The following is a 57,671-nucleotide window of genomic DNA, read 5'->3' on the forward strand; positions in this document are numbered from 1 at the left end:
TACAAATTGAGCCTCAAAAACAAATTAATATGGTAATTTCACTCGGGTTTCCGAAAGATAAGCCGAAGAAACTTTCTCGAAAAGAAGTTGATGAGATTACAACATTTATTTTCTAAATGTTATGTAGAAAAGACATTGAAATGACAATGTCTTTTTATTTTGAATGGATATTTTTTTAGTGAATTGGGCTAAAATGATGAATAGAGTGGAATTACTATTTATTTCTTTAAAAAAATTAATGTTCTTAAAATGAAAGTATGGTACAGTAATCGTGAGCAAGCTAATATTTGTTCATGAAAGTGTTAAAAACTAGTTTTAAAATCAAGAAGTTATTTTTGTATAATAAATTATAATGAAATAACAGGGGGAATGAATTTTGAAGAAATTCATAATCGCTGGATTGTCTGTATTGTTATTAGTAGGCTGTGGTACTCCAAAGGAAAAAGAGGATGCACAGTCAAACCAGGAAGAACAAGTTGTAAATGCAAGTGATGAGAATATGGTCGTATTTCCTGAAGGAGCAGTGCCAATCGGAGAAGGGAAAGTAAAAGTAACTACTCCAGATGGTACTTCTGAAAATGGCAATATACCAACTGTATTCATAAAAAAGGATACTTTAATTCAGCAAGTCGAATTAGAACTTTCCAATTTTCAAAACGATAAAGAAACATTTGTATTTGTAGATCAAATATTTGCAGATAAACATCAAGTAACTAGTACAACACAGACAACAGTACAATTAAAAGAAAAGACGCTTGAGACAGGTAGTCATACGATTACCGCAGCTCAGTTTGAAAACAATGACCCAAAAGGAAAAGTCATTAGCTTGAATCAAGCTCAGTTTGAAACGAAGCCTGCGTCTTAATATGGAAAAAAGTACATTACTCAAAAGTAGTGTACTTTTTAGTTTGGATTGAATTATGTCATTGAGAATAATTTGTTTCACTTTCTAGTACGAATGAATAGAAAGAACTTATTCTTTACTATCATGTAAGAGGAAGGAATTGAAAGTTTGAAACGAGTTATTCGTATTTTCTTATTTATTATAATGTTTTCGGTCATTTGGTTTACTTTACAAGAGGCGGTTGAAGTTACGCTCAATTATCACATTCATGACTTGTTAATTGGAGCTGTATGTTTTGTCATTGTGTATCGGTTTTATCCCGCCTTAACGGCCAATAAGAACCCCACTTGAAAATTCGGCACATGCGAGGAAGTTAGGTGGGAGATCAACTTGCCCGTAAAAGCCCGATTGGTGAAGGATAATACCGCCCTATGATTAAAGTTTCGCTTTATGATAAACTCGGATTAAGGTAAGTATTGAGTTGGAAATGTAGGGATTTCATTTGAAATGTCGAATAGTACATACGATGTCGTAATAACAAATTTTCTATTGTTTACTGTGAAACAGAAGAAGGAGAGATTGTAGTTATGAAAAGAGCTCTTATAAATATTGATTATACATATGATTTTGTAGCTGAAAAAGGTGCTTTAACATGCGGGAAACCAGGTCAAGAAATTGAGAAGGAACTTGTAAGTGTAACGAAACAATTTATTGAAAAAGGTGATTACGTAGTATTTGCGATCGATAAACATGAAGACAATGATGTATATCATCCAGAAGCGAAATTGTTTCCACCTCATAATATAGCAGGTACAAATGGAAGAGACTTATTTGGTGAATTACAAGATGTATGCGAGAAATATAAAAATGCAGAGAATGTATACTATATGGACAAAACACGTTACAGTGCTTTTGCAGGAACGGATCTAGAAATGAAGCTAAGAGAAAGAGGAATAGTGGAAGTGCATCTTGTAGGTGTATGTACAGATATTTGCGTCCTTCATACAGCAGTAGATGCTTATAACAAAGGGTTTCAAATTGTGGTTTATGAAAAAGCAGTAGCATCTTTTAATGCGCAAGGACATGAATATGCACTTGGACATTTTAAATCTTGTTTAAATGCAGAAGTGAAGTGAAAAAAGAGGCCTTCAAAAGGTCTCTTTTTCACATTTAAATAGAGACGACTTGCTGTTGAATTAACTTTTTAATGAAAGGGCTAATGTTTTCTGGTAGCCCATTTAAATCAAAAAATTGTACATGTTATGATTCAACTCCGTCTGCTTTTAACGAGGTGAGTATTGCGGAATTAAAAGAAAGTCGTCTATAAAAAATTCTATTGTAATATCCCTTTAGGGGATTAAAAAGGGTAACTAACTGTTACGATTTATTTAACCAATTATAACTAAAGTTAATTAAATATATCAATCAGTAAGCCCTGCTAGTCAAGTGATTGGCTAGTAGTGAGGGTTAACTGCGGGCAATCCCTAAAGCTGTTTGAACTACAACGTGGCTAGAAATGGTGAGCGTGAATGTTGCGAAAGCAGAAAAAATCAATCAGAAGGTGCAAGGTTAAATTCTAAACACTAGAACAATGGGGCTTCCACATCGAATCATCTAAGTTAAAATTGATAAGATGAACGTTCAACGACTATCTCGTATAACTGACGAGAGTACATCACAAGCCTATGGTGATGGAAAAATCCTCTATCTCTAAAGAGATAAACATATAGTCTGCGCTCATGTGAAAACGCGAGAAGTTCATAAGAGAACTGGCCAAGGGATTGCGCCTTTAGTTGAACAAGATAAATTTAATCAAATCTATCAAATCTATCAAATCTCATTTAATCTATCGAACGTATGTGTTATGGTAAATCCAATGAGGTGAGAATAGTGATGAAATTTTTACGAGTTAGTCAAGTGTCGGAATTAACAGGGTTGCATCCTAGTAGTCTTAGGAGAATGCACAAAAGCGGTGAATTAGTACCTGAAAAGGTGACTGCTGGTGGAACACGCTACTATTCAGAAGAACAAATCTTTCAGTATCTAAAAGGGGAGCGCCCAAATAATCGCACAGTAATTGGCTATTGTAGAGTCAGTTCTTCGAGTCAAAAAAACGACCTAGAAAGACAAGTCGATAGAATGAAGCAATATCTTATCGCGCGAGGTTATCAATTTGAAATTATCGAAGATATTGGTTCTGGAATCAACTATAAGAAAAAAGGCTTTAACAAGTTAATTGAACGCATTGAGAACAATGAGGTTGAAAAAATTGTTGTCATGCACAAAGATAGACTTGTGAGGTTCGGTTATGAGTTGGTTGAAAAGATCTGTCAACTACACGGAACAGCGATTGAAGTAATTGACAATACTACTAAGACAGAAGAACAGGAGGTCGTAGAAGACCTTGTTCAGATCATTACAGTATTTAGTTGTAAACTTCAAGGCAAGCGCTCTAAAAAGACCAAACAGATAATTAAGGAGTTGACTTCTGATGATATTGGCGAAGAAAGTCAGACTGATTCCAACGCCTGAACAAGAAAAAGTGCTTCGAAATCATGCTGGAGCTTCAAGGTTTGCTTATAACTATTGTAAAAGAATGAGTGATAGATACTATAAGCTATTCGGAAAATCTGTTTCACAGTTAGATTTACAGAAACGATTTACAAAGATCAAGAAGCGAAAGCGATATGAGTGGTTAAATGACATCAACGCACAAGTTCCAAAACAGGCTTCAAAAGATTTTGACAAGGCGCGAAAAAATTCGTTCAAAAAGTACAAAAATGGCTATCACACTTCTTATAAAACCAAAAAAGATTTAATCCAAGGATTTTATGTCAATTATGAAAGACTGATTATAGGAAAGAAAGTAGTTGATATTCAGTCTATTGGAGAAGTGAAAACAAGCCAACAACTACCAAGAAACAAAAAACCATCAAATCCAAGAGTTACATTTGATGGTCGTCACTGGTGGATTAGTGTAGGGTTCAAAGAAGAATTCGAACCACAAGAACTAACCAATGAATCGATTGGTGTGGACGTTGGTTTAAAAGAGTTGTTTGTAGCTTCTAATGGTACGAAAGAACGAAATATAAACAAAGATGCTAAGGTTAAAAAACTTTTGAAAAGGAAAAAGTCAGCGCAAAGAGATATGTCTAGGAGATTTAAAAAAGGTGTGAAATTTCAATCTGCCGGATATGAAAAAGCTAAAACTGAGCACCTTCGGTTATCTAGGAAAATTACGAATATCCGAAATAACCATATCCATCAATCAACAGCTAAATTGGTGAAAACCAAACCAATGAGGATTGTTGTGGAAGACTTAAATATCTCAAACCTGTTAAAAAACAAAAAACTATCGAAAGCATTTTCATTTCAAAAATTAAACTTCTTCTTTCAATGTTTATCATACAAGTGTGAGAAGTACGGCATTGAATATGTAAAAGCTGATAAATGGTTCGCTTCAAGCAAAATTTGCTCAAGTTGTGGAGTTAAATACGACCATTCAGTTCAACCAGAAGGACAGTGGAGTTTAAAGGTTCGTGAATGGAACTGTGTTGGGTGCAATAGCCATCACGATAGAGATTTGAATGCTGCGATAAATTTATCAAGATGGGTAAAATAATTGCTTGATAATATGAGGTAACGATACTGCCTCGTGTGGAGTGTTATACCCCTCGTCCCTTCGGGGTTGCGAGAACACTTTGAAGCACTAACTTGTGTAAATTTGATTGAATTGTATAGATTTAGTTAAGTTTATCGTATCGGTTATATTGTTGAAGATGAACTAGGACTACAAATACATAGTTAAGAAAGTAAAATGAAAGGTCAGGGTAAAAGAGGTTCCGAAAGCAAATTTTGAGATAATCAATAAGTATTTACAATAGATTAGCTCTGCATGAAATTTTTATTAGTAAGGAAGTGGATGGATGAGTTTATTAACGTATACTGAAGAGTTTTTTAATTATGTAAGGGAATTTTTACTTTTAAGGTTTTTACTATTTGCTTTAGTTCTTATCATTATTTCTTTTGTTATAAATCGAATTATTGATTGGTTTTTTAGAAAATCAAGCTTTTTTGATGAAGAGGTAGAGCAGACAATTCAAAGTGTAATTCGATCTATTTTTAGGTATATCATTATCATCAGTCTTATCATATATTTAATTAGTCAATTTGTAGATATAAAAAGTATTATTGCAGGTGCAGGGATAGCGGGAGTTGTCATCGGTTTTGCTGCACAACAGATGCTAAAAGATGTAATATTAGGCTTCGCAAGATTAGCGGACAAAGAGTTCCGTGTTGGCGATTTTGTTACTTTTAACGGAACAAATTCAGGAACCATTGAGGAAATTAGTGTTCGTTTTATGCAAATTCGTGAATGGTCAGGAAAACTCCTTACCATACCACACGGAGAGATTAGAACGATACAAAATTTTAATAAAGGATGGATGCGAGTTATTGAACGCATCACAGTAAGTTATCAGGAAGATCCTACAAGAGTTAAGGAATTGTTAGAAGAAGTGTGTGTTATTTGTAATGAAAAATTGGATCAAGGTCTTTATAGAGTAGATGATGAAGCTGTTGAACCATTTAAATATGTTGGAGTTACAGACTTAAATCCTAACCTTAAATATGTTGGATATGAATTTTGTATTACAGGTTTGATTAAACCGGAAGATTATTTTGAAACTTCTAGACAAGTAAGATTTGAATTAATGTCTATTTTCCATAAAAATCAAGTGCAAATGCCAGCAGCGAATATGTTCGTTAACACTGAAAGTTTACAGAATATCCATGTGGGACAATCTTTATCAGACAGTTAATGAAAACTAGCTAATTTCTGTTTTGGTTTAGAATTTAGATTTGTAAATCAGTAGATTTGAATGAACTGTATGGGATATCTCCGAAAAAAGAGCTGAAGGAATTCGGTTCTTTTTTGTTTGTAGTATTTTGAAATTTCTTAATGTTATAATGGTAGTTGGTGATGAGAATGAACATAGATGAAAAAGAGATGCATCGTTTAGAGGCATTAAAAGAAATTGCTGAGTTACTAAATGAAGCAACAAACTTACAGGAAATGTTAGGGAAAGTGTTACATACATTATTACAAGTTATGAAATTACAAACAGGGTGGATATTCTTTATTGATGAAAGTGGAAAGCATCGTATGCTTGTAGACCAAAACTTACCCCCAGCTCTTACGTGGCAGGAAAAGAAGCCGATGTGTGAAGGAGATTGTTGGTGTGTAGAACGTTTTGTGAATGGAAGATTGGAAAAAGCGACAAATATTATTGAATGTAAACGAATAGAGGATGCGATTGAATGTAATTGGGGCGAGACAGAAGATGTTACACATCATGCGACAATCCCGCTAAGATCTGGATCAGAGAAATTTGGTCTATTAAATGTAGCCTCGCCTCATAAAACACATTTTTCTGAGGAGGAGTTAGCGTTATTAGAAGCGATTGCATTTCAAATTGGAACGACAATACAACGTATTCAATTAGTTGAGAAAGAACGAAAATATGTAGTTGTAGCTGAAAGAAATCGATTGGCTCGTGATTTACATGATTCTGTTAAACAATTGTTATTTTCAATTATGCTAACAGCGAAAGGGACTCTAAATATGACGAAGGATAGAGACTTGCAAGAGATGTTAAGTTATATTGGAGAATTATCACAGGAAGCATTACAAGAGATGACACTTTTGATTTGGCAATTAAGGCCTGAAGGATTAGAGAAAGGTTTAGCAGAAGCGATTCAAAATTACGGAAAACTGTTAGGGATTCAAGTGGAAGTTCGAATTGATGGAATGGTTTTAATTGAAGATGAAATAGAAGAAGTTTTATGGCGTATAAGCCAAGAGGCATTACATAATTGTAAAAAACATGCCTTATGTGAAAAAGTATGTGTTCATTTAAGGATAGAAAATAATAAGTTGCATTTTTACATAGAAGATAACGGAATAGGATTTATACAGGATCAAGTAAGAGAGTCAGCACTTGGTTTGAAAAGTATGAAAGAACGAATTGAATTAATGAGGGGAATTTTTCGAATAAAAGCAGAACCGGAAAAGGGGACAAAGATAGAAATTCAATTACCGGTTTGAGAGGGAGAACGTCAGTGAAAATTAAATTATTACTTGTAGAAGATCATCATATCGTTCGAAGGGGACTCGTATTCTTTTTGAAGACGAGAGAAGAATTTGAAATTATTGGGGAAGCAGCAAATGGTGAAGAAGCATTAACATTCGTCCAAGCAGAAAGGCCAGATGTAGTATTAATGGATTTATCAATGCCGAAAATGGATGGTATTGAAGCGACAAAACGTATAAAACAATACGATGAGACAATAAAAATTCTTATGCTCAGTAGTTTTTCAGAACAAGATTACGTTTTACCAGCATTAGAAGCTGGGGCAGATGGTTATCAATTAAAAGAAGTGCAGCCAGATCAACTCGTTGCGTCAATCGTTGCGGTATATCAAGGAAATGCAAATTTTCACCCGAAAGTAACACCAGCACTATTAGGACGATCAGCAGTCAAGAAAGAAAAAGAGAATCCTTTTTCTATGTTAACAAAAAGGGAGCAAGAAGTACTTCGTGAAATTGCGAAAGGAAGAAGCAATAAGGAAATTGCAGCAGAACTTCATATTACAGAACAAACTGTGAAAACACACGTTTCTAACGTATTGGCTAAATTGGAAGTAGATGATCGTACACAAGCTGCCTTATACGCAGTAAAGCATGGGGAAAACTAGAAATAAGTATGAATAATTGTGTCATATGCTACGGAAGAATACATATGAGAAATTAAAATGTATAGAGATGCCGAATAAAGGTTTTTCTTCTTTCAATAATTAGGTACAATAAAGTGAAACTTTAATCAGTGGGGGGGCCATCCCCACTGATTATTAGTTGAACCAATCGGGTTTTTACGGGCAGTTGATCTCCCACCTAACTCCCTTGCATTCATCGAATTTTGAGGTGGGAGTCTTACTGCCCGTTAATACGGGATAAAGCTACTATGGAAGGGGAAGATACGCTATGCCTGGTACAAAAAGTGGGATTGGAAAGATTCAGGCTTCGTTAAATGGTTTATCACCGAAATTACGAAGTATTGCCGAACATATTTTGAAACATCCACAAGATGTTGTACATAAATCGATTACGGAATTAGCGGAAGTTACGAATAGTTCCGAAGCAACGATATTCCGCTTATGCAAACACTTAGGTTTTCAAGGGTTCCAAGACTTGAAAATTACATTAGCTCGTGAGATTGTACATACCCCGATGCAAAATATTCATGAGGAAGTATCGGTAGAAGATAATATTGTCACTGTTGCTAAAAAAGTTTTTCATTCACATATTACAGGACTGCAAGATACATTACATTTGTTAAACGATAACGCGTTGGAACAGGCAGTAAGTGCGCTGAATGAAGCGAAACGAATTGAGTTTTATGGAAATGGTGGTTCAGGTATTATTGCGATGGATGCTTATCATAAGTTTATGAGAACGGGTATTTCTTGTATTGCTCATACGGATTCACATTTTCAAATTATGGGAGCTGGCTTGCTGACAAAAGAAGCAGTGGTCATTGCAATTTCTCATTCGGGAAGTAATAAAGGTTTACTTGAAGCGTTAGAAGTAGCGAAAGCAAGAGGGGCCAAAATTATTGCGATTACGAGCTATCAAAAATCGGCATTAAGCCAACTTGCTCATATAACATTATATACTTCGACGCGTGAGACGGAATTTCGTACAGAAGCAAGTTCGTCACGATTAGCGCAGCTTAGTTTATTAGATACTTTGTATGTGGGATTGTCATTGCAGCGACAAGAGGAAACACTACAAAATTTACAAAGTATACGTGAAACTATTTCGATGAAGCGAATATAAAAAGCTCTTCAAATGAAGAGCTTTTTATATTGGCGAGTAGTCTGTTGATATACCCTCTAGATCTACTTGTTCTAAGTGTCTATAGAAATATGCCAATTACCTATAATAATAATCTCTCATCTTTTAGACCATTCATTTTTTAAACCTCGATATTTTGCATATGAAATTTAACAAGTAGCTTGATACATCAAAATACGTATTGGGTAATAATTCAAATATTGTTCAATATTTTACAATAAGCTTATGAAATTCCATGTTATGATGAACCTGTAATGATGATTGAACACTTAAATTTGGTACAATAATTAGCCAAAATAGTGAGGACAGTAGTTGTGAGATAAACTCATTAAAACTCTAAAACACTAAAGGGGAGATCACATATGAAAGCAGTAGTAGTTAATAAAAACAGCAAAGCAAATATTGAAGTTATTGAAAAAGAATTACGTCCGTTACACTCGGGTGAAGCGCTAGTAGATGTAGAGTATTGTGGAGTTTGCCACACTGATTTACACGTTGCGAATCATGATTTTGGAAACACCGATGGCCGCATCCTTGGTCATGAGGGTGTAGGTATTGTTACTAAAATTGCTGATGATGTTACTTCACTAAAGATAGGTGACCGTGTAAGTATTGCATGGATGTTCCAATCTTGTGGACGTTGTGAATATTGCGTAACGGGGAGAGAAACATTCTGCCGTGAAGTGAAAAATGCTGGTTATTCAGTAGATGGTGGTATGGCTGAACAATGTATTGTTACAGCTGATTATGCGGTGAAGGTACCAGAAGGATTAGATCCTGCTCAAGCATCATCAATTACATGTGCGGGCGTAACTACATATAAAGCTATAAAAGTATCAGACATTAAACCTGGTCAACCTATCGTAATCTATGGTTGTGGTGGATTAGGTAACCTAGCTATTCAATATGCTAAAAACGTATTTGGTGCAAAGGTAATTGCAGTAGATATCAATGACGACAAATTAGCCTTAGCAAAAGAAGTTGGTGCTGATATGACTATCAATCCGATTTCTCAAGGTCCTGCTGATAAAATTGTTCAAGAGGAGTTTGGTGGTGCTTATGCTGCTGTAGTAACAGCAGTTTCTAAAGTAGCCTTCAACTCAGCAGTTGATGCAGTACGTGCTTGCGGTAAAGTAGTTGCGGTAGGTTTACCAGTAGAAACTATGGATTTAAACATTCCACGACTTGTATTAGACGGAATTGAAGTAGTTGGTTCTCTAGTTGGTACTCGTAAGGATCTGGAGGAGGCATTTATGTTCGGCGCAGAAGGAAAAGTAGTGCCGGTTGTTCAAACGTGTTCTCTAGATAAAGTACAAAATGTATTCGAAGAAATGGAACAAGGTAGAATTCAAGGGCGTATGGTAATCGATTTTAAACAGCATAATTGTGAGTGTAAATAATTCATTTTAAATATAAAAAGCATGAGTCTAGCAAAGGACATTTAAAAAGTTAGACGGCATAAAAAAGGTGATCCCTCGTATTCAATAGGGATCATCTTTTTTACATTCTACTAATATCAATGCAAATTAATACTTGATTGATGAGACATGATTAAAGGTTCACTTTATCTACAAACGAAAAAGAATCTTTACTTTTAACAAATTTTTTATGATTTGGAACGGTTTGAATTGCTACAACTTGCGAATCTCTTGCTTTCAGTGCATCTTGAATCCCGATTGTCATAAGCTTAATAAATAGAATCGTAATAAAGAATGAAACGAGAGTATACAAAATAATCCACCATGAAATATTCATTTCATAACGATTTAATCCAATAAGGCCTGCCCAATCATTCGATAGAGAAACAGGTTTGAGTACTCCGTCATAGAGTTCACGCATTTGTATCCCGCCAATTACAATATCAAGCAACGCTAAATGGATAACGAGTATGAGTGTTTGGACGATATGTTCCATAAATAACACAAATAAGCGATCAAGTAATAAGACTCGTAAGTGTTTTTTGATAATATGAAAACGGCTAGCACCCAGTAATTGTGAACTTAAAATGTAATCTCGTTTCATAAATTCATCAACCTCTGAGGAGATATATAAAGAAAGTGTAGGTAGAGCGACGAAAATAAGTACGAGAACTTGATAAAACGCAAATGAAATATTTGGATCTAATCTATCAGCATTTGATATGATTACAATATTAACGGGCGTGATGAGTATAAATGCGATAAATAAAGTAGGAATATAGTAAAAAACTTCTGAGCATGCCTGGAAAAATCTCTTGAATCTTGGAGCGTATAAACTTAAGAGGATTCCTATACATGTTCCGAATAAAATTCGAAAGAAGCTAATTGCCACGGCTAATAAAATGGTGAATTTTGCTCCTTCTACAATTTGTAAGAAAACAGACTCTCCAAAACGATCAGATCCAAAAGGCGGCATTAACGATGGCGAAAAGGGGGCCTTTCCAAGTAATTCGTTATTGTCATTGTAAAGTAACTGAGGAGGTTTTTGGATGTTATCTTTAAAGAACCAACTATAAATAAAACTAGCTGAAACAAGTATGAATAGATAAGTAAAGCCGATTAAAAATCGTTTTGATTTCCAAATAGATTTCATAATGCTGCTCCTTTCAATTGCTTTTTCCATCTATTCATCATGAATGAGATTATTTGAAAAATGGCATAAAACGGTAAAACAATCATAACAAGTATGATAAATGCAGCTGGAGGTGAAATAAACGCCTTCTTAAATAAAAATTGAATAATGCCTTCCATATTAAAAACAAATTCTAAAATGAATAAGTTAGAAAGTAAGAAAACAAAAATCGTTTTTAAATGATGAAAGAAGTGGATAGATATATTTTTGAATAAATGAATGCATAGTATATAACTTGATGAAAGTCCTTTTCCATATGCAACCTCTACGTAATGTTTTTCATGTTCTTCTTTTATGTATAACACCATCATCCGAAACATTTGTAATGTAGGTAAGACTGCTAAAGATAAAATAGGGAGTAAATAAGCTCGATTTTCATTAAAAGAAATAATGGTGACAGGAGATTCCCCGAATTTCTGAAGTACCCATATGAAAAATATTTGCAAACAAATCATCATCATCATATCTGGGACAGCTTCTAATATGAACACAATTCGGTTTATCCATTTTTTTATATAATCTTTTGCTAAAAAATAAAAAAATGCCATACTAGATGATAGAAAGAGTGCAAGCAAAAAGGCTATAAATAATACAGTAAATGAATATAGGTAGGGTTCTAAAACAGTTGGAAATAATGGTGTCTTTTTGAAATGACCAAATTTCGGGTCTGATCCTATAACTACTAATGATTCAGGGGAGAAAACCTGTTTTAACATAGTAACGATCTGATTAAAAAAATGAATTGGTTGAAAAGTGAATCCCTGTTGAGTGATAAATAAATAAGGTAAATTTAGTAATAGTAAGAGTGATAAAAGAATTGATGAAAGTTTTATTGTGAATTGAGATATTTTATATAACATTAAATCCCTCCGACATCTTTTTACAACATTATACAATAAAATTCATATTTTGTTTTGATTTTTCAGAAAAATATAAATACTATTAGATTTTATAGTATGGGACATATATTTACAAGGTAAAAAAGTGATAGTAGGGAGCCACGCCCTATGTCCATCAAGCTAAGAAAACGAGAACTTATATATTATTATCTTTAGGTGGAGGGGAAAGAATGTTTGATAAATTAAAAAGGTTATTTAAAAAAGATAAAGAGAATGATTAAGAAGATGAGAGGTACATTTTGGTTATGAAAAAAATTTTCTTTTCATAACTTGATTTATGAAAAAATATTTTATATACTAATTCATGTAAACGGTTTACTAGATCGTATTTTGCTAGAAACGAAGGGAAGGTTCGCATGGAAACAAGGGGGAGAGTAATCGGGGTTGACATCGGTACCACAAGTACGAAAACGGTTGTATTCACTGAAAAAGGAAAAGTCGTTGCTTCACATGCAATTGATTATCCAATTATTCAACCGAAGGTCGGATGGGCTGAGCAAGATCCTGATGTAATATGTGCTGCTGTATATAAAACTGTAAGCGTTGCCATTGAAAAGGGTAATGTGTCACCGGAAGATATTTCTTCTATCGGGATTAGTACAGCGATGCATGCCTTAATTGCTGTAGATGAAAACGGTGCGCCGTTAACGCGCTCTATTATTTGGGCAGATAATAGAAGCACAAAGCAATCAGAAAAACTATTACAACAAATGAATGGTCATGACATTTATAGAAGAACTGGTACACCGATTCATCCGATGTCACCACTTTCTAAATTATTGTGGATGAAAGAAGAAGAAACGGAGTTATTCAGAACTGCTCATAAATTTATTTCCATTAAAGAGTATGTCATTTATCAATTATTTTCACGCTATGTAGTTGATTATTCTATCGCATCTGCTACAGGGTTATTTAATTTAAAAACATTAAACTGGGATGAAGATGTTTTAACTATGTTAAATATGTCACCAGAACAATTATCAACACCTGTACCAACTACATATATTTTATCGGGAATGAAGCCGGAATTAGCACAAAAGATGGGTATTAGTGAGGATACTCCGGTTGTTATTGGTGCAAGTGATGGTGTTCTTGCAAATGTAGGTGTCGGTGCAATATCACCTGGCTCAGCTGCAATTACGATCGGGACAAGTGGTGCGGTTCGAACAATTTCATCGAGTGTTAATACAGATGAAAAAGGAAGAACTTTTTGTTACGCATTAACAGATGAGCACTGGGTGATCGGCGGACCAACGAATAACGGTGGAATATTACTTAGATGGTTACGTGATGAATTTGGTAGCCCAGAGCAAGAGGTAGCAAGAAAGCTTGGAATTGATCCTTATGATTTATTAATTAAGTATGCAGAAAGTGTACCAGCTGGAGCAGATGGATTACTATTTTTACCGTTTCTATCTGGAGAACGTGCACCCTACTGGAATGCAAATGCTCGAGGTACATTCTTCGGGATAAACCTTCAGCATAAACGTGAACATTTCATACGAGCAGTTATGGAAGGTGTTTGTATGAGTGTGTATTCAGTAGCACTTGCCATTCGAGATTGTACAGGGCCACTTACTGAAATACGTGTTTCAGGAGGCTTTGCGAAATCTGCATTTTGGAGACAAATGTTATCTGACATGATGGGGAAAGAATTGCTTGTTCCAGAAAGTCATGAAGCATCTGCGCTTGGGGCAGCAGCACTTGCTTTGTATGCAATTGGGAAAATTGATTCTCTTGAAGAGGTGAAGGATTGGATTGATATTGTCCATCACCATGTACCGAATAAAGAAAATACGGCTTTATATTTAGAGATGTTTTATATGTATGAACGACTTTACAATCGTTTGAAAGAAGAATTTGATTGTATAGCTGCTTTCCAACGTAAACAATAGGGGGATTGGGAGAAATGGTAGTTGGGATCGTACTAGCGGCTGTTGTTATATTACTTTTACTAATTACGGTAGTAAAATGGCATCCATTTGTCGCGTTAATTTTAACAGCAATCGGAGTTGGGCTAGCAATGGGGATGCCCTTAATTGGAACTTCACCACAACATCCGGGGATTATTGATTCTATTAAATTAGGTCTTGGTAATACGTTAGGGTTTTTAGCGATTGTTTTAGCTTTAGGAACAATGCTAGGAAAAATGATGGCTGAGTCTGGCGGTGCTGAACGAATTGCTAACACATTAATTGGACGTTTTGGGAAAAAGCGTGTTCACTGGGCAATGATGTTCGTTGCATTTATAGTAGGGATTCCGGTATTTTTCCAAGTTGGATTTGTACTATTAATTCCGTTAGTATTTACAATTGCGTTAGAAACAGGGGTATCACTTATTACAATCGGTATTCCGCTAGTAGCAGGTCTTTCGGTTGTACACGGACTTGTTCCACCGCATCCAGCAGCTATGGCAGCGGTAGGTATATTTAAAGCAGATGTAGGGAAGACAATTTTGTATGCATTAATTGTCGGACTTCCAACTGCAATAATTGCAGGTCCGCTTTACGGGAAATGGATTGGTGCTCGTATACATAAAGAAGTACCGTTAGATATAGCGGAGCAATTTATTGAAAGAGATAAGAAGAAGGAACTTCCTAGCTTCGGAAATACATTGTTTACTATTTTACTTCCAGTATTTCTTATGCTAGGTGCATCGATAGCAGAAGTAGCATTAAATAAAACAAGCCAACTTGCACAAGTATTGCATTTTATTGGAGATCCAATAGTCGCATTATTAATTGCAACGATATATTCTTTCTTTAGTCTTGGCTATGCAAAAGGGTTTTCTAAAGACAAAGTCTTACAAGTTACAAATGATTGTTTAGGCCCAATTGCAAACATACTGTTAGTTATCGGTGCAGGTGGCGCATTTAATAAAGTGTTATTAGATTCTGGGATCGGAACTACAATTGCGGAGATGGCGAAAGAATCGCATATTTCACCGATATTATTAGGTTGGGGAATTGCTGCACTTATCCGAGTTGCAACGGGATCGGCTACTGTTTCTATGATGACAGCAGCTGGAATTGTAGCACCGATTGCAGCAAGTACACCAGGAGTGAATGTAGAGTTACTGGCACTTGCAACAGGAGCAGGGTCATTAATTTTATCGCATGTAAATGATTCTGGATTTTGGATGATTAAAGAGTATTTCGGAATGACTGTGAAAGAAACATTATTAACATGGACTGCAATGGAGACAATATTATCTGTTGTAGCACTTGGGCTAATTTCGTTATTAAATATATTTGTATAGAATGGGAGATTGATTAATATGAAACTAGGTTTAATTGGATTAGGAAAAATGGGATTCCCATTAGCTGAACACTTACATGAAGACAAGCATGAAGTAGTTGTATACGATGTAAATAATGAGCTTGTTGAAAAGGCAGGGGAATTAGGGATTACTGCTCGTCATACGTTAAAAGAAATGATTGCTGAACTAGAAGCACCTCGTACAATTTGGGTAATGGTACCTGCAGGAGAAGTTGTCGAGTCAGTACTAAAAGATGTATATCCATTATTAGAGGAAGGCGATATCGTTATTGAGGGCGGAAATTCATTCTATAAAGATACGTTACGCCGTGCTGAAGAAGCGAAAAGCTTTGGTTTACATTATGTAGATATCGGTACATCAGGTGGTGTGGAAGGAGCTAGATACGGTGCTTGCTTAATGGTTGGTGGAGAAAAAGAAATTTATGATCAACTAGAACCTTTATTTAAAGATTTAGCAGTAGAAAATGGTTATTCATATGCAGGCCGCGTCGGTAGTGGGCATTTCTTAAAAATGGTTCACAACGGTATTGAATACGGAATGATGCAAGCAATCGCTGAAGGATTTGAAGTACTAGATAAAAGTGATTTTGATTTCAATTATGAAGATGTTGCAAAAGTATGGGCGAACGGATCGGTTATCCGTGGTTGGTTAATGGACTTAACTGAAAAAGCATTTGCAGAAGATCCGAAACTTGATGGCATTAAAGGTGTTATGAACTCTTCAGGAGAAGGGAAATGGACTGTTGAAACTGCGCTTGAATTACAAGCAGCGGCACCAGTTATCGCTATGTCATTATTTATGCGCTACCGTTCACAAGAAGATGATACATTCCATGGGAAAGTTGTCTCAGCTCTTCGTAATCAATTCGGTGGACATGAGGTTGTGAAAAATTAGTTTTGTGAAACTCATACGAAAGTATGAGTTTTTTTTATTTCTCATACTATTTAATGAAAGTTTTTCCCTCTTTTTACTGTGTTTTGTATAGAAATTTCTGATAATATATAAATATAACTTGAAAACAAAGGGGAGAAATAATTATGAAACTAGTCGTTATTAACGGTACACCAAGAAAATTCGGTAGAACTCGCGTTGTGGCAAAATATATTGCAGAGCAATTTGAAGGGGAGTTATACGATTTAGCAGTAGCGGAATTGCCTTTATATAATGGAGAAGAATCACAACGTGAATTAGAGGCAGTAAAAAAATTAAAAGCTTTAGTGAAAGCTGCGGATGGAGTAGTACTATGTACACCAGAATATCATAATGCGATGAGCGGAGCGCTGAAAAATTCGTTAGATTACTTAAGTAGCAGTGAATTCATCCATAAGCCTGTCGCATTACTAGCAGTTGCTGGAGGAGGTAAAGGGGGAATAAACGCATTAAATAGTATGCGCACTGTCGCTAGAGGCGTTTACGCAAACGCAATTCCAAAACAAGTCGTGCTTGATGGATTACATGTGCAAGATAGTGAACTTGGAGAAGATGCAAAACCATTAATTCATGATTTAGTTAAAGAATTAAAAGCATATATGAGCGTATATAAAGAGGTGAAAAAACAATTAGGAGTTGAGTGATATGTCCTCTCTTTATCATGATTCTCGCTTGTATTACATTCTAGGAGCCAATAGTTTATCCGCTATTGGTTCCGGGATTGTTATGATAACGATTCCATGGTTGTTAATTAAGGAAAGTGGAGGAGAGACAACATTTGGTTATGTTTCTATCGTTGCAACTCTCATCATGTTTTTACTAACACCATTCATTGGGCAAAGCATAGATCGTTTTTCAAGAAAATCTTTATTGTTATGTAACGAAGGTATCGGGATAGCCATTATAGGAATGATGGCCATTTGGGGATTTGCTGGGCAATCATACAATTCTATTCATTACATTATTATTTATATAGCAGGTTCTTTCTATTATCTATTATTCTATCCCACAATATTTGCATTTAACCAAGAAATATTTCAATCAGAGCATTATAAAAGTTTAAGTGGCACAATGGAAATACAAGGACAATTAACGCAAGTTATTTCAGGCGCAGCTGCTAGCTTTTTAATTGAGATTATTTCTTTGAAATGGATCTTGTTAGTGGATATGTTAACTTTTGCAGGAGCATTTTTTCTTTTCTTATGTATACCGTATGTAAAGAAAAAAGAAGTAAAACGGAAAGCAACATTTAAGAAGCAATTGTTCGAAGGAATTCACTTTATGAAAAAGCGCCCTAAGTTATTTTGGTTTTTACTAGCGACTTATATGCCGTTTATCGGTGTCATGATGGCAAATTATTTAATCCCAGTATATATTTCAGATATACTCAAAGCTAGTGCCTCTGTATACGCAATTGAAGGTATGATGTACGGTGTCGGAGCGGTTCTTGCAGGAATAAGTATTCCAATCATGATGAAATATGTCAAAATAGAAATTTCAATCGTTATGACGATGGTTATTTATGTAATTTCAATTACCGCAATGATTATTGAGCCTTCCATTATGTTATTATATGGACTAGCGATTTTCCATGCGATTGGAAATGCTGGAACACGAGTGGCGAGAAATGTATTGATGATGGAAGAAATCCCAAACGAAGTAATGGGACGTGTGGACAGCTTATTTCGATTAATTGGCACAGAAATTCGAATTGTATTATTAATGTTGTTTACGGCAGGCGTATCTAAAGCAGGGGTAATGATCCCGTTTTACGTACTGAGCTGTATATTGATCCTATCATTAGGGATTGCTTTTTATTATGTAATTTCAAAACGTAAAACGGAAGCGAATGTGTCTAATAAATCAATTGTTTAAAAAATACTTCTGCCTCCTTTTCTTTTTCTATATAATAAAAAGAAAGGGAGTGTTAACTTATTTATGAACAAATGGATATTGCTTATAATCTTATTACTACCTCCGCTATACATCATTTATATGACGTTTCGAATGAATAAAGTTGCTCGTGAAACATTGAGTAATCACTCTCCATACGTTCTTATATTAGGTGCAAAGTTATTTGGAGATAGACCGTCTTTATCTCTTCAAAATCGTTTAGATATAGCGTTGGAATATTTACAAGCTCACCCTGAGGTGAAAGTAATTGTTTCAGGTGGTCAAGGGGAAGATGAAGATATACCGGAAGCTCACAGTATGAGAAACTATTTAATGGTACATGGTATAGATGAGAATCGTATTTTAATTGAAGACTGCTCTACAAATACGTATGAAAATTTAAAGTTTAGTATGGATTTATATGATGTAAAGCATGCGGTAGTTGTAAGTAATACGTATCATTTATATCGAACGAAAATAATTGCAAAGCGTTTAGGGATAAAGATGGAAGCTTTGGCTGCTGAAACACCGAGACGCTCTAAGAAAAAAGCGTATGTGCGTGAATATGCTGCAATTATGAAAACAATATTGTTCGACCGTTAGAGCTCAAATGAGAGCTCTTTTTTTGTATAATAAAGCGTATCATTTGAAATGAATGCTATATTCCATCAAAATAAAGGAAACAACATGAAAGGAGTTGTGTCTGTGATTCAATTTAATCATGTATCAAAAGCGTATGAAGATGGCACAAAAGCAGTGGATTCATTACATTTAGAAATTAAAAAAGGAGAATTTTTTGTTCTCATTGGTCCGAGTGGTTGCGGGAAAACAACGACAATGAAGATGATTAACCGTTTAATTGAAACGACGGAAGGATCAATTTTAATCGATGGAAAAGATATTCAACAATATAACATAAACGAACTACGTTGGAATATAGGGTACGTGTTGCAGCAGATTGCGCTGTTTCCACATATGACAATTGCTGAAAATATTGCAGTTGTCCCTGAAATGAGAAAATGGACCAAAAAGGAAATAAAAGCACGTGTCGATGACTTGCTACAGATGGTTGGGCTCGATCCAGATGTATATCGTGATCGCATGCCAGATGAATTGTCGGGAGGGCAGAAACAACGTGTTGGTGTCGTACGGGCATTAGCCGCAAACCCGAAAATTGTACTTATGGACGAACCATTTAGTGCGTTAGATCCGTTAAGTAGGGAGCAGCTTCAGAAGGATATCGTACAATTGCAAAAAAAGATTCAAAAAACAATCGTGTTCGTAACGCACGATATGCAAGAGGCTTTATCACTTGGTGATCGTATTTGTGTAATGAAAGAAGGAAAAGTTGTTCAATTAGATACACCAGAAGGAATTATACATAACCCGAAAAATGAGTTTGTAGAGGAGTTCATTGGAAATCGTGGACGACCTTGGTATGAGGGGAAGAGTATAGAAGAGGTATTGCCGCTAGACGAGGGTATACGAGTTGAAGGGAATGCTTTATCTTTACATTCGTCATTACAAGAAGCACTAGTCCGCTTACAAACTGAAGAGTCAGTGCCGGTTGAAGAGCATGGTCAATATGTTGGAGCGTTAACAAGTCGTCATATTGTCAATTACATTGTTGAACAAATGAAGGAAAGAGGCTAAACAGTGACTGATTTTATTCAAACGTTCCAAGAACGAAAAGTAGAATTGCTAAGTGCATTAAGTGAGCATTTACAAATATCGCTTATTTCACTATTTTTTGCAGTAATTATTGCAGTGCCGCTCGGCATTATATTAACGAGAAAAGAACGAATGGCTGAATTTATTATAGGGACTTCTGCTGTTATGCAGACAGTGCCCTCACTTGCTTTACTTGGACTATTAATTCCGTTAGTAGGAATTGGAAAACTGCCAGCTATAATCGCATTAGTTGTGTATGCACTATTACCTATTTTACGAAATACATATACAGGAATACGGGAATTAGATGAATCACTTATAGAAGCGGCGAGAGCTATGGGGATGAATAGCTGGAAAAGATTATGGAAGGTAGAGCTTCCACTCGCATTGCCAATTATTATGGCTGGTATTCGTACAGCGATGGTATTAATTGTTGGAACGGCTACATTAGCTGCTTTAATAGGCGCTGGTGGGCTCGGTAAGCTCATATTATTAGGCATAGATCGAAATGACCATGCGCTTATCATTTTAGGGGCCGTACCAGCTGCGTTACTCGCTTTATTCTTTGATATAGTACTTCGCATACTTGAGAGCCCGAAACGCTCTTCTAAGCGCGTTATATTGACGATATGTATAGTTGTAGTAATGATAGCTGCTCCATTTCTTTGGAATACCGAAAAGAAAGACATAGTTATTGCTGGTAAACTTGGATCTGAACCAGAAATATTAATTCAAATGTACAAGCAACTTATTGAACAGGATACAGATTTACAAGTGGAATTAAAGCCAGGCCTTGGAAAAACAGCATTTGTATTCGAAGCGTTAAAATCAGGTGAAGTAGATATATACCCAGAATTTTCAGGTACAGCTTTATCTACTTTCGTGAAAGAAGAACCGAAAAGTACAAATCGTGATGAAGTATATGAACAAGCTCGTATTGGAATGGAAAAGAAATATAATATGGTTATGTTAAAGCCAATGGAGTATAACAATACATACGCACTAGCCATGCCGAAAAAAATAGCAGATCAAAATAACATAAATACAATTTCTGATTTAGGAAAAATTGCACAGGAAGCTAAAGTAGGATTTACATTAGAATTTGCTGATCGTGAAGATGGTTATAAAGGAATGCAAAAATTATATAACTATAAGTTTTCAAATGTTAAAACGATGGAACCGAAACTGCGCTATAGTGCAATACAATCGGGAGATGTTAACGTAATCGATGCATATTCAACAGATAGTGAATTGGAGCAATATGGGCTTAAAGTGCTAAAAGATGATAAAGGACTATTCCCGCCTTATCAAGGAGCACCATTATTAAGAAAAGAGACGTTACAGAAATATCCTGAACTCGAAAAAGTATTAAATAAATTATCTGGAAAGATTACAGATGAAGAAATGAGAAAAATGAATTATGAAGTAAATGTGAATGGGAAAAGTAGCGAAGAAGTCGCAAAACAATTTTTACAAAAAGAGAAGTTACTTCGTTAATTTTACAATAAATATACAATTTTATATGTATGAAATGACCGTTCATTACAAAATGAACGGTTTTTTTGTGCATACTTATACATTTTTTCAAAAAAGTATTCCATTTTTCTTCATTTTCTTTTAGAATAAGTAATGTTTTCCTGAAAAAATATAAGAGAAACGTCTATTAGAGAAAAAGGTGACTTTAATAGTTGAACGAACATAACACCTAGAATGACAGATGGGGTGGTACAAATAGAAAAGAAGTTAGGATTTTTTCCGTTAATCGCATTAGTAGTTGGAACGATGGTTGGTGGCGGTGTTTTTAGTTTACCGCATGATTTAGCAGTAGGAGCAAATAGTGGTGCAACGATAATTGGTTGGTGTATTACAGCAATGGGAATGATTCCACTTGCGCTCGTATATCAAACGTTAGCAAGACAAAAACCGGAGCTTGAGGGCGGAATTTATAGTTATGCACGAGCTGGATTCGGTGAATATATTGGTTTTAACAGTGCTTGGGGATACTGGCTAGCAGGGATTTTAGGGAATGTTGCAACAATTATGTTACTGTTTAGTACATTAGGTTACTTCTTCCCAATTTTTAAAGGCGGAAATAATGTTGCGTCAATCGTAGGTGCATCACTTTTATTATGGACATTGCATTTTCTAATTTTATTTGGAATTCGTGAAGCTTCCATTATGAATGTTATCGCAACGATTGGGAAATTAGTTCCGATTTTATTATTTATTGTCGTGATGGTAACAGCGTTTCGCTGGGATACATTTACACATGACTTTTGGGGCGAAGGAACTATCTCAGTTTCCTCTGTACTAGGTCAAGTGAAAAATACAATGCTTGTAACCCTTTGGGTGTTCATTGGGGTTGAAGGAGCAGTTGTATTATCAGGAAGAGCTAAAAATAGTAGAGACGTTGGAAAAGCGACAGTACTTGGACTTATTTTAGTAATGTCTATTTATATTTTAATTTCTGTTCTGTCAATGGGAGCCATGACAAGAAAAGAACTTTCAGTATTAGAGACTCCTTCAATGGGACATGTATTAGAACATGTTGTTGGGCCATGGGGTGCAATGGCAATTAATATTGGATTAGTTGCGTCACTTGTAGGTACATTAATTGGCTGGTTTTTACTTGTTTCTGAAATTTCTCACGTAGCAGGAAAAGACGGCGTGTTTCCGAAAGTCTTTACGAAAACAAATAAGAAACAAACGCCGCATATGGCATTGTGGATTTCAAATATCGTTGCCCAAACTATATTTATAATCGTTCTGTTTTCACAATCGACATATCAAATTATGTATTTTATTGCGTCAACATCTATATTACTGCCGTACTTATTATCAGCGCTATTTCAATTGAAATTAGTCATCACGAAAGAGCTGAAAGTTGCGAGAGTAAAAAATGGATTGTTAGCATTAATTGCTTCCCTATACTCTGTATGGTTAATTTATGCAGCTGGTTTAAAGAATTTATTGCTTGTTTCAATCGTATATGGTATTGGGATTCTCGTGTATATGTTTGCAAGAAAAGAAAAAGGGAATCGTTGTTTTGCAGGCAAAGAGCGATATGTGATGTGGGCAATTGTTATTGCAGCTATTACATCACTTTATATGTTACTGACAGGAACTATAAAAATGTAAAAGTCCTTTTAATTTAAAGGGCTTTTTTCCTTGTCTAGAGAATATTTAATACATAAGATATTCAGGAGGGATGAAAATGGAAGAAAAAGAACAGTTGTCTAGAATTATGGATTTAGCTAGTGATTTAAGGAAAGTATTAGTACAAGAATCTTTTTTTAATCATCATCCTGAACTTCGAGGCGTGATTGAAAATTTAGCGAGTTCTGTAGAGAATTTGGCGAGTTTGCAGCAAAATAAAGATGAAAATGCCGAAGATCGATTACGGTACGTACTTGCTAAAATGAAAATCGCTCATAATGCCATTTTACAAGAAAAAAAAGCATTTCCTTCTCATTAATATACGTTTTAATTTTGAACCTGACGGATGACGTCAGGTTTTTTATTTCTAGTTTTAGATTGTAGTTCATACAATAAGAATAGTATGAAAAAAAGAAGGTGACTACGTTGAAATTACATAAAGCTCTTCATCCAAGTTTTATAAAGCGAATGTATTATATGAGGTTTATTGGGAAGTTTGCAAAAGCTGAGGGAGAGAAGAATGGAGAAAATTTCTTTGTACAATGTCTTTCTTCAATACCTTTAACTTTACAAGAGTTATTTCCGACTGGAAAATATTTGTTTGAAGGATTATGCAGTAATAAAAAGAATGAAAAAATCTTTACTGATTTAAAGAAGCATAAATTAGAAAAGCAACTGGTTATGTTTCGTCTTTATTATGATCGTGGAAATTTATTTCTGGAATTAATATGCACAGAAGAGCCTCGGGAAATAGCATCTTCATATAAAGTGATTCCTTCACCAAAGGTCTCAAATTATAAAAAGAGAGCGTCTTTGGAACGGAAGTTAAGCAACGGTTATTTATCATTTCTTATGCCTAAATTACCAAAAGACTTTGAGCCTCCAGAATTATTGTGGCATGAAGGAAGGCTATATGGAAATTTATCGTTAAAATCATCAATAAGTTCAATTTCATATTTTGAGCAAAGAAAAGAATGCAAATATATTGAAATAAACGATTGGATGAAACATGTAGAAATAGCAGTAGATGATCATTTATATTTTGTAAGTGAAAATGTGTATGACCAACTAAATAAACGAATTGCTGAAGAAGGTAAGTTAGTTGAAGTAGAAGATATTAAAATGCAAAAGGATGACTGGGAATGGGATGAGCGTGAATCCTCTTTTTTGCAGTATGTACAAAGTATGGTTCGTAATAAAGGGTTATATTTGGATGATACAGATATATATAATTTTCACATTAGTATTAAAACCAATATGTTAACAATTGTTGGTGGTATACCAGGTGTTGGGAAATCACGCTTTGTGCAAGCTTATGCAGAATCACTTGGGTTACGTTATGGGGAAGAATTAATTTGGATTCCGATTTCACCATCGTATCAAGAACCACATGATATTCTCGGTTACCTTCATCCGAATGGTAATTTTATTGAAAGTGAAACGAAGTTAGTTCGGACATTGTTAAAAGCTAAAGAAAATCCAAATCAATTGTATATAATTGTGTTCGATGAAATGAACATGTCACATATTGAGCATTGGTTTACTCCGTTTCTATCCGTTCTTCAACTTGAAAAGAAAAATCGTATTTTGAGTTTGTATGAGAAAGTACAAGAAATAGAAAATCAAATTCCACCTTCAGTGGAAATTGGTGAGAATATTATTTTCGTAGGCACTGTAAATTTTGATGAAACGACGAAAGAGCTTTCCGATCGATTATTAGATCGAACAAATTTGATTACATTACAAAAAATTCCGTTTTGCGAGATGAGTATAGAACATGAGAAAGTTGTTCAGCAGCCCCCGCTGAAAGTAACAACGGGAGAATTTCGACTCAATTGGTTTAGGAATAAAGAGATGATCGAAGTGTATACTGAAGAGGAATTAGAGTTATTGGATAAGTTACATGATGTATTATCATCACACGATATATCAAAAGGAATTTCTTTCCGATGTGCAAGCGCAATCGCTACGTATTTGCAAAATATACCGTTCCAAAATAATCAGTCCTATATGATTAGCAGGGAAGAAGGTTTTGATTTGCAAATAAAGCAGCGTGTGTTAACGAAATTAAGGGGGACAGAAATGACAGTGGGCCCTCTACTTTCTGAAGAAGCAAAAAGGGGAGCGACATTGATACCACTTTTACAGTCTCCGCTTGCAAATCGTGTATCTACATTTGAACATTCTTTAGCTTATATAAGACAAAAGCGTAGAGAACTGGAGCTGTATGGCTATGCAAAATGAGGAGCGTTATGAAACAGCAATCGTCGATACGAAAGAAACGCTCCCGTTTGTATTGAAGCTAATTATTGGTACTGAGGGGAAAGGCGATTTTATCCTTTTAAACCGGCTTTGTACGTCTACTACAGCATTAGTTCAATGTATTTATAAAGTACAGGAATTAAAACCACTGAAATTACATTTCCATTATCAAAATCCAATGGATATTACATTCATATGGAATAAAGTATATGAGGGACAAAAGAATATAAAAGAGTCACAATATGAATTAAATGAAAAAAAACAAAGAGTATTAGTGTATGAACATGGAAAAACTGAATTTTTTTATCCGTGGCGCTGTGGCTTATACCATTTTGAAGTGCGTATAGAAGATAAAACTTATTATGGTGCGTTTCAAGTGGTTCCTAAAAACTTTTTTGATGACCAATTTGAAATGATTCAAGATTATGTGAAGTCAATTTTAAACGAGTTAATTTTAGATAGAGGTTATTACAAGAAAACTTTCTCAGCACTTAGCGATATTGAAGATTCTTCTTATTTGGTATTGTTAAGAAAGTTGCCACAAAAAATGAAAAGAATAAAACAAATTTTTAAAAAAGTAGAATCGAATGCGGAATTTGTACACGAATATGAATGGGAAACGAAAGCGCGGAAGACAACGAGAAAAACTGCCATTATGACAGAAAGAAAGCTTTATGCGAAATATTACAACCGTAAATTTAAGGAGCAAAAAAATAGTATTGAAAATGCATTTCTTAAATTTAAAACGATGCAATTCTATTATTATTTACTTGAAGCAGAAATTTTTGTACGTAAAACTATTGAAATACTAGAAGGAGAAAAGAAGAAAAAGTCAGATGAATTTCAAGCTGTTAAAACAATTATGAAAACGATTGAACGAAATGGATCCGTGACGGATAGGGAAAAACAAAAATATAGAAATCTACATTTACTGAAAGAAGCAGATTTACGGAAAAGTTCTGTGAAAATACAAGAATATAAAATATTAGCTCATATCGTATATGAAAGTGTGCAATACTTTCGAAATTTATTGTATTCTCCATTTTGGAGGGAAGTTTCTGAAACAGCTACCATTAATTCGAACACTTTATCTATACCGCATCAACAATTAATCCACCATTTAGAATTGTTACCGCAACATACGGAGCAACCCCCATCTTTATTATTCGTATATAAACCAACGTTTTTAGTGTATGAGTATTACGCTTTTTTTATCGTTATTTCTATATTAGAACAAATCGGATTTGAAGATAAGAATCCTATTCGTGAACAAATACAAGAACATTTTTATTTAGACGGATTACAAGATGGAACGACAGTGATTTTACATCGAGATGATATAAAAGTGCACGTCGCGTTTAATGATTTAATTGAAACACACCCTCTTATTGCACTAAGCAAAGGAAGTAATTTTTATAACGGAGAGGACACAAAGAAGCCGGATATTCGTTTAGATTGTTATGTAAAGGAAGAAGAGAAGTATGTATATAAATCTTCTATTATTATCGAAGTGAAATACAGCCCTATGTACAATATTTTTCAGCCTGTCGGTAATACGAAAGCAACGGAGCAAATGTATAAATACTGGTCTATTAAGTATGTAGAAGAACAGGATGGTAAACGAATTTTTAAGCGAAGAGCGATTTATGAAGTGATTTGTGTATATCCAGGTAGCCATATGCATAGTAAAAAAATTGAATCTGGATGTGGAGTGTTTTTACAACTATATCCATATAAAACGAAACAAGGAGAAGAGAAGTTGGCTGGGAAGCATGGGATGATTCAAATTTTTGAGAAATGGTTAAAAAGTAATAAAATGTAAAAGAAATCCTTTTTAATGAAGGATTTCTTTAGGTTAAGAAGAATTATATGCAGTACGGAAAGACACATTATACGGTTCGAACTTGATAGTGATTATTATTTTTTATTAGAGTAAGTGGATCTTTTTATGTTTGTAACAGTATGGGGAATTAAGGGGTTTTGCATGTGTATGAATGACTAATAAATAGGAATTTAATTCATTTTGCAGAATATAATAAGACATAAATATTTTTAGTTGCATACGAAGATTTGTTCTTATATGATAGTAAGTGAAAGCGTTATCAAAAACAGAGCGGCGATGGGAAAGGCGGTTAAATATGTTCCAGCGTGTTCAAACAAAGGAAGAGCATTTTTGGTTCGAGCAACTGTGGGGAGATTTTTGTGAAGAAAGAAACTTAATGTTTGTAGAACGTAATTTAAATCCATCACGATTTTTATTAATAGAAGATGAACATCATATTGGTACAGTAGAATGTATTAAGTTTACAGTACCTGAACAATCAAATTCTGAGTTTTTCTATCCGTTTTCTAAAAATGATTTAGTGAAAGATTTGAAAAATGTGTATGAAATAGGAAAGTTAAGTATTGCGAAAACGTCTCGGGGGAGAGGACATTTCAAAAGGCTGGCAGCTATTTTATTTATGCATGCGTTAGAGACGAAAGCGGAATGGTATATTGCAGCAGTTACAAAAAGAATGTATATGTATTTACTTACACTCGGTTTTCCAATCGAACCGATAGATAGTCCATTCCAGTTTCATGATACTTTACAAGGTGTACCAGTGCGAATTCATGCTCGAAAAGGGGCTACACATCTGTATTCTTTGAAAGAATTCCGTGATATTATTCAAGGGAATGCTCATGCGCAGGCACTTATTGCAGAATACAGTAAAAATATTATGTTAACAAAATGAAAATATATGAATATGTATAGTATGAAGAAGAGTTACATATTACGAGCATCTGTTTTCATACAAAAAGTAGACCCTTATTCTTAGAATAAGGGTCTAAAATATTATAGTCCAAATATACTAAAAATCATTTTACGACGCTTCGGTTTCTTTTCTCTTTCATATGTTGGTTTTGCATCAGGAGTAATGTATATTGGTTCTTCTTTTTTTAGGGCAGCTTCTAGTTTTTGAATTCGTTCTAACATTTCCTCTATTTCGCGGCGATGTTGTAAAAGTTGGTATGTAACGACATCATTTGCTTTATCTTGCATTTGTTCTTCCATTCGATCTAGTCTTCTCGTAATTGTGGTAAATTGTGCTGTTAATTGCTCAAAATCATTCGATGATGTGTTTTGAACAATTGTGTTTACTTGAGTTTTTAATTTTTCTACATCATTTGAAGATGGTTTTTGAGTAGTTTGAGAGCTTTGAGGCTGGTCCATTTGAGAGCGATGGTATTCTAACATTAGATCTAAATCACCTTGTGTGAAAATAAAATGACCATATTTATTTTTTTTAATCGTAAGATTTAATTGTTGTGCAATCCGGACAACAGCCTTTGGGCTAACACCTAATTTCTTTGCGATAAATGGTGTTTTATATTCCAAAATAATCCCTCCTATATATATCCTGTTGAATGATTTCTAGTTATGTAGCAAGTTCCCTTCAGGTGTGACAAAAGAAGTGTGGAATCGGCAAAGAAAGTGTTTTTTCACGAAGTTCAGCTGTTTAGCACATACTATTTATATAAATCATTTTTAGTTATCGGAAAATTGGGCTTATTATAGTTTGACGATAATAAGCTAATTAGATTATCATAATTATAAATATCTTTTTTATGTATGCATATAATATATAAAAAGGTGGTTACTAATGTAGAATTTTATTAGAGTATAAGAATGCTTACTTCACTTGAATAAATTTAAGTAGGAGGTGGCTTCCTTGCTTACACTGTAAGTAAGGAAAAGTATTTGGACATATATAGTATAAGTATAGTGATTGTTTTAATTGCCTTAACGGCATTTTTCGTTGCAGCAGAATTTGCAATTGTTAAAGTGAGGAGTTCACGAATTGACTATTTAATTGCAAAAGGAAATAATCGTGCAATATCTGTCAAAACAATCATTACAAACTTAGACGAATATTTATCAGCTTGTCAATTAGGAATAACTGTTACAGCTCTTGGGATTGGGTGGTCTGGTAAACCTGCGCTAAAGCACATGTTTGATGTGTTGTTTGCAAATTGGAACGTCCCTACTCAACTCGCAGACATTTTAGCTATAATTTTAGTATTTTTGTTTATCACATTTTTCCATGTGGTAGTAGGAGAGTTAGCTCCAAAAACATTTGCGATTCAAAAAGCAGAACAAGTGAGTTTCTTTGTTGCTAAGCCACTCATTTTGTTTTATCGTATTGCATTCCCATTCATTTGGATTTTAAATGGATCAGCTCGGTTAATTACAAAGTTTCTTGGGTTGAAACCACCAAAAGGGCATGATGAAGTGCATTCAGAAGAAGAATTGCGGTTGTTAGTTTCAGAAAGTTATAAAAATGGTGAGATTAATCAATCTGAATATAAGTATGTGAATAAAATATTTGAATTTGATGATCGTATTGCGAAAGAAATAATGGTACCACGAACAGAGATGAATATTTTAAATAAAGAAATGCCTGCTGAAGAGGCTTTACAAAAAATGTCTCATGAAAAATATACGAGGTATCCGGTTGTTGATGGTGATAAGGACCATGTAATAGGCTTTGTGAATTTTAAAGATATATTTACAGATTTTGTGAAGCACCGAGTTGTTAGTGAAAAGACAGTGGAGCAATATATTAGGCCAATTATTTTAGTTATTGAATCTATCCCGATTCATGATCTATTTTTAAAAATGCAAAGAGAAAGAACACATATCGCTATATTAATTGATGAATATGGTGGTACATCAGGTCTTGTAACCGTTGAAGATATTTTAGAAGAAATTGTAGGGGATATTCAAGATGAGTTCGATACTGATGAACAACCGGAAATCCAACAAGTTAGTGAGACGAAAACGATTTTAGAGGGAAAAGTACTTGTTAGTGAAGTGAACGCATTATTAGGTTTGACTATTGACGACGATGATGTCGATACGATTGGCGGTTGGATCCTAACAAAAAATATTGAGATTTCCGAGGGTGATACCATTGAGATTGAAAATTATAAATTTTGCGTAAAAAAATTAGATGGACACTATATTAAGAGATTAGAAGTAACGAAACCTTCAGAATCGATTGTTATTGTAGGAGATGAAAAAAAGATTTCGCTCCAAGAACAAATTAGTTCGTAAACTCTGCTTTGTAGCAGAGTTTTTTTGAGCAAAATGTTTTTTGATGTATTAGGGCTATGATACAATTACACAAGTCAGACCTTTCACTAGGTGAAATAAATGAAATGTATTATTGTATACATATATTCGGAAGGAGAACCACTATGAAAAAACATTTATATATAAATGGGGTATGGAAATCAGTAGAGACGTATAAACCATTGTATGCACCATATTCTGAAGAAACATTAGCGGAGATTGCGCAAGGTACAGAAGATGACGTTAAGGAAGCAATAGTTTCGGCCAAAAATGCAATGAAAGAAATGAAAAAATTATCCGCATACGACCGTGCAACTATTTTAGAAAAGGTTGCACAAAAAATGGATGAGAGAAGAGAAGAGTTTGCAGAGATTATCGCAAAAGAAGCTGCAAAACCAATTCGTGCTGCACGGGGAGAAGTAGATCGCACTGTTCAAACATATAAGTTTGCAGCTGAAGAAGCGAAGCGAATATATGGTGAGACGTTACCATTAGATGCTGCACCAGGAGCAGGTGGCCGTATAGCGTATACAATTCGACAACCAATCGGGGTTATTGGTGCTATTACACCGTTTAATTTTCCACTTAATTTAGTAGCACATAAGGTAGGCCCAGCAATTGCGGCTGGAAATACTATTGTGCTAAAGCCTGCCGACCAAACGCCACTTTCTTCGTATGCATTGGTAGAATTATTTGAAGAAGCTGGTTTACCAAAGGGAGCTTTCAATATAATTTCTGGACCTGGATCTGTTGTAGGTGAGGCATTAGTAAAAGATGAGAACGTTGCTAGTATTACTTTTACAGGAAGTCCGAAAGTAGGTATTGGAATTAAGGAAAAAGCCGGGTTGAAACGAGTGACGTTAGAATTAGGATCGAACGCTGCAGTAATTATTGATGAAGATGTTGAATTGACAGACGAAATAATTGAACGTGTAAAATGGGGCGCGTTTGTGAATAATGGACAAGTTTGTATTTCAGTACAACGTGTTTTTGTGCATGAACGCAAAATGGAAGAGTTTATTACAAAATTAACGAAAGCAATGGAAAACGTTGTAGTAGGAGACCCGCTTCATGAAGAAACAGATGTATCAGCACTTATTTCAAAAAAAGATGTAGAACGTATAAATTCATGGGTGGAAGAGGCAGTTAAGGAAGGAGCTAATGTTGTATACGGTGGTAACAAACGTGATGCAAGGATTTTTGAACCAACTGTATTAACAAATGTTCCAGATTATGTATCTGTTCAGTGCCAAGAAGTATTTGGTCCACTTATGACTGTAAATACATTTAAAGAATTTGATGAGGCTTTAGAACAAGTAAATAATTCACGTTATGGATTACAAGCAGGTGTATTTACAAACAATCTATGTAAGGCAATGCGTGCAATTGATGAATTAGAAGTCGGTGGTGTCATGATTAATGATATTCCAACGTTCAGAGTAGATCATATGCCTTATGGCGGTGTGAAAGAGAGTGGCACAGGCCGTGAAGGGATTAAATATGCAATAGAAGAAATGACAGAAATGAAATTAGTGTGTATTAAAAAATAAAGTAGATCGAGCTTAAACACCGCAATAAAAAACGAGCAGGAAATGTTTACGATTCCATACTCGTTTTTTATTGTTTGTTTTACGTTTCTCGGAACGATTTCATTTAATCAAGTGTACCTTTTACTTCATTTCTTGTTTGAAAATATCATCTTCGACATAAATATGTTCTTTATCTACAGCAGTGCTATGAGAGAGTACTAAACCGATTGGTGTTTCAGTACCTTTATTTTGAACAATTGTAAAAGGAATATTTTTTTCAGTTGCTAATTTAATGTATTTTGATAAATGTGGGTAAGCAATGCTTCCATTTAGGAATAGTTGTAATGATTGAGAAGAACGTATGTTACCCGTTACTTCTGTATACACATTACTTTGCATTACTTGACCGATTGTTAAAGCGATTTCTACACGCTCACGTAATGTAGTTAAGTACATATTACGTTCTTCTGGTTTGTTTTGCTTTTGGCCATATATGCCTTCTTGGAGATAGTCTTCCACATTTTTATTTACCATATTTTTCACACCTTTCACTTCTTATTGTACGCAAGAATTAAAAAGGATGCAAAAAAAAGTAGTTTTGAACAGGAAAATAATTTAAAAAATGAGAAGGGAAAGGGATATAGGAATACAACTTATTTAAATAAGAAAGGAAAAATAAATTTTATCAACAGAAATTAACAAAATGTGACAAAAATCTATTAACGAAATGTATTTTTTGTGTTAATATTCAAAATATAAAGGGTATTCGTCGTATGGAAATGGAGGAATGGAGGTTTTTCCAATCGATAAGGATATTAAAGAAGTATTTTGTTCGCACTTGAAAAACAACAGGCACCAATTCGTAGAGAACTGGAAAAACAAAATGATAATTTCCGAAAAAGATCCATTTAAACAAGAGGTAGTTCAAAATGGAGCGAATTTATTAGAGTTAATTATCGAACTTATTATGGAAGATAAAGACATTAATTATCTTCAGCCATTATGTGAGAAAATTGCCATTGAGCGTGCAGGGGCAGATGCGAATATTGGAGATTTTGTTTACAATGCAAATGTGGGAAGAAATGAACTTTTTGAAGCGATGTGCGAATTGGATGTAAGTGCTCGTGAACTGAAACCGATTATGGCCAAAATACATACTTGTTTTGACAAATTAATTTATTATACCGTTTTAAAATACTCAGAAATTATATCGAGAAATTTAGAAGAAAAACAGCAATATATAAATGAAACACATAAAGAAAGGCTTACGATTCTAGGGCAAATGTCGGCTAGTTTTGTGCATGAATTTCGTAATCCGCTAACTTCGATTATGGGATTTGTAAAGTTATTGAAGACAGATCACCCTAATCTATCGTATTTAGATATTATTTCACATGAATTAGATCAATTAAATTTTAGGATTTCGCAATTTTTACTTGTATCGAAAAAAGAAATGTGGAATGAATCTGAACGTTTTTTGGTAAATGACTTATTTCAAGATATTATACAATTCTTATATCCAAGTTTAGTTAATGCAAATGTTTTGATTGAAAAGAATTTGCCGTATCCTATTCCACTCGTTGGTTACCGGAGTGAAGTGAAGCAAGTAGTTTTAAATATTTTAATGAATTCGATTGATGCTCTTGAATCGGTGAAAGAAGAGCGGAAAATTATCATTGATGTATTTGAAGAGGATCAGGCTGTTCGCATTGTTATAAAAAATAATGGACCTATGATTCCAGCAGACAATGTAGAGACCATTTTTGAGCCATTTGTAACTACTAAAAAGCTAGGAACTGGTATTGGACTATTTGTATGTAAACAAATTGTAGAAAAACATAACGGATCCATATTGTGTCGTTCGGATAACGATTGGACAGAATTTCAAATTACGTTTCAAAAGTAAACAGTCTACACCATGCGAATGGTGTAGACTGTTTTAATTTGTAAGTATAACGGTCTCTAATTTTGGATCCGCAGTTGAATAACCAACTATTGAAATTGTGTAAATTGTATTTGGTTCAACGTTGAATTTTGGAATGGTTAATAGTACTTTTTTTGTATCAGCAAGTGAAACTTCAATATCTGCTGTACCAGGGCTAACTTGTAAAAAATCTGTTATTTGCTTAAAGAGTACATTTTCAAATAAATGATCCCCATCTTTTAAATTTACATTTACAACTGGAGTGTCTGGTGAAAAATGTGCAAACCGTATTTTTGCTTGACCAGATGGTAAATGAGTATTATCAAGAATGGGTTGTAATTGGAGATGATTATCGCTATTGACCGCTGCAAGGGTATAAGTGTGATTCCCCATTATTGGTACTAATGCTGAAAATATTGGAGTTTCGTTTCCGACAGGGACAATATCAATACGGTATTTACCTTGCACTAATGATAAATACGGACTGAATTGTTTAAAAGAAATATTTTTAATAACCTTTTGTCCGTTTATTATAATATCAACTGCTGGTGTATGGGGAGCTGTGTGGAAGATTCTCATATGTGACGGTAAAGTCGCTTCTTGTGAATCTCTCTTTTCATATGCTTGTACAAGTTTTGTAATTGCATCATAGTATTTCATATAGAGTTCTACATATCTTTTAGGATTGCTATATTGGTAGTAACGAGCGAGCTGTTCGTAACGTGCAGCTTCTTGGCCGTATTTTTCAATTTCGGATTGAGTCATGAACATTCCTCCTTTATCATCATTACAAATATATGCGAAGCTAGAAAGAGGTTATGCAAAAAACTTGCCTTTCTAGAAGGAAAAGTTAAAATGGGGATTTTTTTATTTATAGGCAAACACACATACAAATCGATAATTGTCCTACATAAATTATAAAGGAAAGGTAGTTTGACTTTGATGGAAGGAGTGGAACCATTGGGATGGGGATATCCCCATAGTTATTGGGAATGAAGTTATGGAGGATTTGGTGCTATAGGCTGTGGGACGAATTATGGATTTGTATTATGAGTATTTCTATTAATTTTAGTGATGCGTTGGATAAGGTAATACCGATAAAAGAGCGTCGTGCCGAACTGATTAATGTGGTTAATCGGTTCTTTTTTTATTGTTCTAAACAGGTGGTACTATTTGTTAAGAAATAGTTACGATAAATGAGGTGGAGTAAAATGTCGAATTTTGTTTGAAAATATGCAATATAAAGTAGGATAATAGGAAGGAGAATAACGGGAGTTCCGTCGAAGTTTACACAATGTCAGCAATTGAGGGAAGTTGATATTATATTAAAAAAATATTCAATTTGCTGTTATCTTAAATCAGGAAGGGGTATTTAAGCGTACAGGTAAGGTTGGTCTTCATTTTAAGTTCTGAATTTTCTGTTTTTAAAATAATATTTAGCAGTCATTTGTATATTTTATAATAGTTTTTTGATAAATTCACTGCTTTTGCAGAGGATTCTTTTTTATGAAAGAAACGTCAATTTTCTTCATATACATATACAAATTGAAGAAATGGGGGAGCGCTATGCGCGATTACTTAATTAAACCACTTGTTGGTCAGCCGTATCCGATGATTTCACATGGAAAAGGTGTGTATTTGTATGATCAAAACGGAAATAAATATTTTGATGGTTCGTCTGGAGCGATTACGGCAGGTATTGGACATGGCGTAGCAGAGATAGCAGAAGTTATTAAAAAACAGGCAGAGGAGATTGCTTTCGTTTATAGATCACAGTTTACGAGTGAACCAGCTGAAAAATTAGCGAAGAAGTTAAGTGATTTATGTGTAGGAGATTTGAACTGGAGCTTTTTTGTGAATAGTGGTACGGAAGCAAATGAAACAGCTATGAAAATCGCAATTCAGCATTTTCAGGAGCGTGGCATTCAAGGGAAACATAAAATTTTGTCACGATGGATGAGCTATCACGGGATTACAATGGGAGCTTTATCTATGTCTGGGCATCCACTGCGCAGACAACGTTTCGTTTCTATTTTGGAAGATTATCCGACTATTCCAGCTCCATACTGTTTTAGATGTCCTGTACAAAAGGTATATCCAACATGTCAACTTTCTTGTGCGACTGAACTAGAAAGAGCAATTGATCGAATTGGTGCAGAACATATTGCAGCTTTTATTGCTGAACCGATTATCGGAGCTGCTGGAGGCGCGGTTGTCCCGCCGAAAGAATACTATAAAGTAATTAAAGATATTTGTAGTCATTACGATATATTATTTATTGCGGATGAAGTAATGACTGGACTTGGTCGTACTGGTGCATGGTTTGCGATGGAGCACTGGGGTGTAGAACCGGATATTATGACCCTTGGTAAGGGGCTAGGAGCGGGTTATACACCAATGGCAGCAACAGTTGTAAGTGACCGTGTTATGGAGCCAATTTTACGTGGATCACGTTCTGTAATGAGCGGGCATACGCTTAGTGCAAATCCATTGTCTGCAGCAACGGCTTTAGCTGTTATTGAATATATGGAGAAACATAATTTACCTGAAAAAACAGCAGAAAAGGGAGAGTATTTATTAAAAGGTTTGCAGAAAGTTCAGCAACAATCGACAATTATTGCCGATGTGCGTGGAAAAGGATTGCTAATTGGAATAGAATTGCAACCGTTTACAAAAGCGTCGGAGCTTATTTCAGTTGCTGCTAAAAATGGACTGCTCTTATACCAAGCTGTTTCAGGGCAAGCAGGAAAAGAGGATAGTGCACTGCTTGTTGCACCACCAATGACAACTACATATTCCGAGTTAGATGAATTACTTTCAATTTTTGTAAAGAGCGTGGAAGAGATGATGCAAAAAGGAGGGCATAGTATCGCATGACAACTATTACAAATACATTCGGTAAATTAAAAGAAATAGAGGAAGTAATTTCTTTGTTCCATGATGATATGACATTAATGTTTGGGGGATTTGGAGGAATCGGATCCCCTCCATCTTTAATTCAAGCTGTTTTAGATAAAGGCATTACAAATTTAAATTTAATAGGAAATGATACTGGATTTCCTGATGTAGGAATCGGTCGTCTTGTTACGAATGAAAGGGTTAAATCTTTAGTTACTTCTCATATTGGGTCAAATCCAAATGCGGGAAGACAATTAAATGAAGGAAGATTGCAAATTGAATTCTCTCCGCAAGGAACACTCGCAGAGCGTATTCGCGCTGGTGGTGTAGGGCTTGGTGGTATTTTAGTTGACGTTGGTGTTGATACGATTGTAGAAGAAGGAAAGCGTACAGTTGAAATGAATGGAAAGACATATTTAGTTGAAACAGCTTTAACGGCTGAAGTCGCAATTGTATATGCGAAAAAAGCGGATCCGTTTGGCAATCTTGTATTTGATAAAAGCGCTCGTAATATGAATCCACACGTAGCTATGGCTGGTGACATAACGATTGTAGAAGCAGAAGAAATTGTTCCACTTGGAAGTTTAGATCCAGAAGAAATTGTCGTCCCAGGTGTATTTGTAAATTATATCGTGCCATCGGAAGGAGTGAATTGGAAATGGGTATGGGCGTAGAAGTAAGAGATAAGATTGCAAGACGTGCAGCGAAAGAAATTCAGAATGGTATGCTTGTAAATTTAGGTATTGGAATTCCATCGCTTGTACCGAATCATTTGCCAGAAGATATGAATGTTATGTTTCATGCGGAAAACGGTATTGTTGGTATGGGACCAACGCCAAGTAAAGGGAATGAAGATGAGAATTTATGTAACGCAGCTGGTTTACCAACATCTCTTATTACAGGAGCAAGTTATTTTGATAGTTGCATGGCGTTTGGCATGATTCGAAAAGGATTACTTGATGTTACGATACTTGGTTCGTTACAAGTAAGTGAAAATGGTGATTTAGCGAACTGGATTGTACCAGGAAAACGCGTTCCAGGTATTGGAGGAGCGATGGATTTAGCGCAAAAAGCGAAGCGGGTCGTTGTTGTGATGAATCATGTTGATAAATACGGAAATGCAAAGATTGTTTCGGAATGTACATTGCCATTAACTTCGAAAAAATGTGTAGATTTAATTATTACAGACATGGCTGTCATGGAAGTGACCCAAAGAGGACTTGTCTTACAAGAATTAATGAGTCCATATACTGTAGAAGATGTAAAACGACATACGACAGCTGATTTTCATATAAGCTCAAATTTACTAGTAATTGAATGAGGGGAGTTGTAATATATGGAGCAATTAAAAAAACAAGTTTGTGATTATATTGAGGGTCATGAAGAAGAGAGTGTAAAATTTTTAACACGATTAATTCAAGAAAAGAGCGTATCTGGTGATGAAAGTGGTGCGCAGGCAATTGTTATTGAAAAGTTGCGTGAGTTAGGTCTAGATCTTGATATTTGGGAGCCTGCTTTTAATGAAATGAAAGATCACCCTTATTTCGTATCACCTCGTACAAGTTTTACAGATAGCCCGAATATTGTAGCGACTTTAAAAGGAAGTGGCGAAGGGAAGTCTATGATTTTAAACGGGCATATTGATGTCGTGCCAGAAGGGGATGTAAATCAGTGGGACCATCATCCATATAGTGGAGAGAAAATAGGAAACCGCATATATGGACGTGGAACAACAGATATGAAAGGCGGCAATGTTTCACTTATGCTTGCGATGGAAGCGATTATTGAATCTGGTATTGAACTAAAAGGTGATATACATTTTCAAAGTGTAATAGAAGAAGAGAGCGGTGGGGCAGGAACATTAGCTGCTATTTTACGAGGATATAAGGCAGATGGCGTTATTATTCCTGAGCCGACGAATATGAAGTTTTTTCCGAAACAACAAGGATCAATGTGGTTTCGTCTACATATAAAAGGAAAAGCAGCACACGGTGGTACACGTTATGAAGGAGTAAGTGCAATTGAAAAAAGTATGTTTGTTGTAGAGCATTTGAGAAAATTAGAAGAGAAGAGAAATGGTCGAATTACAGATCCGTTATTTAAGGGGATTCCGATTCCAATTCCAATTAACGTTGGGAAAATTGAAGGGGGAAGCTGGCCAAGTTCTGTTCCCGATTCATTAATTTTAGAAGGAAGATGTGGTATTGCGCCGAATGAGACTATAGAGGCAGCAAAAGAAGAGTTTGAGGGCTGGATTGGTGAATTAAAAGATGTGGATAGTTGGTTTGTAAAAAATCCTGTAGAAGTAGAATGGTTTGGGGCTAGATGGGTTCCTGGTGAACTAGAAGAAAATCATCCACTTATTACAACGCTTCAACATAACTTTGTTGAAATCGAAGGGAACGAGCCGATTATAGAAGCTTCGCCATGGGGAACAGATGGAGGTTTGTTCACACAAATAGCTAACGTACCCACGATAGTATTTGGTCCAGGAGAGACGAAAGTAGCACACTATCCAAACGAATATATAGAAGTTGATAAAATGATTGCTGCCGCAAAAATAATTGCATGTACATTACTAGATTGGTGTGAGGTGAAAAAATGAAATACTATGCATCTTTTAGTGAACAGACAAAGCATTATACAGTAGAAGGGGTTTTAGATTATTTTAATAAACGTATTAGAGTTGATCACTATACAGGAAATGTTGAAAGCATCATACAAACAATCGATGAATTAGCAAAGAAACATTCTTTCACTAAATGTATTATTAAAGGAAAGGGAGAGCATGTTTCAACATGGCTCTCTTTCGGTTTCTTACTGGAAGCAACGATACCTCATTATTTTCAAGGGCACGATGCGCACTTCTTCGTGAAATATCATAATGATGAAAGACGAAATAGTATTCATTGGACTGAGGAAGATACTATTTTAAGTGGTGTAAAAGAAAAAGAAGTGAAAGAAAAAATAGTCCCAGAGGAATTTGTGTTAAGAAAAGCGACAGAAGAGGATGCGGAAGAATTAGCAATTGTCTTTGGAAAAGTATTTGAAGTTTATCCGACACCTTTAAATGATGGGAATTATGTAAAGCAGACGATGAAGGAAGACGATACAATTTACTATGTTTATGAATTCGAGGGGAAAATTATTAGTACAGCATCTGCTGAAATGAACGTGAAAGAAGGTAATGCAGAATTAACGAATTGTGCTACATTACCTGAATATCGAAAACATGGTTTCATGAAAAGTCTGTTAATTAAATTGGAGGAAGAGCTCCAAGAAAAATCTATTTTTTGTTCTTATACAATTGCTCGCTCGCTATCTTTCGGTATGAATGCAGCCTTTCATCAATTAGGCTATACATATACGGGAAGGCTTGCGAATAATTGCTACATTTTTGATAAGTTGGAAGATATGAATATATGGGTGAAAGATTTATCCAGCTATTCGAAAGCAGTAAGACTCCCGCCTCAAAATTCGGCTGTAAAGCAAAGAAGTTAAGTGGGAGTCGGGTTAATAATAAAGCCCCACTGATTAAAGTTTCACTTAACCATAAATAAGCAATAAAAATATATATACATTTCATCAAAATAATAGAACGGAATCGTCATGCTTATAATCGCACAGAGGGTGCCGGAAATTCGGCGTTGAATTTGCTGGATTTTCGGCAAAAGGGGGGATGACATTGCTAGCAGTTTCGACACAGGAAGTCATTGAAGCGATTTTGGGCAGTATAGATGAGGCCATACATGCAGTAGATGAAAATGGGATTACAATATTTTATAATACAGTTGCTGCAAAACATGATGGATCTAAAATTGAAAATGTGCTAGGAAAGCATTTATTAGAAGCATTCCCGTCATTATCCAGAGAAACAAGTACGTTGATGAAAGTATTAGATACAAAAAAACCAATCGTACACCAAGTTCAACATTACCAAAATTTAAATGGGGAAGACGTTTGTACGGTCAATACAACGTTACCTATTTTAATAGATGGAAATATTGCTGGTGCTGTAGAAATTGCGAAAGATTATTCTACTATTCAAAAGCTTACTGATACGATTGTAGATCTACAATCGAAAATAAAACGATCGACTAGCAAAAAAACGGTGAAAAAGCATGTTGCATTCGAGACAATTGTAACTGATGATTCCCGCTTTAAACAGACGAAAGAGTTAGCACAAAAAGTAGCGCCAACCGATGCGAATGTTTTAATATATGGTGAAACTGGAACGGGGAAAGAGCTATTTGTGCAAGCGATTCATGAAGCTTCTAAACGAAAAAACAAGCCGTTTATTGCACAAAACTGTGCAGCTTTGCCAGAGTCGCTATTAGAAAGTTTGCTGTTTGGCACGACAAAAGGTAGTTATACAGGGGCAATCGAACGAGCAGGATTATTTGAACTTGTAGATGGAGGGACATTATTTTTAGATGAACTGAATTCAATGCCGCTTGATTTACAAGCAAAAATGCTACGTGTATTAGAAGATGGAGTTATTCGTCGCATTGGTGATAATAAGACGAGAAAAGTAGATGTTCGCGTTATTACTGCAATGAATCAGCCTCCAGAAGTATGTTTAAGAGAAAATAAAATTCGCACTGATTTATACTATCGATTAAATGTGTTTTCATTATATATCCCGCCGCTTCGCGAAAGAACTGAGGATGTACTGTTATTAGCGTCTTACTTTTTGAAAGAATATAATAAAAGTTATAAAAAAGGTGTACTTCAAATTGATAAGGAAGCGAAAGAAAGATTACAAGCTTATCAATGGCCTGGAAATGTTCGTGAGTTAAAGCATACGATTGAACATGCTGTCATTATTACAGAAGGGAATTCGTTAACAGCAAATTGCTTGCCACGAACATTTCGGAAAGAGAAACTTCCGAAGAAGAAAAGTATATTACCGCTTAGGGAAGCTCTTCATCAAATGGAAAAGGAATTAATAGATCAAGCGTTAATTGAAACGGAAGGGAATATTTTGCAAGCAGCAAAAATGTTAGGTATTCCGCGTCAAACGCTTCAATATAAACTGAGCAAGTACGACAAAACCGCCGAATAATCGGCGGTTTTTGTGTGTTTGCACCAATAAAAGAGCGTTTACATATATAACAAGTAATGAATATGATAGTAAATATCGTTTTAGTACAGCACTTAAAAATATTTATTCTCTTATATAATAGGGTATTTCTCGCATTTACTTATCAAGAATATGAAGTTGGCATAATTATTGCTTATATAAAGGGTGAGCGTATAAAAAGGGGGAATAGCAATGTTACATGATGTATACAAACCAAATCGTCACTGGAAGGATATTGAATTATGGAAAGATGTTACAGAAGAACAATGGAATGATTGGGTTTGGCAATTAACGAATACGATCAAAACTTTAGATGATTTAAAGAAAGTAATTAACTTAACACCTGACGAAGAAGAAGGCGTTAAAATTTCAACGAAAACGATCCCGTTAAACATTACACCGTACTATGCTTGGCTAATGAATCCTGATGACCCACGCTGTCCGATTCGGATGCAATCAGTACCGATTTCGGAAGAGTTATATAAAACAAAATATGATTTAGAAGATCCTCTTCATGAAGATGAAGATTCACCAGTCCCAGGATTAACTCATCGTTATCCAGACCGTGTACTATTTTTAGTAACGAATCAATGTTCTATGTATTGTCGTTACTGTACTCGTCGTCGTTTTAGTGGACAAATTGGAATGGGCGTACCGAAAAAGCAATTAGATGATGCGATTGCTTATATTAGTGAAACACCACAAGTACGTGACGTTTTAATTTCTGGCGGTGATGGACTTCTAATTAATGATAAAATTTTAGAATATGTATTAAAGAATTTACGAGCAATCCCGCATGTTGAGATTATTCGTATCGGAACGAGAGCACCAGTTGTATTCCCACAGCGTATTACAGAAAACCTGTGTAACATAATTAAAAAATACCATCCAGTATGGTTAAATACGCATTTTAATACTTCTATTGAGATTACAGAAGAATCGAAACTAGCATGTGAAATGCTTGCAAATGCAGGTGTTCCAATTGGAAACCAAGCTGTAATTTTAGCTGGAATTAATGACAGCGTTCCAATTATGAAAAAACTTATGCATGATTTAGTGAAAATTCGTGTTCGTCCATATTACATTTATCAATGTGATTTATCAGAAGGTATCGGTCATTTCCGTGCACCAGTTTCGAAAGGTCTTGAAATTATTGAAGGCTTACGTGGACATACGTCTGGTTATGCAGTACCAACTTTCGTTGTCGATGCACCGGGTGGAGGCGGTAAAATTGCGCTTCAGCCAAACTATTTAATTTCACAAAGTGCGGATAAAGTTGTTCTTCGTAACTTTGAAGGGGTTATTACAACGTATCCAGAACCAGAAAACTATATCCCAGGAAGAGCAGAAGGCTACTTTAAAGAAATTTATCCGACTTATGAAGAGAAACGTTCTGATATCGGCGTTGCAGGATTGATGAGTGATAAGAAATTTAATCTTGTTCCAGATGATTTACAACGTATGAATCGCCGCAAAGATTATGAAGTCAATGAAACGCATGCGTCTTTAAAAGATAAACGTGATAAGCGTGATCAATTAAAAGATAAAAAATATCAAGCACAAATAGCAAAGCTAGATGATGACAAAAAAAATGAGGGTGACGTAGTATGAATTGTATGTGGTGTGACAGTACAGAAGCGAAAGAAAGCTTGAATACTGTATATTGGGAATTACCAGATGGTACAAAAGCCATTGAAATCCAAGAGACACCATGTATTACTTGTTCCTCATGTGGAATGGACTATCAAGCAGACCATACTGTAAAAGAAATTGAAGATCAGTTGTTTTTAATTTATACGAAAGATTTGCCAAAACAACTAACATACGAAGAGTTGATGGGAAGACCACGTTTATTAAAAAGGAATTATTTCGACTTTTAACCAGCTTTTATGCTGGTTTTTTTCTTTTTTGCCTTGTATAATGTACCCAAGTTAGAAAGGTAGGGAATATTTTTGAAAAAGACATTTTACCATTATATGATGAAGCACCGTGCAGCTTTATTTAAAAATGAAATATCAGATTTAGCAGAGGCGATGTATGATGATTTAAGTTTTCCGAAGCAATCTGAAGACTATGATGTAATTAGTTCATACTTAGAGTTAAGTGGAATGCTAGAAAGTATGTCTATATTTGATGATGCATGGGATTTATATATACAAGAGAGATAACGATATGAAGTTTTAGGAAAATGAAAGCATAATGAATACATTACTTTGAAAGAAGTGAAGTATTCATTATGCTTTTTTATTTACAATACGTCTTGCTGTTAGAACATAAATAAAAAGTGAAAGCTAGTTTAAATACTAGCTTTTTTAAGTTATATACAAATTCTACTTTTTTATTGAAAAAATTTATGAATATAAGCTTCTGTGATAAGCGTTTTTATGTAGGTTGCATATACTGTTATCAAAATCACGACGTTTAAAAAAGGAGAGATATTGATGGCAAGGAAAAAACAACCTAAATATAACGTAGGGGACATAGTCGTGATTACGCTATATGGAACCGTTGGGAAAGTTACAAATATGAAAGTTTTAGATGGAGTTTACGTATACGAAGTAAATAATCACGATGGATTTTATGTAGAACAAACTTTGCAGCATGTTACAGAGCAAGAAATGAAAAAGGGCGACACAGAGTGGATTGAATTAAATTATAACTTTACGTTTGGTGATCTCGTGCAAGTAACTGGATATGATAAAGATGTTTTTCGTATTGTTGGTTTTCGTACAGAAGTATGGAGATATAAAAATGATGCATGGGAAGATACTATATATGAATTGTCACGAATTACTGATGGTGAATGGTTAGAAGCTGATGAATCAGATTTAACATTACTTGCTAATGCACAAACGGCAAATGCAATTTTGAAGAAAATGAAACAAGATAAAGCTGGTATGAATAAATTAGATTTAGGAAAATTGCAGTCAATTAACAATTCAAAAAAAGTAAGTGTAAAGACGAATCGCCAAGAAATTATTGATGGGTTATTAGATATTTATAATGATTATCATTTATTATTCGATACATTTAAAGATGAAGAATATAAAATTGTTATGGATGTTGTTCAAAATTATTTAGTTAAATTGACAGAGAAAAAATAGTTAACTAGAAAGAGAGAATAAATTGAACAACAACATATGCAGTATAAGGTATGCCTACAATTATTAAAAAAATAAAAAGCCATTTAATAAGAGAGTCTGCCCATTGATCTTCATGCATGAACTCTTCTTTTGTTTGCTCTACTTCGTATTGGTATTCCATTATTATTTCCCCCTTTGGATAGCTTGTACTAACATCGTATGCCCTTTACCTACATGATATGACTTATAAAAAAAGAAAAACTATTTTTCTAATCTCATATACATAATTTTGAGATTTTTTCATAAAACAGAAATAAAGGAGTGATGCTCATGAAGGAAATTGAAGTCGTAATTGACACGGAAGAGATTGCGGAGTTTTTTTATGAGCGACTAATTGAAAGAGGGTACGTTCCAAAAAGAGAAGAAATTGAGGACCTGGCAGATATTACATTTGAGTATTTATTAGAGAAATGCATGATTGATGAAGTTTTTGATGAAGAGGAAGATTGAAAGTAACGGCGGGCTTAACTCGTCGTTTTTTACTCTTTACAAACTTGTCACAAATATAGACAAGAATTGTTGGTATAATTAAAAGAAAATTTTATACAAGAGGTGAAGGGATGTTCAAAAAAATTATTGATTCTTTATTAGGAAAGAAAAAACATCGTTCGTATTCAAGTAGTGATTATCGTCATAGAGGGCGCTCTTATTCAAGTAGCGAGTATAAACGACGTTCATCTGGTTATGGGCATCAGCATTATAAAAGAAAACGTAAAAGCCGTAGCTTCTTTTCAAGTAGCTGATGAAATGGCGTCGTATACTAGCTTTATTTGATAGACCACTGCGAAAAAATACAATCGTTGCAGAGCGTTATAAGATTGAATCAGTAATTGGAATGGGCAGTTATGGGGTTACATATATCGTTAATGATTTGCAAATAAATAAATATAAAGTCTTAAAACAATTAAGGCAAAGTAAACAAAGATATGAGTCTGGTAGAAAATCATTTGAGCAAGAGAAAGTGATTTTACAAACATTAAATCATGCGTCAATTCCTAACCTACATGATCATTTCATATGGGAGAAAAAGAACTTTTTGGTGATGGAGTATATGCCGGGAAAAAATTTCGAAGATTGTATTTTCTTAGATGGCCAAGTATATGATGAACGTGAAGTTTTTGGGATTTTATATGAAGTACTAGGAATTGTTTCGTATTTTCATAGTAAAGGTATCATTCACCGAGATTTACGTATTCCAAACATATTAATGAAAGAAAATCAGATTAGTATTATTGATTTTGGATTGGCTAAATTGAAAGGTGAGGGTGATGAGCGTGCTATAACTTATGAAGGTGAACAAGCTTTGATGCGAGAAGTTCACTTTCGTAGCGATTTTTATGCGCTCGGTCATTTCGTATTATTTTTATTGTATGCTAGTTATGAATCGACTGAAAAAAAGGAAAAACCTTGGTATGAAGAGTTAGCGCTGGAAGAATATAATCGCGACATGCTAATGCGAATGTTACAAATGAAAGCGCCATACTATGAAAATGTACAAGATTTGAAAAAAGATGTAGCTTACGCTTTAGAAAGGATGGAGACTTCATGTTTCAAAAGTTTTTAGCAAGCGTTGGTATTGGTAGTGCAAAAGTAGATACCGTTCTTGAAAAAGATGAGTATATAGTTGGAGAAGAGATAGTAGGGAAGGTTCATATAACTGGAGGTTCAGTTAACCAAGAAATTGAAAGCATTTACTTAACATTGTCGACGTCATATGTAAGAGAAGTGGATGATAAAAAAGTAACGGCAACGTATGATTTGGAGCGAGTTCGTTTAACAGATCCATTTTCTGTAGAGCCAAATGAAAAAGTGGAAATTCCATTTTCGTTTTTAATGCCAATTGAAGTACCACTAACACTTGGAATGAAAACGGTTTGGGTTCATACAGGCCTTGATATTAAACGTAGTATTGATCCAAGTGACCGTGATTATATTCAAGTGTTGCCGAATGCACTATTGAACAGTGTATTAAATAGTGTAAATCAATTAGGTTTTAAAGCGCGTCATGTAGAATGCGAAGAATTACCTTATCGATTACGTAAGCAAGTTCCATTCGCGCAAGAATTTGAGTTTATTCCAGTCTCCGGAGAGTATTATGGGAAATTAGATGAATTAGAATTATTAATTTTGCCAAGTGCCCACGACCGATTAGAAATTATTATGGAAGTAGATAGAAAATCACGTGGATTGGCTGGTTTATTCGCAGAAGCGCTTGATCTTGATGAGAAGGTTATTCGCTTTACAGTAACAAACGAAGATATTCCAACGATGCAGCAAAAAATTAACAATAATATTTTTTAATAAACTATGCATAAAAAAGAAATGGAGAGGAAAACTAAAACAACCGCTCCATTTTTTTGCATAGTGAGGTTATGTATGTGAAACGATACCGACATTTATACTTGTTAAGTTGTACACTACTCATTTGTTTTGTCGCACTATCACTTTCGTATCATACCGCTTGTATTGAAAAATTTGATAATGTAGTCGCACACTTTATTCAAAGTTTCCGAAACGAGTATTTGACAACCTATTTTACTTGGGTGTCCTTTATCGGTTCAAAAAGAATATATTTCCCGTTACTCATTATACTTGTAATGTATTTTCTTCTTAGAAAAAAAATATTAAGTGCATTACTTCTAACAATTAATTATTACGGATCACGTTATTTGAACAGTATGCTCAAACTATGGTATGAACGAGCACGACCTGATGTGACGCAGCTTGTTACAGCAACTGGATATAGCTTTCCGAGCGGTCATACGATGAATGTTACTGCTTTTTTAGGATTTATTGCATACGTCACAATTACAGAAGATCGTATTTCATTGCATAAAAAGTTGCTGATTATTTTTATAGCAAGCTTCGTTGTATTATCTATTTCAGTTAGCCGAATTTATCTTGGCGTGCACTATCCATCTGACATATTAGCCGGATGGGCAGCGGGCGGTAGCTGGCTCGTTTTATGTATTATATTTCATAAGGCGTTCATTAAAAAAGAACCTATGTCATAATAGGTTCTTTTTGCATGGGCTCCACATGAATATGAGCATGGTAAATTCCGAATTTTTTTCGAAGCATATCTTCAATATTGTCAGTAATACAATGGCTTTCGCTAACATCCATTCGAGCATCTACTTCAATTGTAATATCCACATACGTTTGGTTCCCATACATACGAGCACGAATATCTACAATATGTTCTACACCTGAAATATGCCCTATAGCATCAGCGTATTCATCCATTTTTTCAGGATCAATTCCATCCGTTAGCATATGAGAAGCTTCTACGAAAATTTCCCACGCGGTCTTACAAATAATAAGACCGACAAGTAAAGCAGCAATAGGATCCAAAATAGGCATTTGGAACTGTGCGCCGACTATACCTACTACTGTACCAATACTTACAAGAGCATCTGATAAATTATCTTTTGCAGCAGCCTCTAATGATTTACTTTTTGTTCGCATTGCAATCTTTTTCGTATACTTGTATACACCGTACATAACGACAGCAGAAAATAAAGCCACCCAGGCAGCAAGTACATTAGGTGCTGCTTGTTTCGGATTGAAAAACGATTGAATTGCACTAATAACAACTTCTAATCCGACCGTTGCCATAATAAAGGAAGCAACAAGTGATGCGATTTGTTCTGCACGCGAATGCCCATATGGATGATCTGGGTCACGAGGCTTACGAGAAATTTTCAGGCCAATTAATATTGCTAAAGAAGCACCAATATCCGTTAAGTTATTCAAACCGTCAGCACGTAATGCGCTAGAGAGGGTAATATAACTGATGATGATTTTCATAGAGGATAAAAATATGTAGGCTATAATGCTGACAATAGCACCTTTATCAGCTTCTTTATGAGAAAGAGAATCCATTTTAATCACTCGCCTTTCTACAAGGAATTTCTTTCTATACATAGAGTATCAAACGAAACTCGTGTGGGTCTATACAAACATTGTTGACGTTTTATAGCTTTTTAAGAAGGGGATAACAAAGTTTCGTTAAGGAAAAATATGTTGAAAAGTACAAAGTAGAAATTTATCCCGCATTAACGGGCAGTAAGACCCCCACCTCAAAATTCAGTTGGAGCAAAGAAGTTAGGTGGGAGATCAACTGCCCGTAAACGCCCGATTGGTTCAACTAATAATCAGTGGGGGATGAACAAAAACCCCACTGATTAAAGTTTCACTTTATTAAACAATTAATGATGATTATGGCAAATGGAAAGAGGGCGAGAATAATGATTCTCAAAATTTTTTTCATATATATTTTTCGCAAAATGACTCTTTGTAATTCCTCATGTGAGTAATATATAAGAAATGATAACAAAATTCTTCAATAAGAAGAGGAGAAAGCATTATAATATTCACTTTCCAGAAAGAGACAAAGGCAAAGAACAATTTGAAAACGAAAAAAACCTCTGATGATTTTTCAGAGGTTTTTCGTTTCTTAGTATGCTTCTAAAAACTCAGTAACTTGCTCTTCCGTTTTTGCATTTGCACTATGTAAGTGACCTAACTTTTCGCCATTTTGATATACAAGTAGGCTTGGAATACCCATTACTTGATACTCCTCAGCAATACTTGGGAACTCATCTTTATTAATAGAATACCATTCAAATTTATTGAACTCTTCCATTACATCTCCGATAAAGTTGTCCATACGCACGCAATCTGGGCACCATGTAGTAAAGAACTTAACAACTACTGGCTCCTCGCTTGCGATGATGTCTTTGAATTCCTTGTCAGACTTGATTTCTCTCATGTTTTGTTGCTCCTTTTTTACTTATAATATTTGGGGTTATTTAAGCGGTGTTTTTGCCTAGAAACGAAAACTTCTAACAAAAGTTTTTCTTTCCGAATAATTCGTTTGCAAATTGATCCACCGCAGTTTCCTGAAGTCCTGGTACAACATGTGAGTAGGTTTCCAATGTGATGCCTACTCTTTTATGTCCTAATCGTTCACTTACAATCTTCGGATGTATACTTTGTTTTAACATAATTGTTACACGAGTATGTCTCAGAACATGGAACCGAATATCAGGAACCTCACTTTTCTTTATAAGCTTTTTCCAGAGCTGTGTCAAACTTCTGAAACGGCAGACCAAATCGTAATCATTATAGCTTTCATCATATCGCTCTTTTTCCTCAGAGATTTTTTGCAGATGGTCATTTAGTGCCATTAAAGTAATGTCAGGTAAAATCAGCAATCTCTTTCCATTGTAGACCTAAGATTTCACCTTTACGCATTCCACATGTAATAGCAAGAAGATAAGCGATATAATAACGGTTTTCTTTTGCATGTTCTAAAAAACGAAGAACTTCTTCATCGGTTAAAAAGCTAGGGTGTTAACGCTGATTTAGTGGAGAGAGCTCATTATATCACTCTTTCGGAGGAGGTGAGTTAGGATGCGGAAATGGTTAAAGAAACTATTTTCGAAAAAACGCCCACCCTGCATTGTTCGTGAGGAACAATGCAGGGTGGGCTTCAATTAAACGAAACTGATAGGATCTGTGAAAATTGTGCCCAAATTATGCATGGAAAAGGTATTGAAAGAGATGAATAGTACTCTTTACATCTTATTCCATATATAACAAAGCTGGTTAGCTTCTGATTCAAGCGCTATTAAATGATCATTATTAATAGAGTTATTCGTATACATTCTGTTCTTTTGGATGTTAAGAACCGTATAATTCACATCGTTATGTTCATTTGAAAATGTCGATTCGTTTAATAATGTTAGCGTTGAGTTGATGTTGTATTTATCAATTCGCTCTTTTTTTCCTTTGAAAAACAGTTTGATAAGATGCGGCTCATCATTAATGAGCAAACCGAGTTCAGGTGATGAGCGGACGATTAAATCATCTGATATCCAATGTGATTTACCTGGATCGAACCAAGAGATGTCTTTGTTTTTAATAAATTTTTTGTACTGTTTTATGACATCAATATAGTTTTGCTTTTTCTTCTGATCAACCGTTTGCACTAATGTTTCGAAACATTCAAAAGGTAGTTCGTTTTGATGAAATTTAATAACAGTATCTCGTAATTGTTTCCAGTAATCAAAAGCTGGTTGGTATTCCGGTTGAGATTTTAGATTTTTTACAAAGTTTGTTTTAGCTGCACTACTTTTCAGTGTGAAGTCTAAAAATTGTGTAAGTCCTACTTTAATTTCTGCCATATTACACCCCCTTTTCAAACATTACTAATTCGATAATGGAAAGGAAAATCCTGCATTCTTTAAGGAGGTGAGCTAGATGCTAGAAAACACGATATCCATGCACAATGGCTACGGCAAAGCTGATCCGCAAGAACAAGAGGGAATTATTACAACTTCTATCGATATCGAAAAGTTACAAGATGTCATAAGTCGAGCGGTAGTGATTTTGCAGGAGTGTCCAGAAGATGCTGAACTTGATGATTTAAATGGGAGCATTAATGAAGCGTTGGAATTGTTACAAAAGTATTTGGGGCAATAAAAAAGGACGAGCAGTCGTACCTGCTGTCCTTTATAGGAGGAAAATTATTCTGGACTAGAACTACGAATAACCAGAAAACGCGCTTTTAACCAGTGTTGTCAAAGATGTAATAATCTATGCAACATAAAAGCTTAGTCGGAATTCAAAACACCAAAATGGCTTGCGTTGGTAAACAGGCTCAAAAGTAGTATATGCAAAATGAAAAATCCCATACAAAAAGCAGACAACAATTTTGGTTGTCTGCCTGTGAGTTGAATGAGTTAGCTAATTGTGATAAATTGCTTTCCCATTACAAGAAGAGTGAAGCTGCTAGTTCAAACAGCTTGTAGGTAGTATTTTCGATATCTAAAAAAATATACAGAGAAAGCAGATAGGTGAAGAACCTGCCTGCTTACTACTGTAACAAAAGAAAGAAGTACTAGCCGTGGATACGACGGCTTGAAAATAGTATGTATTTTTATTTAAAAAATATTCAAGGGGTGAAGAAACATGGAGTGTTTGATAAATGGTGTCTATGAAATAGATAATGATTTTTTTGGTCCAATAAACTTTGCTAATGTTGTAGCTGTTTCATCCATAATTCAATTGAGTGCAGGGGATTTAGTCGAGATTTTTGCACAAAGTAGCGTAGCTGGAGTTATTAGTAATGTAGAAGATAGTACGCATTTTGAAGCTGCAAGATTCCCGTCTCCAAAAGTATAAGTGGTATGAAACCTTGTAAGTAATTTAATATCAGGACATTCCAAAATTTATACTCATCCTGTACAAGAACGGATAATTTATTTGTAGTGCATGAAGTATTTTAACGGTGTACAAGCTGTTTTGAAAGTGCTGGATAAATGAACTATGTACTGTTAAATAGTGTCTGATGATTGTAAACGAAACAGTCGAAGAAGAGTAGCGGTGTATGCAAAAAGAAATGCATGATGTTTAGGTAAAGAAAGCTTACTAGTTAGGGGATCTTACCGATTTAGTTTATGAAAAAAGGCCCTGTTGTCTCCAACAGGGCCTTTCCTAAAATGGCAAAGAGTAACTCTTACCTTACTCCTTGTCCATAGAATACACAAAAATTATACGTTTGTACAGGTCAATAATTTACAATAATAATATTTGAATATAATGCTTACAGGTAATTCTAAAGGATGAAAAAGTATTTGTTATAGAGTAAGTGTTGATTTTAAAGTGTTTCAAAGAGAATGTTTACAACTCAATGATAATAAAGGGATATTGAAATAATAAAATATGAAATATTGCATATCTCACTTAACGATATAATCTATTCAATAATAATAAAATCGTACAGAGGAGTTTTTTCTGAAAATCCGAGTTGATGAAACTAGATAATTTGTATTACTGATTTAACCAGAATATTACATGAGTGCTTTGTTTTTAAAAGTTATACTTTCTCTTCGCTCTGCCTTATGGTGGAGCATTTTTATTTTTGTAATCGCAATAACTTGTCCAAACTTTCCAAGTCTAGCATACATATTATGCAGTAGTAGATTAGAAAGGAGCACTATATATGTCTTGTTATTACTACTGTAAGAATTGTGAGAGTTACCAAAAGAAAAATCATGATTGCTGTAAAAAAAGAAGTGATTATTATAATAAGTGCGGTAAAAGATGTGATGACTGTTCTTGCGATCATAAGGAGAATAACCTTGTAAGAGCATCTGCTTTTAGAGCTGTAAATACAGTTAATCAAAACCTTCCAGCTAATACTTTTGTTAAAGTATTATTTCAAAATGAACAATTTGATTTAGCGAACGAATATAACCCAGCAACATCAGATTTTACTCCGAAGACTAGAGGAGTTTATTCCGTAATTGGGACGATTGGTTTCTTTCCGAACGATACAAATTTAAATTATAGAGCGCGTGTAGAAGTTCGAGTGAATGGAAATGCGGCAATTGCTATAGATAACGACTTTTTTGGTCCAATAAATTTCGGTAATGTCGTAAGTGTTTCAACAATACTTCAATTACATGCAGGTGATATTGTCGAGATTTTTGCACAAAGTAGTATAGATGGGGTTATTAGTAGTACAGAAGACGGTTCTCATTTTGAGGCTGCAAGATTCCCATCTCCAATTGTATAAATATTAAAAAGGAAAAAATTTTATTAACTCTGCTTTTCGGTGGAGTTTTTTAATTTCATAATAGCAATAGCTCGTCCAAACTTTTTAAATTTATTTTGCATAGTATACAACAATAGATTTAGAAAGGGGATATAAATATGTCTTATTATTATTGTAAGCATTGCAATGGCTATAAAAAGACAAAGCATACTTGTTGTAAGAAGAGTACAGATTATTACGATAAGTGTTGTGATAATGAGAAAGATAAACTTGTAAGGGCATCTGCTTTTAGAGCGGTTAGTACAGTAAATCAAAATGTCACTGCAAATACTTTTGTTAAAGTATTATTCCAAAATGAACAGTTTGATTTAGCGAATGAATATAATCCAGTAACATCAGATTTTATTCCGAAGACTAGAGGGGTTTATTCTATTATTGGTACAATCAGCTTTGCACCTAATGATAGTAATACGAATTATAGAGCGCGTGTAGAAATTCGGGTAAATGATAATCCAGCTATAGCGATAGATAATGACTTTTTTGGTCCACCCAATTTTGCAAATGTCGTAGCTGTTTCAACAATACTTCAATTACATGCAGGAGATGTAGTTGAAATTTTTGCTGAGAGTGATGTAGATGGACTGATTATACAAAATGATCCAGGGTTTATTAGTACGCATTTTGAAGCTGCAAGATTCCCATCTCCAATAAAATAAAAGACATGTTTGTGATTTATGGACTATTTTTTTAAAAAAGGCTCTACCTTATGGTAGGGCCTTTTAGTTAAAGGTGTTAAATTGGTAATATATTAAAATAAGTTCATAACCACTTGATAAGCAACACCTAGAGTTAATACGATAGCTAACAGTTTTGCTACCCATCTCGGTGCAATTAAATTTAGTAAAAGGGAATGACATATACTAAATGTAATGCCGAGTGTTAAAAGAATTGCGATAAGATATAAAATTAATAGGAATAAAGGTTGCTCTATGGAGCCGAAGTCAATTTTGGATGGATTCATGTAATATGTACCTCGTTTTTTATTAATATATTAATGAAATAATGAAGAATACAAGGAATTGGAAGAGTAATGTAATAAATACTATAAAAGTAAATTTGAAGTTATGGATGGAGTAGATAAAGTAATCTTTGAAAGACTATTCAAAGCCAACATTTGTTTAAGTTTAATATACAAGAACGAATGTTCTTGGTATACTGGAAAATAAAAAAGGTGCGTTTACATGACAAATTTTAGTAATATAATTGAAAAACTAGATGAAATGATTTACAAACCTAATAATCTATTAATTACTAAACGAAAAGAAGAAAAGCAAAATTCAGAATATGCAGGAGGGGTATTCCAGCTAAATAATAGAAGCATCCGATTTAGGGTATCAAAAATTACGCCTAATAAGATTGGACAATTTGTTTCTTTTTGGGAGAAGAATGCCTCTATGAGCAATCAGGCATTTTCTTATGATTCAGCTCCTAACCTTTTAGTTATCACTTGTATAGCGGATAATAAACTAGGACAATTTATTTTTCCAAAAGAGATTCTTCTAAAAGAAAAAATATTAAAAACTCAAAATCAAAAAGGGAAAATGGCTATGAGGGTTTACCCTATTTGGGATAAACCTATTAGTAATCAAGCTAAGAAGAGTCAATTGTGGCAACTTCATTATTTTGTCGATTTAAGTGATACTGAAAATGTAGCTACAGATAAATTATTAAACTTATATTCATAGCACATAATAAGAAAAAATTGAAATATTCAATGTTCGTTCAGATGATATTTGGAAATATTAACAGGGTAAGCCGTTAAGTAAAGAATAAAAAAGGAGCATACAAATAAAGTATGCTCAAAAAAAGATAGGTTTTATGAGTGGAGAATCTCCATACGATAATATATGCGCATTTCATTAATATGTGTAAAATATCAACAAAATATCAACAGAATATCAATTAATGAGTTATTTTAGTTTTTTAATGAAGTCATGTTTTGTGAAATGAAAAAGAGCCGTTTCTTTTGAAAGATGCGGCTCTTTTTATTATTTTGTTATCGTACTGTTCGAAATGATAAATCATAAAATTATACGATTAACAATTTGATAATGATCGGACTTCAGTTATATATTTCTTGAAGTCTGGATATTGAGATACAGTTTGGCAGGTAGGGGTGAGTAGTTGATTAATTAAAGATACATTTGTAATTACTTCGTTACAAGGACCATAGAATGTAACTTTTAGCTTTGAATTCGGGGGAACTTTGAATACGATGGGGATTTTTTTCATTAAATAAACTCCTTACATAACAGAGGTTATATGTTTATTTCCTTTTAATTAGGAAGACATATTAATATAATATGTAATTTTTATTGTAGTTGATTATTACATATACTGTATGAGTTGATGTAATTTCTATTACGTATCAAAATAGTGTTGTGAAAAAATATATATCATGTTTATAAAAAGCTTAAAAACAGACTAATATGAGGGAATAAGCGTTAATTAACTTGTCTTTATATAATAAATTGTAAAAAGGCAGCTTTTTTTAGCTGCCTTTTTACAGGGAGATTGAAAAATCTTGGAGGTCATTCATGAGTATAAGCAAAAATTGCTTATATGTAGTATGTACATTATTTATAGTTTTATCCCAATATTTAGTATGAAATAAAAGCAAGTTTATCGTTTACAAATGAAAAAAAAGAAGGACTTATTTATTACGGATAAAAAGAAATTATTTAGTTTTAAAAAATGATGAAAATATATTTATTTGTCTTATAGAAGCTTGCTATTAGGCGTATGGGTCTAGCAATAAAACAAGCATTGAATAAGATAATAAAAAGGAGTTGATTAGTAATGGGTTATATTGTAGATATTTCGAAATGGAATGGAAATATTAATTGGGATATTGCAGCGTCTCAGCTAGATTTAGTTATTGCTAGAGTTCAAGATGGTTCGAATACGGTCGATTTTATGTATCAAGGTTATGTGAAAGAAATGAAGAAACGTAGTATCCCATTTGGGAATTATGCATTTTGCCGTTTTATATCTATTTCAGATGCAAAAAAAGAAGCGCAAGATTTTTGGAATCGTGGCGATAAAAACGCTAAATTTTGGGTGGCAGATGTAGAAGTTCAAACAATGGTAGATATGCAAGGCGGGACTCAAGCATTTATTGATGAATTACGCCGATTAGGTGCAAAAAAAATTGGTTTATATGTAGGACATCACACGTATGTATCATTTGGAGCTCGCAATATTGATGCTGATTTTATTTGGATTCCTCGTTATGGAGGGAATAAACCAGCATATCCTTGTGATATTTGGCAATATACTGATTCAGGAAATGTTCCTGGTATTGGAAAATGTGATTTGAATCAATTAATTGGGAATAAAAATCTTTCTTGGTTTATAGGTTCAAATCAAACAAATCAATCTAGTATTGGAGACAGTAAGCAACCAAGTGGAATTGGTATTGCAGTTTCAAAATATGATGATGGATACGGCATTAATTTATATGAAAATCCTGCGAATCCGCAATTTATAGGAAGACTTACGAAAAAAATCCCATATTTAATCTATAAAGGTTATTGGGGAGGTGGCGAAAAAGATATGATTTGTTTAGGTGGTGAACAACAGTGGGCTAAGTTAGAACATTTTAATGTACAATGGTTTTATGCATATTCAAAGTACACACCTGGATATGAAATTAGAACGTACGATGGGCCAAACGGGAATGATACAGGTGCGGTCGATGGGAAGGTCCCTTATCGTATTTGGAATCGTCAAGATGGATATATAGATATAGATGGGAACAAATGGATCAAAGAAGAACATGTGCAAATTAAATAAAGCTTGTCTCTGGCATGAAGAGAAATACTTGCAGAAAACACATTGATTTCACAATAGCGCTGTATAGTTCCTAATATACATTTATCAAAGTGAGGTA

59 protein-coding genes and 2 pseudogenes (1 of these 61 running past the window's edge) are annotated in these 57,671 nt (G+C 34.5%); 47 read left to right on the forward strand and 14 right to left on the reverse strand.

The features are described from left to right. From NSS97_RS11520 to NSS97_RS11535, 3 genes are all read left to right on the forward strand, one after another. Window positions 1-116, forward strand: partial view of a nitroreductase family protein gene (locus tag NSS97_RS11520; protein WP_002012699.1) — the 3' portion only. 532 nt of this gene lie to the left of the window's left edge; only the last 116 of its 648 coding nucleotides appear in the window; its start codon lies beyond the left edge, outside the window; its stop codon occupies window positions 114-116. Between the two features lie 260 nt (window positions 117-376). Further along, on the forward strand, window positions 377-865 hold the full coding sequence (locus NSS97_RS11525) for a hypothetical protein (protein ID WP_002031720.1): 489 nt from the start codon (window positions 377-379) through the stop codon (window positions 863-865). A gap of 566 nt (window positions 866-1,431) precedes the next feature. Further along, window positions 1,432-1,980: a cysteine hydrolase family protein gene (locus tag NSS97_RS11535; protein WP_341112585.1), complete on the forward strand. Its 549-nt coding sequence runs from the start codon at window positions 1,432-1,434 to the stop codon at window positions 1,978-1,980. Window positions 1,981-2,014: 34 nt separating this feature from the next. Here NSS97_RS11535 and NSS97_RS11540 read toward each other — a convergent pair. Continuing rightward, a pseudogene (locus NSS97_RS11540) lies at window positions 2,015-2,134 on the reverse strand (NUDIX hydrolase); the annotation flags it as partial. Between the two features lie 603 nt (window positions 2,135-2,737). On the opposite strand from NSS97_RS11540, the gene NSS97_RS11545 reads away from it, so the two are divergent. The 7 genes from NSS97_RS11545 to adhP all read left to right on the forward strand — a co-directional run bounded on the left by NSS97_RS11545 (window position 2,738) and on the right by adhP (window position 10,159). Further along, the gene (locus tag NSS97_RS11545) at window positions 2,738-3,376 is read left to right on the forward strand and encodes an IS607 family transposase (RefSeq protein WP_044441900.1); all 639 of its coding nucleotides are present in this window, start codon (window positions 2,738-2,740) and stop codon (window positions 3,374-3,376) included. Then, window positions 3,336-4,466, forward strand: a complete 1,131-nt coding sequence (locus NSS97_RS11550) for an RNA-guided endonuclease InsQ/TnpB family protein (protein ID WP_044441898.1) — start codon at window positions 3,336-3,338, stop codon at window positions 4,464-4,466. Before NSS97_RS11545 ends, NSS97_RS11550 begins: the two co-directional genes overlap by 41 nt. 304 nt (window positions 4,467-4,770) lie before the next feature. Beyond that, window positions 4,771-5,664: a mechanosensitive ion channel family protein gene (locus NSS97_RS11555; RefSeq protein ID WP_044441895.1), complete on the forward strand. Its 894-nt coding sequence runs from the start codon at window positions 4,771-4,773 to the stop codon at window positions 5,662-5,664. Between the two features lie 188 nt (window positions 5,665-5,852). Then, window positions 5,853-6,950: a GAF domain-containing sensor histidine kinase gene (locus NSS97_RS11560; RefSeq protein WP_341114622.1), complete on the forward strand. Its 1,098-nt coding sequence runs from the start codon at window positions 5,853-5,855 to the stop codon at window positions 6,948-6,950. A 14-nt stretch (window positions 6,951-6,964) separates the two neighbouring features. Further along, window positions 6,965-7,600 (forward strand): response regulator, encoded by a 636-nt coding sequence (locus NSS97_RS11565; protein WP_002127217.1) that lies wholly within the window; start codon window positions 6,965-6,967, stop codon window positions 7,598-7,600. A 286-nt stretch (window positions 7,601-7,886) separates the two neighbouring features. Further along, the gene (locus NSS97_RS11570; protein ID WP_002012688.1) at window positions 7,887-8,741 is read left to right on the forward strand and encodes a MurR/RpiR family transcriptional regulator; all 855 of its coding nucleotides are present in this window, start codon (window positions 7,887-7,889) and stop codon (window positions 8,739-8,741) included. Window positions 8,742-9,121: 380 nt separating this feature from the next. Continuing rightward, on the forward strand, window positions 9,122-10,159 hold the full coding sequence (gene adhP / locus NSS97_RS11575; protein ID WP_002085845.1) for an alcohol dehydrogenase AdhP: 1,038 nt from the start codon (window positions 9,122-9,124) through the stop codon (window positions 10,157-10,159). 151 nt (window positions 10,160-10,310) lie between these two features. On the opposite strand, the gene NSS97_RS11580 is transcribed toward adhP, so the two are convergent. Together NSS97_RS11580 and NSS97_RS11585 are read right to left on the reverse strand one after the other, a co-directional pair. Further along, on the reverse strand, window positions 10,311-11,330 hold the full coding sequence (locus NSS97_RS11580) for an ABC transporter permease (protein ID WP_341112589.1): 1,020 nt from the start codon (window positions 11,328-11,330) through the stop codon (window positions 10,311-10,313). After that, window positions 11,327-12,229, reverse strand: a complete 903-nt coding sequence (locus NSS97_RS11585; protein ID WP_107887472.1) for an ABC transporter permease subunit — start codon at window positions 12,227-12,229, stop codon at window positions 11,327-11,329. Before NSS97_RS11585 ends, NSS97_RS11580 begins: the two co-directional genes overlap by 4 nt. Before the next feature lie 395 nt (window positions 12,230-12,624). Here NSS97_RS11585 and gntK point away from each other — a divergent pair, with 395 nt between their 5' ends. The 13 genes from gntK to NSS97_RS11650 all read left to right on the forward strand — a co-directional run bounded on the left by gntK (window position 12,625) and on the right by NSS97_RS11650 (window position 28,195). After that, window positions 12,625-14,163: a gluconokinase gene (gntK, locus tag NSS97_RS11590; protein WP_044441885.1), complete on the forward strand. Its 1,539-nt coding sequence runs from the start codon at window positions 12,625-12,627 to the stop codon at window positions 14,161-14,163. Between the two features lie 14 nt (window positions 14,164-14,177). Continuing rightward, window positions 14,178-15,527, forward strand: coding sequence for a GntP family permease (locus NSS97_RS11595; protein WP_002141651.1), 1,350 nt, complete (start codon window positions 14,178-14,180; stop codon window positions 15,525-15,527). 18 nt (window positions 15,528-15,545) lie between these two features. Next, on the forward strand, window positions 15,546-16,442 hold the full coding sequence (gene gnd, locus NSS97_RS11600) for a phosphogluconate dehydrogenase (NAD(+)-dependent, decarboxylating) (protein WP_002012680.1): 897 nt from the start codon (window positions 15,546-15,548) through the stop codon (window positions 16,440-16,442). A 143-nt stretch (window positions 16,443-16,585) separates the two neighbouring features. Next, the gene (locus NSS97_RS11605; RefSeq protein WP_002031805.1) at window positions 16,586-17,122 is read left to right on the forward strand and encodes an NADPH-dependent FMN reductase; all 537 of its coding nucleotides are present in this window, start codon (window positions 16,586-16,588) and stop codon (window positions 17,120-17,122) included. Between the two features lies 1 nt (window position 17,123). After that, the gene (locus tag NSS97_RS11610) at window positions 17,124-18,353 is read left to right on the forward strand and encodes an MFS transporter (RefSeq protein ID WP_107887474.1); all 1,230 of its coding nucleotides are present in this window, start codon (window positions 17,124-17,126) and stop codon (window positions 18,351-18,353) included. A 63-nt stretch (window positions 18,354-18,416) separates the two neighbouring features. Then, entirely contained in the window at window positions 18,417-18,974 is a 558-nt protein-coding gene (locus NSS97_RS11615; protein ID WP_044441879.1) for a YdcF family protein, read from the forward strand. A 102-nt stretch (window positions 18,975-19,076) separates the two neighbouring features. Continuing rightward, window positions 19,077-20,024 (forward strand): ABC transporter ATP-binding protein, encoded by a 948-nt coding sequence (locus NSS97_RS11620; RefSeq protein WP_033709046.1) that lies wholly within the window; start codon window positions 19,077-19,079, stop codon window positions 20,022-20,024. Between the two features lie 3 nt (window positions 20,025-20,027). After that, a complete protein-coding gene (locus NSS97_RS11625; RefSeq protein WP_002085827.1) occupies window positions 20,028-21,539 on the forward strand; it encodes an ABC transporter permease/substrate-binding protein in 1,512 nt (503 codons plus the stop codon). Between the two features lie 213 nt (window positions 21,540-21,752). Further along, on the forward strand, window positions 21,753-23,180 hold the full coding sequence (locus NSS97_RS11630; RefSeq protein ID WP_002085826.1) for a basic amino acid/polyamine antiporter: 1,428 nt from the start codon (window positions 21,753-21,755) through the stop codon (window positions 23,178-23,180). 76 nt (window positions 23,181-23,256) lie between these two features. Next, window positions 23,257-23,517 carry a hypothetical protein gene (locus tag NSS97_RS11635; protein ID WP_002085825.1) on the forward strand — a complete coding sequence of 87 codons (261 nt, stop codon included), beginning with the start codon at window positions 23,257-23,259 and terminating at the stop codon, window positions 23,515-23,517. A gap of 107 nt (window positions 23,518-23,624) precedes the next feature. After that, window positions 23,625-25,442: an AAA family ATPase gene (locus NSS97_RS11640; protein WP_002012669.1), complete on the forward strand. Its 1,818-nt coding sequence runs from the start codon at window positions 23,625-23,627 to the stop codon at window positions 25,440-25,442. Next, window positions 25,432-27,282, forward strand: a complete 1,851-nt coding sequence (locus NSS97_RS11645; RefSeq protein ID WP_044441874.1) for a hypothetical protein — start codon at window positions 25,432-25,434, stop codon at window positions 27,280-27,282. Before NSS97_RS11640 ends, NSS97_RS11645 begins: the two co-directional genes overlap by 11 nt. 316 nt (window positions 27,283-27,598) lie before the next feature. Then, window positions 27,599-28,195: a hypothetical protein gene (locus NSS97_RS11650; RefSeq protein WP_002085820.1), complete on the forward strand. Its 597-nt coding sequence runs from the start codon at window positions 27,599-27,601 to the stop codon at window positions 28,193-28,195. 101 nt (window positions 28,196-28,296) lie between these two features. On the opposite strand, the gene racA is transcribed toward NSS97_RS11650, so the two are convergent. After that, window positions 28,297-28,839 carry a chromosome-anchoring protein RacA gene (racA, locus tag NSS97_RS11655; RefSeq protein ID WP_107887475.1) on the reverse strand — a complete coding sequence of 181 codons (543 nt, stop codon included), beginning with the start codon at window positions 28,837-28,839 and terminating at the stop codon, window positions 28,297-28,299. Between the two features lie 363 nt (window positions 28,840-29,202). Between racA and NSS97_RS11660 the strand changes: the two genes are divergently transcribed. Both NSS97_RS11660 and NSS97_RS11665 read left to right on the forward strand, forming a co-directional pair. Then, the gene (locus NSS97_RS11660; RefSeq protein WP_002127238.1) at window positions 29,203-30,558 is read left to right on the forward strand and encodes a hemolysin family protein; all 1,356 of its coding nucleotides are present in this window, start codon (window positions 29,203-29,205) and stop codon (window positions 30,556-30,558) included. Window positions 30,559-30,701: 143 nt separating this feature from the next. Continuing rightward, window positions 30,702-32,126, forward strand: coding sequence for an aldehyde dehydrogenase family protein (locus NSS97_RS11665; protein WP_002085816.1), 1,425 nt, complete (start codon window positions 30,702-30,704; stop codon window positions 32,124-32,126). Between the two features lie 120 nt (window positions 32,127-32,246). Here the strand turns inward: NSS97_RS11665 and NSS97_RS11670 are convergent, their stop codons facing one another. Then, on the reverse strand, window positions 32,247-32,639 hold the full coding sequence (locus tag NSS97_RS11670) for a YueI family protein (RefSeq protein ID WP_002085811.1): 393 nt from the start codon (window positions 32,637-32,639) through the stop codon (window positions 32,247-32,249). Between the two features lie 253 nt (window positions 32,640-32,892). Between NSS97_RS11670 and NSS97_RS11675 the strand changes: the two genes are divergently transcribed. Next, the gene (locus NSS97_RS11675; RefSeq protein WP_002085809.1) at window positions 32,893-34,011 is read left to right on the forward strand and encodes a BA2291 family sporulation histidine kinase; all 1,119 of its coding nucleotides are present in this window, start codon (window positions 32,893-32,895) and stop codon (window positions 34,009-34,011) included. A 33-nt stretch (window positions 34,012-34,044) separates the two neighbouring features. Here the strand turns inward: NSS97_RS11675 and NSS97_RS11680 are convergent, their stop codons facing one another. After that, window positions 34,045-34,794 carry a DUF4397 domain-containing protein gene (locus NSS97_RS11680; protein ID WP_044441870.1) on the reverse strand — a complete coding sequence of 250 codons (750 nt, stop codon included), beginning with the start codon at window positions 34,792-34,794 and terminating at the stop codon, window positions 34,045-34,047. A gap of 801 nt (window positions 34,795-35,595) precedes the next feature. Here NSS97_RS11680 and NSS97_RS11685 point away from each other — a divergent pair. The 10 genes from NSS97_RS11685 to NSS97_RS11730 all read left to right on the forward strand — a co-directional run bounded on the left by NSS97_RS11685 (window position 35,596) and on the right by NSS97_RS11730 (window position 45,114). After that, a complete protein-coding gene (locus tag NSS97_RS11685) occupies window positions 35,596-36,906 on the forward strand; it encodes an aspartate aminotransferase family protein (RefSeq protein ID WP_033708325.1) in 1,311 nt (436 codons plus the stop codon). Further along, on the forward strand, window positions 36,903-37,601 hold the full coding sequence (gene atoD / locus NSS97_RS11690) for an acetate CoA-transferase subunit alpha (protein ID WP_002085805.1): 699 nt from the start codon (window positions 36,903-36,905) through the stop codon (window positions 37,599-37,601). Before NSS97_RS11685 ends, atoD begins: the two co-directional genes overlap by 4 nt. Next, complete coding sequence (locus NSS97_RS11695; protein WP_002127246.1) at window positions 37,586-38,248, forward strand: CoA transferase subunit B; 663 nt, start codon at window positions 37,586-37,588, stop codon at window positions 38,246-38,248. Before atoD ends, NSS97_RS11695 begins: the two co-directional genes overlap by 16 nt. A 15-nt stretch (window positions 38,249-38,263) precedes the next feature. Further along, a complete protein-coding gene (locus tag NSS97_RS11700) occupies window positions 38,264-39,532 on the forward strand; it encodes a peptidase (protein WP_002012655.1) in 1,269 nt (422 codons plus the stop codon). Continuing rightward, window positions 39,529-40,428: a putative beta-lysine N-acetyltransferase gene (gene ablB / locus NSS97_RS11705; protein WP_107887476.1), complete on the forward strand. Its 900-nt coding sequence runs from the start codon at window positions 39,529-39,531 to the stop codon at window positions 40,426-40,428. The genes NSS97_RS11700 and ablB overlap by 4 nt, the downstream gene beginning before the upstream one ends. A 178-nt stretch (window positions 40,429-40,606) precedes the next feature. Next, the gene (gene rocR, locus NSS97_RS11710; RefSeq protein ID WP_002012652.1) at window positions 40,607-41,992 is read left to right on the forward strand and encodes an arginine utilization transcriptional regulator RocR; all 1,386 of its coding nucleotides are present in this window, start codon (window positions 40,607-40,609) and stop codon (window positions 41,990-41,992) included. Window positions 41,993-42,202: 210 nt separating this feature from the next. Beyond that, on the forward strand, window positions 42,203-43,621 hold the full coding sequence (gene ablA, locus NSS97_RS11715; protein ID WP_002012651.1) for a lysine 2,3-aminomutase: 1,419 nt from the start codon (window positions 42,203-42,205) through the stop codon (window positions 43,619-43,621). Beyond that, window positions 43,618-43,890: a YokU family protein gene (locus NSS97_RS11720; protein WP_002085797.1), complete on the forward strand. Its 273-nt coding sequence runs from the start codon at window positions 43,618-43,620 to the stop codon at window positions 43,888-43,890. The genes ablA and NSS97_RS11720 overlap by 4 nt, the downstream gene beginning before the upstream one ends. Before the next feature lie 72 nt (window positions 43,891-43,962). Next, complete coding sequence (locus NSS97_RS11725; RefSeq protein ID WP_002085796.1) at window positions 43,963-44,178, forward strand: YozE family protein; 216 nt, start codon at window positions 43,963-43,965, stop codon at window positions 44,176-44,178. A gap of 273 nt (window positions 44,179-44,451) precedes the next feature. Next, window positions 44,452-45,114: a hypothetical protein gene (locus NSS97_RS11730; RefSeq protein ID WP_044441863.1), complete on the forward strand. Its 663-nt coding sequence runs from the start codon at window positions 44,452-44,454 to the stop codon at window positions 45,112-45,114. Between the two features lie 4 nt (window positions 45,115-45,118). On the opposite strand, the gene NSS97_RS11735 is transcribed toward NSS97_RS11730, so the two are convergent. Beyond that, window positions 45,119-45,274 carry a DUF3930 family protein gene (locus tag NSS97_RS11735; RefSeq protein WP_002018281.1) on the reverse strand — a complete coding sequence of 52 codons (156 nt, stop codon included), beginning with the start codon at window positions 45,272-45,274 and terminating at the stop codon, window positions 45,119-45,121. Between the two features lie 149 nt (window positions 45,275-45,423). Here NSS97_RS11735 and NSS97_RS11740 point away from each other — a divergent pair, with 149 nt between their 5' ends. From NSS97_RS11740 to NSS97_RS11760, 5 genes are all read left to right on the forward strand, one after another. Beyond that, window positions 45,424-45,603: a YozD family protein gene (locus tag NSS97_RS11740; RefSeq protein ID WP_002012644.1), complete on the forward strand. Its 180-nt coding sequence runs from the start codon at window positions 45,424-45,426 to the stop codon at window positions 45,601-45,603. 110 nt (window positions 45,604-45,713) lie between these two features. Beyond that, the gene (locus NSS97_RS11745) at window positions 45,714-45,896 is read left to right on the forward strand and encodes a hypothetical protein (RefSeq protein ID WP_341112600.1); all 183 of its coding nucleotides are present in this window, start codon (window positions 45,714-45,716) and stop codon (window positions 45,894-45,896) included. Continuing rightward, window positions 45,896-46,717, forward strand: coding sequence for a serine/threonine protein kinase (locus NSS97_RS11750; RefSeq protein ID WP_088032870.1), 822 nt, complete (start codon window positions 45,896-45,898; stop codon window positions 46,715-46,717). Before NSS97_RS11745 ends, NSS97_RS11750 begins: the two co-directional genes overlap by 1 nt. Further along, a complete protein-coding gene (locus NSS97_RS11755) occupies window positions 46,699-47,454 on the forward strand; it encodes a sporulation protein (RefSeq protein WP_044441857.1) in 756 nt (251 codons plus the stop codon). Before NSS97_RS11750 ends, NSS97_RS11755 begins: the two co-directional genes overlap by 19 nt. A 77-nt stretch (window positions 47,455-47,531) precedes the next feature. Continuing rightward, on the forward strand, window positions 47,532-48,167 hold the full coding sequence (locus tag NSS97_RS11760) for a phosphatase PAP2 family protein (RefSeq protein ID WP_044441855.1): 636 nt from the start codon (window positions 47,532-47,534) through the stop codon (window positions 48,165-48,167). Here NSS97_RS11760 and NSS97_RS11765 read toward each other — a convergent pair. The 5 genes from NSS97_RS11765 to NSS97_RS11785 form a co-directional block, all read right to left on the reverse strand. Then, the gene (locus NSS97_RS11765; RefSeq protein WP_002085782.1) at window positions 48,157-49,038 is read right to left on the reverse strand and encodes a cation diffusion facilitator family transporter; all 882 of its coding nucleotides are present in this window, start codon (window positions 49,036-49,038) and stop codon (window positions 48,157-48,159) included. The genes NSS97_RS11760 and NSS97_RS11765 overlap by 11 nt on opposite strands. A 574-nt stretch (window positions 49,039-49,612) precedes the next feature. Further along, window positions 49,613-49,927 (reverse strand): thioredoxin family protein, encoded by a 315-nt coding sequence (locus tag NSS97_RS11770; RefSeq protein WP_001206934.1) that lies wholly within the window; start codon window positions 49,925-49,927, stop codon window positions 49,613-49,615. 73 nt (window positions 49,928-50,000) lie between these two features. Further along, the gene (locus tag NSS97_RS11775; RefSeq protein ID WP_002085781.1) at window positions 50,001-50,372 is read right to left on the reverse strand and encodes a tyrosine-type recombinase/integrase; all 372 of its coding nucleotides are present in this window, start codon (window positions 50,370-50,372) and stop codon (window positions 50,001-50,003) included. Continuing rightward, window positions 50,356-50,442 carry a hypothetical protein gene (locus tag NSS97_RS11780; protein ID WP_324287142.1) on the reverse strand — a complete coding sequence of 29 codons (87 nt, stop codon included), beginning with the start codon at window positions 50,440-50,442 and terminating at the stop codon, window positions 50,356-50,358. The genes NSS97_RS11775 and NSS97_RS11780 overlap by 17 nt, the downstream gene beginning before the upstream one ends. A gap of 293 nt (window positions 50,443-50,735) precedes the next feature. Continuing rightward, the gene (locus NSS97_RS11785; protein ID WP_044441853.1) at window positions 50,736-51,344 is read right to left on the reverse strand and encodes a hypothetical protein; all 609 of its coding nucleotides are present in this window, start codon (window positions 51,342-51,344) and stop codon (window positions 50,736-50,738) included. Between the two features lie 76 nt (window positions 51,345-51,420). Between NSS97_RS11785 and NSS97_RS11790 the strand changes: the two genes are divergently transcribed. The 4 genes and pseudogenes from NSS97_RS11790 (at window position 51,421) to NSS97_RS11805 (ending at window position 54,435) form a co-directional block, all read left to right on the forward strand. Further along, window positions 51,421-51,642, forward strand: a complete 222-nt coding sequence (locus NSS97_RS11790) for a hypothetical protein (protein ID WP_002141667.1) — start codon at window positions 51,421-51,423, stop codon at window positions 51,640-51,642. A 516-nt stretch (window positions 51,643-52,158) separates the two neighbouring features. Continuing rightward, window positions 52,159-52,344: pseudogene (locus NSS97_RS11795) on the forward strand (hypothetical protein); the annotation flags it as partial. An 820-nt stretch (window positions 52,345-53,164) separates the two neighbouring features. Then, on the forward strand, window positions 53,165-53,740 hold the full coding sequence (locus tag NSS97_RS11800) for a C1q-like domain-containing protein (RefSeq protein ID WP_002012631.1): 576 nt from the start codon (window positions 53,165-53,167) through the stop codon (window positions 53,738-53,740). Window positions 53,741-53,877: 137 nt separating this feature from the next. Then, window positions 53,878-54,435: a C1q-like domain-containing protein gene (locus tag NSS97_RS11805; protein ID WP_002031830.1), complete on the forward strand. Its 558-nt coding sequence runs from the start codon at window positions 53,878-53,880 to the stop codon at window positions 54,433-54,435. Between the two features lie 92 nt (window positions 54,436-54,527). Here NSS97_RS11805 and NSS97_RS11810 read toward each other — a convergent pair whose 3' ends face one another. Continuing rightward, window positions 54,528-54,740, reverse strand: coding sequence for a hypothetical protein (locus NSS97_RS11810; protein WP_044444164.1), 213 nt, complete (start codon window positions 54,738-54,740; stop codon window positions 54,528-54,530). Window positions 54,741-54,960: 220 nt separating this feature from the next. Here NSS97_RS11810 and NSS97_RS11815 point away from each other — a divergent pair, with 220 nt between their 5' ends. After that, on the forward strand, window positions 54,961-55,464 hold the full coding sequence (locus NSS97_RS11815) for a MepB family protein (RefSeq protein WP_002012628.1): 504 nt from the start codon (window positions 54,961-54,963) through the stop codon (window positions 55,462-55,464). A gap of 352 nt (window positions 55,465-55,816) precedes the next feature. Here the strand turns inward: NSS97_RS11815 and NSS97_RS11820 are convergent, their stop codons facing one another. Next, window positions 55,817-56,011: a hypothetical protein gene (locus tag NSS97_RS11820; protein WP_002085768.1), complete on the reverse strand. Its 195-nt coding sequence runs from the start codon at window positions 56,009-56,011 to the stop codon at window positions 55,817-55,819. Between the two features lie 567 nt (window positions 56,012-56,578). On the opposite strand from NSS97_RS11820, the gene NSS97_RS11825 reads away from it, so the two are divergent. Next, entirely contained in the window at window positions 56,579-57,574 is a 996-nt protein-coding gene (locus NSS97_RS11825) for a GH25 family lysozyme (RefSeq protein WP_107887478.1), read from the forward strand. Window positions 57,575-57,671 lie beyond the last annotated feature (97 nt).

The sequence above is a fragment of the Bacillus sp. FSL R12-0074 genome (assembly GCF_038005725.1).
GTDB classification, from domain to species: Bacteria; Bacillota; Bacilli; order Bacillales; family Bacillaceae_G; genus Bacillus_A; species Bacillus_A mycoides.

Coding starts and splice junctions, on each gene's coding strand:
- NSS97_RS11560 (WP_341114622.1), top strand. CDS start 5,853: ATGCATCGTTTAGAGGCATTAAAAGAAATTGCTGAGTTACTAAATGAA.
- NSS97_RS11585 (WP_107887472.1), bottom strand. CDS start 12,229: ATGTTATATAAAATATCTCAATTCACAATAAAACTTTCATCAATTCTT.
- NSS97_RS11605 (WP_002031805.1), top strand. CDS start 16,586: ATGAAACTAGTCGTTATTAACGGTACACCAAGAAAATTCGGTAGAACT.
- NSS97_RS11535 (WP_341112585.1), top strand. CDS start 1,432: ATGAAAAGAGCTCTTATAAATATTGATTATACATATGATTTTGTAGCT.
- NSS97_RS11670 (WP_002085811.1), bottom strand. CDS start 32,639: ATGGTAAATAAAAATGTGGAAGACTATCTCCAAGAAGGCATATATGGC.
- NSS97_RS11755 (WP_044441857.1), top strand. CDS start 46,699: ATGTTTCAAAAGTTTTTAGCAAGCGTTGGTATTGGTAGTGCAAAAGTA.
- NSS97_RS11580 (WP_341112589.1), bottom strand. CDS start 11,330: ATGAAATCTATTTGGAAATCAAAACGATTTTTAATCGGCTTTACTTAT.
- NSS97_RS11820 (WP_002085768.1), bottom strand. CDS start 56,011: ATGAAAAAAATCCCCATCGTATTCAAAGTTCCCCCGAATTCAAAGCTA.
- NSS97_RS11645 (WP_044441874.1), top strand. CDS start 25,432: ATGCAAAATGAGGAGCGTTATGAAACAGCAATCGTCGATACGAAAGAA.
- NSS97_RS11730 (WP_044441863.1), top strand. CDS start 44,452: ATGGCAAGGAAAAAACAACCTAAATATAACGTAGGGGACATAGTCGTG.
- NSS97_RS11550 (WP_044441898.1), top strand. CDS start 3,336: ATGATATTGGCGAAGAAAGTCAGACTGATTCCAACGCCTGAACAAGAA.
- NSS97_RS11825 (WP_107887478.1), top strand. CDS start 56,579: ATGGGTTATATTGTAGATATTTCGAAATGGAATGGAAATATTAATTGG.
- NSS97_RS11610 (WP_107887474.1), top strand. CDS start 17,124: ATGTCCTCTCTTTATCATGATTCTCGCTTGTATTACATTCTAGGAGCC.
- NSS97_RS11700 (WP_002012655.1), top strand. CDS start 38,264: ATGGAGCAATTAAAAAAACAAGTTTGTGATTATATTGAGGGTCATGAA.
- NSS97_RS11765 (WP_002085782.1), bottom strand. CDS start 49,038: ATGGATTCTCTTTCTCATAAAGAAGCTGATAAAGGTGCTATTGTCAGC.
- ablA (WP_002012651.1), top strand. CDS start 42,203: ATGTTACATGATGTATACAAACCAAATCGTCACTGGAAGGATATTGAA.
- NSS97_RS11545 (WP_044441900.1), top strand. CDS start 2,738: ATGAAATTTTTACGAGTTAGTCAAGTGTCGGAATTAACAGGGTTGCAT.
- atoD (WP_002085805.1), top strand. CDS start 36,903: ATGACAACTATTACAAATACATTCGGTAAATTAAAAGAAATAGAGGAA.
- NSS97_RS11595 (WP_002141651.1), top strand. CDS start 14,178: ATGGTAGTTGGGATCGTACTAGCGGCTGTTGTTATATTACTTTTACTA.
- NSS97_RS11790 (WP_002141667.1), top strand. CDS start 51,421: ATGCTAGAAAACACGATATCCATGCACAATGGCTACGGCAAAGCTGAT.
- NSS97_RS11680 (WP_044441870.1), bottom strand. CDS start 34,794: ATGACTCAATCCGAAATTGAAAAATACGGCCAAGAAGCTGCACGTTAC.
- NSS97_RS11800 (WP_002012631.1), top strand. CDS start 53,165: ATGTCTTGTTATTACTACTGTAAGAATTGTGAGAGTTACCAAAAGAAA.
- NSS97_RS11745 (WP_341112600.1), top strand. CDS start 45,714: ATGTTCAAAAAAATTATTGATTCTTTATTAGGAAAGAAAAAACATCGT.
- NSS97_RS11785 (WP_044441853.1), bottom strand. CDS start 51,344: ATGGCAGAAATTAAAGTAGGACTTACACAATTTTTAGACTTCACACTG.
- NSS97_RS11720 (WP_002085797.1), top strand. CDS start 43,618: ATGAATTGTATGTGGTGTGACAGTACAGAAGCGAAAGAAAGCTTGAAT.
- NSS97_RS11770 (WP_001206934.1), bottom strand. CDS start 49,927: ATGAGAGAAATCAAGTCTGACAAGGAATTCAAAGACATCATCGCAAGC.
- NSS97_RS11630 (WP_002085826.1), top strand. CDS start 21,753: ATGACAGATGGGGTGGTACAAATAGAAAAGAAGTTAGGATTTTTTCCG.
- adhP (WP_002085845.1), top strand. CDS start 9,122: ATGAAAGCAGTAGTAGTTAATAAAAACAGCAAAGCAAATATTGAAGTT.
- NSS97_RS11635 (WP_002085825.1), top strand. CDS start 23,257: ATGGAAGAAAAAGAACAGTTGTCTAGAATTATGGATTTAGCTAGTGAT.
- NSS97_RS11650 (WP_002085820.1), top strand. CDS start 27,599: ATGTTCCAGCGTGTTCAAACAAAGGAAGAGCATTTTTGGTTCGAGCAA.
- rocR (WP_002012652.1), top strand. CDS start 40,607: ATGACATTGCTAGCAGTTTCGACACAGGAAGTCATTGAAGCGATTTTG.
- NSS97_RS11695 (WP_002127246.1), top strand. CDS start 37,586: ATGGGTATGGGCGTAGAAGTAAGAGATAAGATTGCAAGACGTGCAGCG.
- NSS97_RS11805 (WP_002031830.1), top strand. CDS start 53,878: ATGTCTTATTATTATTGTAAGCATTGCAATGGCTATAAAAAGACAAAG.
- NSS97_RS11570 (WP_002012688.1), top strand. CDS start 7,887: ATGCCTGGTACAAAAAGTGGGATTGGAAAGATTCAGGCTTCGTTAAAT.
- NSS97_RS11740 (WP_002012644.1), top strand. CDS start 45,424: ATGAAGGAAATTGAAGTCGTAATTGACACGGAAGAGATTGCGGAGTTT.
- ablB (WP_107887476.1), top strand. CDS start 39,529: ATGAAATACTATGCATCTTTTAGTGAACAGACAAAGCATTATACAGTA.
- NSS97_RS11735 (WP_002018281.1), bottom strand. CDS start 45,274: ATGGAATACCAATACGAAGTAGAGCAAACAAAAGAAGAGTTCATGCAT.
- NSS97_RS11665 (WP_002085816.1), top strand. CDS start 30,702: ATGAAAAAACATTTATATATAAATGGGGTATGGAAATCAGTAGAGACG.
- NSS97_RS11750 (WP_088032870.1), top strand. CDS start 45,896: ATGAAATGGCGTCGTATACTAGCTTTATTTGATAGACCACTGCGAAAA.
- NSS97_RS11810 (WP_044444164.1), bottom strand. CDS start 54,740: ATGAATCCATCCAAAATTGACTTCGGCTCCATAGAGCAACCTTTATTC.
- gnd (WP_002012680.1), top strand. CDS start 15,546: ATGAAACTAGGTTTAATTGGATTAGGAAAAATGGGATTCCCATTAGCT.
- NSS97_RS11685 (WP_033708325.1), top strand. CDS start 35,596: ATGCGCGATTACTTAATTAAACCACTTGTTGGTCAGCCGTATCCGATG.
- NSS97_RS11555 (WP_044441895.1), top strand. CDS start 4,771: ATGAGTTTATTAACGTATACTGAAGAGTTTTTTAATTATGTAAGGGAA.
- NSS97_RS11615 (WP_044441879.1), top strand. CDS start 18,417: ATGAACAAATGGATATTGCTTATAATCTTATTACTACCTCCGCTATAC.
- gntK (WP_044441885.1), top strand. CDS start 12,625: ATGGAAACAAGGGGGAGAGTAATCGGGGTTGACATCGGTACCACAAGT.
- NSS97_RS11675 (WP_002085809.1), top strand. CDS start 32,893: ATGGAGGTTTTTCCAATCGATAAGGATATTAAAGAAGTATTTTGTTCG.
- NSS97_RS11815 (WP_002012628.1), top strand. CDS start 54,961: ATGACAAATTTTAGTAATATAATTGAAAAACTAGATGAAATGATTTAC.